Annotated in this window: 48 protein-coding genes and 1 pseudogene (1 of these 49 cut by a window edge); 26 read left to right on the plus strand and 23 right to left on the minus strand. The window is 74.3% G+C overall.

Going from position 1 to position 57,309, the window contains the following annotated elements; translation table 11 throughout:
* The 6 genes from FRAAL_RS17045 to FRAAL_RS17070 form a co-directional block, all read left to right on the plus strand.
* Positions 1–237, plus strand: the 3' portion of a protein-coding gene (locus FRAAL_RS17045; protein ID WP_011605030.1) for a serine/threonine-protein kinase. 2,049 nt of this gene lie to the left of the window's left edge; 237 of the gene's 2,286 nt are visible here — the last part of the coding sequence; its start codon lies beyond the left edge, outside the window; it ends in the stop codon at positions 235–237.
* 212 nt (positions 238–449) lie between these two features.
* Complete coding sequence (locus FRAAL_RS17050; protein ID WP_011605031.1) at positions 450–1,430, plus strand: PP2C family protein-serine/threonine phosphatase; 981 nt, start codon at positions 450–452, stop codon at positions 1,428–1,430.
* Positions 1,411–2,739: a VWA domain-containing protein gene (locus FRAAL_RS17055; RefSeq protein WP_011605032.1), complete on the plus strand. Its 1,329-nt coding sequence runs from the start codon at positions 1,411–1,413 to the stop codon at positions 2,737–2,739. Before FRAAL_RS17050 ends, FRAAL_RS17055 begins: the two co-directional genes overlap by 20 nt.
* On the plus strand, positions 2,736–3,329 hold the full coding sequence (locus FRAAL_RS17060) for an FHA domain-containing protein (protein ID WP_041939406.1): 594 nt from the start codon (positions 2,736–2,738) through the stop codon (positions 3,327–3,329). The genes FRAAL_RS17055 and FRAAL_RS17060 overlap by 4 nt, the downstream gene beginning before the upstream one ends.
* A 274-nt stretch (positions 3,330–3,603) precedes the next feature.
* Entirely contained in the window at positions 3,604–6,198 is a 2,595-nt protein-coding gene (gene fxsT / locus FRAAL_RS17065; protein ID WP_011605034.1) for an FxSxx-COOH system tetratricopeptide repeat protein, read from the plus strand.
* A 75-nt stretch (positions 6,199–6,273) separates the two neighbouring features.
* Positions 6,274–7,242 carry a helix-turn-helix transcriptional regulator gene (locus FRAAL_RS17070; protein WP_011605035.1) on the plus strand — a complete coding sequence of 323 codons (969 nt, stop codon included), beginning with the start codon at positions 6,274–6,276 and terminating at the stop codon, positions 7,240–7,242.
* On the opposite strand, the gene FRAAL_RS17075 is transcribed toward FRAAL_RS17070, so the two are convergent.
* A complete protein-coding gene (locus FRAAL_RS17075) occupies positions 7,172–8,926 on the minus strand; it encodes a phytoene desaturase family protein (protein WP_011605036.1) in 1,755 nt (584 codons plus the stop codon). The genes FRAAL_RS17070 and FRAAL_RS17075 overlap by 71 nt on opposite strands.
* A gap of 25 nt (positions 8,927–8,951) precedes the next feature.
* A complete protein-coding gene (locus tag FRAAL_RS17080; RefSeq protein ID WP_011605037.1) occupies positions 8,952–9,242 on the minus strand; it encodes a WhiB family transcriptional regulator in 291 nt (96 codons plus the stop codon).
* A gap of 202 nt (positions 9,243–9,444) precedes the next feature.
* On the opposite strand from FRAAL_RS17080, the gene FRAAL_RS17085 reads away from it, so the two are divergent.
* Both FRAAL_RS17085 and FRAAL_RS30500 read left to right on the plus strand, forming a co-directional pair.
* On the plus strand, positions 9,445–10,515 hold the full coding sequence (locus tag FRAAL_RS17085) for a DNA topoisomerase IB (protein WP_041939407.1): 1,071 nt from the start codon (positions 9,445–9,447) through the stop codon (positions 10,513–10,515).
* A gap of 312 nt (positions 10,516–10,827) precedes the next feature.
* On the plus strand, positions 10,828–13,782 hold the full coding sequence (locus FRAAL_RS30500) for a SpoIIE family protein phosphatase (protein ID WP_231861050.1): 2,955 nt from the start codon (positions 10,828–10,830) through the stop codon (positions 13,780–13,782).
* Positions 13,783–13,834: 52 nt separating this feature from the next.
* On the opposite strand, the gene FRAAL_RS17095 is transcribed toward FRAAL_RS30500, so the two are convergent.
* The 3 genes from FRAAL_RS17095 to FRAAL_RS17105 form a co-directional block, all read right to left on the minus strand.
* Positions 13,835–14,788: an ABC transporter ATP-binding protein gene (locus FRAAL_RS17095; protein WP_011605040.1), complete on the minus strand. Its 954-nt coding sequence runs from the start codon at positions 14,786–14,788 to the stop codon at positions 13,835–13,837.
* A gap of 179 nt (positions 14,789–14,967) precedes the next feature.
* Complete coding sequence (locus FRAAL_RS17100; RefSeq protein WP_041940656.1) at positions 14,968–15,795, minus strand: ABC transporter permease; 828 nt, start codon at positions 15,793–15,795, stop codon at positions 14,968–14,970.
* A gap of 17 nt (positions 15,796–15,812) precedes the next feature.
* The gene (locus tag FRAAL_RS17105; RefSeq protein ID WP_041939408.1) at positions 15,813–16,604 is read right to left on the minus strand and encodes an ABC transporter permease; all 792 of its coding nucleotides are present in this window, start codon (positions 16,602–16,604) and stop codon (positions 15,813–15,815) included.
* A 46-nt stretch (positions 16,605–16,650) separates the two neighbouring features.
* Between FRAAL_RS17105 and FRAAL_RS17110 the strand changes: the two genes are divergently transcribed.
* Positions 16,651–17,205, plus strand: coding sequence for a GNAT family N-acetyltransferase (locus tag FRAAL_RS17110; protein WP_083866826.1), 555 nt, complete (start codon positions 16,651–16,653; stop codon positions 17,203–17,205).
* Here FRAAL_RS17110 and FRAAL_RS36405 read toward each other — a convergent pair.
* From FRAAL_RS36405 to FRAAL_RS17130, 4 genes are all read right to left on the minus strand, one after another.
* Positions 17,187–17,429 (minus strand): SAM-dependent methyltransferase, encoded by a 243-nt coding sequence (locus FRAAL_RS36405; protein WP_011605044.1) that lies wholly within the window; start codon positions 17,427–17,429, stop codon positions 17,187–17,189. The genes FRAAL_RS17110 and FRAAL_RS36405 overlap by 19 nt on opposite strands.
* 310 nt (positions 17,430–17,739) lie before the next feature.
* Positions 17,740–19,953 (minus strand): hypothetical protein, encoded by a 2,214-nt coding sequence (locus tag FRAAL_RS17120; protein WP_011605045.1) that lies wholly within the window; start codon positions 19,951–19,953, stop codon positions 17,740–17,742.
* Complete coding sequence (locus FRAAL_RS17125) at positions 19,950–21,122, minus strand: 5'-methylthioadenosine/S-adenosylhomocysteine nucleosidase (RefSeq protein WP_041939411.1); 1,173 nt, start codon at positions 21,120–21,122, stop codon at positions 19,950–19,952. The genes FRAAL_RS17120 and FRAAL_RS17125 overlap by 4 nt, the downstream gene beginning before the upstream one ends.
* Positions 21,123–21,293: 171 nt before the next feature.
* Positions 21,294–22,022, minus strand: coding sequence for an NUDIX hydrolase (locus FRAAL_RS17130; protein ID WP_011605047.1), 729 nt, complete (start codon positions 22,020–22,022; stop codon positions 21,294–21,296).
* A 501-nt stretch (positions 22,023–22,523) separates the two neighbouring features.
* Between FRAAL_RS17130 and FRAAL_RS17135 the strand changes: the two genes are divergently transcribed.
* Complete coding sequence (locus FRAAL_RS17135; RefSeq protein ID WP_231861051.1) at positions 22,524–23,687, plus strand: ISAs1 family transposase; 1,164 nt, start codon at positions 22,524–22,526, stop codon at positions 23,685–23,687.
* A 1,018-nt stretch (positions 23,688–24,705) separates the two neighbouring features.
* On the opposite strand, the pseudogene FRAAL_RS36410 reads toward FRAAL_RS17135, so the two are convergent.
* Positions 24,706–24,903, minus strand: a pseudogene (locus FRAAL_RS36410) (SAM-dependent methyltransferase); the annotation flags it as partial.
* Between the two features lie 204 nt (positions 24,904–25,107).
* Between FRAAL_RS36410 and FRAAL_RS17145 the strand changes: the two are divergent.
* The gene (locus tag FRAAL_RS17145) at positions 25,108–25,590 is read left to right on the plus strand and encodes an SRPBCC family protein (protein ID WP_011605051.1); all 483 of its coding nucleotides are present in this window, start codon (positions 25,108–25,110) and stop codon (positions 25,588–25,590) included.
* 342 nt (positions 25,591–25,932) lie between these two features.
* Here the strand turns inward: FRAAL_RS17145 and FRAAL_RS17150 are convergent, their stop codons facing one another.
* Together FRAAL_RS17150 and FRAAL_RS17155 are read right to left on the minus strand one after the other, a co-directional pair.
* Positions 25,933–26,841 (minus strand): oxygenase MpaB family protein, encoded by a 909-nt coding sequence (locus FRAAL_RS17150; protein ID WP_050997148.1) that lies wholly within the window; start codon positions 26,839–26,841, stop codon positions 25,933–25,935.
* 51 nt (positions 26,842–26,892) lie between these two features.
* Positions 26,893–27,417, minus strand: coding sequence for a hypothetical protein (locus FRAAL_RS17155; protein WP_372665416.1), 525 nt, complete (start codon positions 27,415–27,417; stop codon positions 26,893–26,895).
* A 215-nt stretch (positions 27,418–27,632) separates the two neighbouring features.
* Here FRAAL_RS17155 and FRAAL_RS17160 point away from each other — a divergent pair, with 215 nt between their 5' ends.
* Positions 27,633–27,896, plus strand: a complete 264-nt coding sequence (locus FRAAL_RS17160) for a DUF2277 domain-containing protein (protein ID WP_011605054.1) — start codon at positions 27,633–27,635, stop codon at positions 27,894–27,896.
* Between the two features lie 3 nt (positions 27,897–27,899).
* Here FRAAL_RS17160 and FRAAL_RS33115 read toward each other — a convergent pair whose 3' ends face one another.
* Positions 27,900–28,082, minus strand: a complete 183-nt coding sequence (locus tag FRAAL_RS33115; protein WP_041939414.1) for a hypothetical protein — start codon at positions 28,080–28,082, stop codon at positions 27,900–27,902.
* Positions 28,083–28,303: 221 nt separating this feature from the next.
* On the opposite strand from FRAAL_RS33115, the gene FRAAL_RS17170 reads away from it, so the two are divergent.
* On the plus strand, positions 28,304–29,521 hold the full coding sequence (locus FRAAL_RS17170; protein WP_041940658.1) for a sensor domain-containing phosphodiesterase: 1,218 nt from the start codon (positions 28,304–28,306) through the stop codon (positions 29,519–29,521).
* On the opposite strand, the gene FRAAL_RS17175 is transcribed toward FRAAL_RS17170, so the two are convergent.
* Positions 29,449–31,917 (minus strand): MMPL family transporter, encoded by a 2,469-nt coding sequence (locus FRAAL_RS17175; RefSeq protein WP_231861052.1) that lies wholly within the window; start codon positions 31,915–31,917, stop codon positions 29,449–29,451. The genes FRAAL_RS17170 and FRAAL_RS17175 overlap by 73 nt on opposite strands.
* A gap of 484 nt (positions 31,918–32,401) precedes the next feature.
* Between FRAAL_RS17175 and FRAAL_RS17180 the strand changes: the two genes are divergently transcribed.
* Together FRAAL_RS17180 and FRAAL_RS17185 are read left to right on the plus strand one after the other, a co-directional pair.
* A complete protein-coding gene (locus tag FRAAL_RS17180; RefSeq protein ID WP_011605058.1) occupies positions 32,402–33,625 on the plus strand; it encodes a cytochrome P450 in 1,224 nt (407 codons plus the stop codon).
* 270 nt (positions 33,626–33,895) lie between these two features.
* On the plus strand, positions 33,896–35,329 hold the full coding sequence (locus tag FRAAL_RS17185; RefSeq protein WP_011605059.1) for an MFS transporter: 1,434 nt from the start codon (positions 33,896–33,898) through the stop codon (positions 35,327–35,329).
* 18 nt (positions 35,330–35,347) lie between these two features.
* Here FRAAL_RS17185 and FRAAL_RS17190 read toward each other — a convergent pair whose 3' ends face one another.
* Genes FRAAL_RS17190 through FRAAL_RS17210 form a run of 5 tightly spaced genes read right to left on the minus strand, consistent with a single transcriptional unit; the run spans position 35,348 to position 40,340 of the window.
* Complete coding sequence (locus tag FRAAL_RS17190) at positions 35,348–35,752, minus strand: ATP-binding protein (protein ID WP_041939415.1); 405 nt, start codon at positions 35,750–35,752, stop codon at positions 35,348–35,350.
* Between the two features lie 49 nt (positions 35,753–35,801).
* Positions 35,802–36,767: a glycosyltransferase gene (locus FRAAL_RS17195; RefSeq protein ID WP_041939416.1), complete on the minus strand. Its 966-nt coding sequence runs from the start codon at positions 36,765–36,767 to the stop codon at positions 35,802–35,804.
* Positions 36,764–37,663, minus strand: coding sequence for a glycosyltransferase family 2 protein (locus FRAAL_RS17200; protein ID WP_011605062.1), 900 nt, complete (start codon positions 37,661–37,663; stop codon positions 36,764–36,766). The genes FRAAL_RS17195 and FRAAL_RS17200 overlap by 4 nt, the downstream gene beginning before the upstream one ends.
* On the minus strand, positions 37,660–39,261 hold the full coding sequence (gene rfaE2, locus FRAAL_RS17205; RefSeq protein ID WP_231861053.1) for a D-glycero-beta-D-manno-heptose 1-phosphate adenylyltransferase: 1,602 nt from the start codon (positions 39,259–39,261) through the stop codon (positions 37,660–37,662). The genes FRAAL_RS17200 and rfaE2 overlap by 4 nt, the downstream gene beginning before the upstream one ends.
* Positions 39,258–40,340, minus strand: coding sequence for a glycosyltransferase family 9 protein (locus tag FRAAL_RS17210; protein WP_011605064.1), 1,083 nt, complete (start codon positions 40,338–40,340; stop codon positions 39,258–39,260). The genes rfaE2 and FRAAL_RS17210 overlap by 4 nt, the downstream gene beginning before the upstream one ends.
* Positions 40,341–40,476: 136 nt before the next feature.
* On the opposite strand from FRAAL_RS17210, the gene FRAAL_RS17215 reads away from it, so the two are divergent.
* From FRAAL_RS17215 to FRAAL_RS17260, 10 genes are all read left to right on the plus strand, one after another.
* Positions 40,477–41,763: a glycosyltransferase gene (locus FRAAL_RS17215; RefSeq protein ID WP_011605065.1), complete on the plus strand. Its 1,287-nt coding sequence runs from the start codon at positions 40,477–40,479 to the stop codon at positions 41,761–41,763.
* The gene (locus FRAAL_RS17220; protein WP_011605066.1) at positions 41,760–43,070 is read left to right on the plus strand and encodes a glycosyltransferase family 9 protein; all 1,311 of its coding nucleotides are present in this window, start codon (positions 41,760–41,762) and stop codon (positions 43,068–43,070) included. The genes FRAAL_RS17215 and FRAAL_RS17220 overlap by 4 nt, the downstream gene beginning before the upstream one ends.
* A gap of 235 nt (positions 43,071–43,305) precedes the next feature.
* Positions 43,306–43,944, plus strand: coding sequence for an HAD-IIIA family hydrolase (locus FRAAL_RS17225; protein ID WP_041939417.1), 639 nt, complete (start codon positions 43,306–43,308; stop codon positions 43,942–43,944).
* Positions 43,941–45,212, plus strand: a complete 1,272-nt coding sequence (locus tag FRAAL_RS17230; protein ID WP_011605068.1) for a glycosyltransferase family 9 protein — start codon at positions 43,941–43,943, stop codon at positions 45,210–45,212. Before FRAAL_RS17225 ends, FRAAL_RS17230 begins: the two co-directional genes overlap by 4 nt.
* Positions 45,209–46,486, plus strand: a complete 1,278-nt coding sequence (locus FRAAL_RS17235) for a glycosyltransferase (RefSeq protein ID WP_041939418.1) — start codon at positions 45,209–45,211, stop codon at positions 46,484–46,486. Before FRAAL_RS17230 ends, FRAAL_RS17235 begins: the two co-directional genes overlap by 4 nt.
* Before the next feature lie 2 nt (positions 46,487–46,488).
* Entirely contained in the window at positions 46,489–48,771 is a 2,283-nt protein-coding gene (locus FRAAL_RS17240; RefSeq protein ID WP_011605070.1) for a PfkB family carbohydrate kinase, read from the plus strand.
* Positions 48,758–49,591 carry an SDR family oxidoreductase gene (locus tag FRAAL_RS17245; RefSeq protein WP_231861054.1) on the plus strand — a complete coding sequence of 278 codons (834 nt, stop codon included), beginning with the start codon at positions 48,758–48,760 and terminating at the stop codon, positions 49,589–49,591. The genes FRAAL_RS17240 and FRAAL_RS17245 overlap by 14 nt, the downstream gene beginning before the upstream one ends.
* Positions 49,588–50,658, plus strand: a complete 1,071-nt coding sequence (locus FRAAL_RS17250; protein WP_011605072.1) for a glycosyltransferase family 9 protein — start codon at positions 49,588–49,590, stop codon at positions 50,656–50,658. Before FRAAL_RS17245 ends, FRAAL_RS17250 begins: the two co-directional genes overlap by 4 nt.
* Positions 50,659–52,044 carry a TIR domain-containing protein gene (locus FRAAL_RS17255; RefSeq protein WP_011605073.1) on the plus strand — a complete coding sequence of 462 codons (1,386 nt, stop codon included), beginning with the start codon at positions 50,659–50,661 and terminating at the stop codon, positions 52,042–52,044. It begins immediately after the preceding gene.
* A gap of 102 nt (positions 52,045–52,146) precedes the next feature.
* Positions 52,147–52,335 (plus strand): DUF2795 domain-containing protein, encoded by a 189-nt coding sequence (locus FRAAL_RS17260; RefSeq protein WP_011605074.1) that lies wholly within the window; start codon positions 52,147–52,149, stop codon positions 52,333–52,335.
* 132 nt (positions 52,336–52,467) lie between these two features.
* Here the strand turns inward: FRAAL_RS17260 and FRAAL_RS17265 are convergent, their stop codons facing one another.
* The 3 genes from FRAAL_RS17265 to FRAAL_RS17275 all read right to left on the minus strand — a co-directional run bounded on the left by FRAAL_RS17265 (position 52,468) and on the right by FRAAL_RS17275 (position 55,077).
* On the minus strand, positions 52,468–52,890 hold the full coding sequence (locus FRAAL_RS17265; RefSeq protein ID WP_041940664.1) for a CBS domain-containing protein: 423 nt from the start codon (positions 52,888–52,890) through the stop codon (positions 52,468–52,470).
* A gap of 260 nt (positions 52,891–53,150) precedes the next feature.
* Positions 53,151–53,513, minus strand: coding sequence for a DUF6480 family protein (locus FRAAL_RS17270; RefSeq protein WP_231861055.1), 363 nt, complete (start codon positions 53,511–53,513; stop codon positions 53,151–53,153).
* A gap of 91 nt (positions 53,514–53,604) precedes the next feature.
* Complete coding sequence (locus FRAAL_RS17275) at positions 53,605–55,077, minus strand: DHA2 family efflux MFS transporter permease subunit (RefSeq protein WP_011605077.1); 1,473 nt, start codon at positions 55,075–55,077, stop codon at positions 53,605–53,607.
* Between the two features lie 135 nt (positions 55,078–55,212).
* Between FRAAL_RS17275 and FRAAL_RS17280 the strand changes: the two genes are divergently transcribed.
* Positions 55,213–55,953 carry a TetR/AcrR family transcriptional regulator gene (locus FRAAL_RS17280; protein ID WP_011605078.1) on the plus strand — a complete coding sequence of 247 codons (741 nt, stop codon included), beginning with the start codon at positions 55,213–55,215 and terminating at the stop codon, positions 55,951–55,953.
* Between the two features lie 152 nt (positions 55,954–56,105).
* Here the strand turns inward: FRAAL_RS17280 and FRAAL_RS17285 are convergent, their stop codons facing one another.
* Positions 56,106–57,056, minus strand: coding sequence for a phosphatase PAP2 family protein (locus tag FRAAL_RS17285; protein ID WP_041939419.1), 951 nt, complete (start codon positions 57,054–57,056; stop codon positions 56,106–56,108).
* Positions 57,057–57,309 lie beyond the last annotated feature (253 nt).

Consider the following 57,309-nt stretch of genomic DNA (forward strand, 5'->3'; position numbering starts at 1 on the left):
GCGGGCCGGGCGACCCTCACCCGAGACCTGCTGGCCGGCGCGCTCGACCTGGTCAGCACCGGCGCGATGGCGGCGGACCCCCAGGTGACCATCGCCGGGTCGGCGCTGCGGCCCGCCGCGCTGCGGCTCGGGCTGGAACGTGCCTACCGGACGCTGGCCCGCCTGGCCGCGACGCCCGACGAACGGTATGCCCTGGTCGATCTCGCCAACAGCGTCCGTCCCCGGACGCTGATGTGACCACGGAACAGCGCCCGCAGCCGGGCACCCCAGGATCAGAGAGCGCCCCAGGATCACCGGGCGCCCCAGGATCACCGGGCGACGGGCGGTGTCCGGCGTGTGCGGCGGTCGTCTTTGCCCACGACCGGTTCTGTGAGAGTTGCGGCACCGGGCTGCGCCCGGGAGACCCGCCCGGAGACCGGTCCGATCTCGACCTCGGCAGCGCCGCGGGGGTGTCCGACCGCGGCCTGGTGCACCGCACCAACGAGGATGGTTTCGCGCTGCGCGTCCTGGCCGGGCCCGGCGACGACGACCGGCCGGCCGCGACGCTCGCCGCCGTCTGCGACGGGGTGTCGACAGCCCCGGGATCGGGACCGGCGGCGGTGCGGGCGGCACGGGACGCCGTCGACCTGCTCGCGCAGCTTGCCGGCACGCTGACGGTGCCCCCGGCCACGCCGCCCCACCCCGGCGACGCCACCGACACGAGCGACCCCAGGCTCAGCGGCAACGCGCCCAGCGACGCGCCCAGCGACGCGCTCGGCGACGCGCTCGGCGACGCGCCCGGCGGTGCAGGCGGTGTCGGCGCAGGCGGCGACACCCGGCCGCTCGGTCCCCGTCCCGGTTCGGCCTCGCCCGGCGGGGACACCGCACGCTGGCAGGCGAGCGCGCTGCGGGCCGCCGCCGCGACCGCGCAGCGCAGCGCCCTCGCCTCGATCAGCGGCCCGGACGACGCGCCGGCGTGCACGTTCGTCGCCGCCGTCGTGACGCCGGACCGGCTGTCGGTCGGCTGGCTCGGCGACAGTCGGGCCTACCTGATCGACCGGTCCGGCGCGCGGCTGCTCACCGCGGACGACACGCTGGCCGCCGAGGCCGTGCGGGCCGGCCTGCTGCCACCGGAGCGGGCCGAGACCGGGCCCGGCGCCCACACGATCACCCACTGGCTCGGCGTGGGCAGCGCGTCGGCGGTCCCCCGCGTCGCCGTGACGGCGCTGAACGGGCCGGGGCGGGTCGTGCTGTGCAGCGACGGGCTGTGGAACTACCTCTCGGCCGCGGGCGCCGTCGCCGAACGGATCGCCGAGCTGCCCGCCGAGGCGCCGGCGCTCGCGGTCGCCCGCCACCTGACGACCGTGGCCCTCGCCCGCGGCGGAGGCGACAACATCACCGTGATCGTCATCGATATCCCGGGGAGCAGCGATGATCACCTTCACCTGTGACGTCAGCCAGAACGAGTTCCTCGCCGACGGCGCCGGCGAGGTGCACGCGGTCATCACCGTCGCCGCCCGCGACGAGACCGCCGCCGGGTCCGGCACCGGCACCGGCCGGCCGGTGCCGGGCCCCGGCGAGACCCACGGCGAGACCCACGGCGACGCCCCCGGCGCCGCCGAGGTGATCATTCTGGACTGCTCCGGCTCCATGGAGTACCCGCAGTCGAAGATCATCGAGGCGCGGCGGGCGGCGCAGGCGGCGATCGACGCGCTGCCCGACGGCGTCGCGTTCGCCGTGGTCGAGGGCACCGAGCAGGCGCGGGTGGTCTATCCGGAGCGCCGGGAGCTGGTGACGGCGAGCGCCGAGACGCGGGCGGCCGCGGGCCGGGCGGTCGCCCGGCTGCGTCCGCACGGCGGCACCGCGATGGGCCGCTGGCTGCGGCTGACCGCACAGCTCATGGCGTCGCGCCCGGACGCCATCCACCACGCCATCCTGCTCACCGACGGCCAGAACGGCGAGAGCGGGCGGGCGCTGGAGGCGGCGTTGGCCGCGTGCCAGGGCGCCTTCCAGTGCGACTGCCGCGGGGTGGGCGCGGACTGGCGGGTCGACGAGCTGCGCCAGATCTCCACCCGGCTGCTCGGCACCGTGTCGCTGCTGCGCGAGCCCGCGGAGATGGCCGACGACTTCCGCGCCCTGGTCGCCAAGGCGCTCGCCCGCGGCGTGGCCGACGTCGCGCTGCGCGTGTGGACGCCGAAGGGTTCCACCACCCGCTTCCTGCGCCAGGTCTCCCCCGAGGTCGACGACCTGATGCCGCGCGCGGTCGAGGTGAACCCGTTCACCCGGGACCATCCGACCGGCGCGTGGGCGGCGGGCATCCGCGAGTACCACCTGTGCGTCGACGTGCCGCCGGCCGACGTCGGCGACGAGCGGCTCGCCGCCCGGGTGAGCCTGGTCGTCGGCGGCGAGGTCGTCACGCAGGCCCGTGTGCGCGCGGTGTGGACCGAGGACGCCGAGCTGTCGACCCGCATCGACGGCGTCGTCGCCCACTACACCGGGCAGGCCGAGCTCGCCCGCGCGGTGCAGGACGGGCTCGCGGCGCGCCGCGCCGGGGACGAGGTCAGCGCCGTGACGCTGCTGGGCCGGGCGGCCCGGATCGCCGCCGCGGCCGACGACGGCGCGATGCTGGACCGGCTCGGCAAGGTCGTCGAGATCGACGACCCGGTCACCGGTGCGGTGCGGCTGCGCCACGAGGTGGCGAAGCTCGACGAGATGGACCTCGACGCCGGTTCGACGCTGACGGTTCCCGCGAAGCGGTGAGACGGGGGACCTGCCCGCTCTGCGGCTGCCCGCGCCGCGGGGTGCAGACCCACTGCCGCGCCTGCGACCACAACTTCGCGACGGGCACCGGCCCGCTGCCGGCGAACGCCGTCCCCCTGCGGGTCGCGCCGTCGCCTACCGGGTCGTCGCCCACCGGGTCGACGCGCGCCGAGACGCCCGGCGGCGTGGCCGGGCGCTGGAGTGCGCGGATCTCCGTCGACCGTGCGTTCTTCGCACGGGGCGACGGCACGGACGCACCCGCCTTCCCCGAGCGGTCCCGCCCGATGACCGTCGAGCTGACCGCCGCGCGGACCGTGGTCGGCCGGCGCAGCCGCAGCCAGCGCACCCCGCCGGGCATCGACCTGTCCGGCGACCCGGGCGATCCCGGGGTCTCCCGCTCCCACGCCGTACTGGAACTCCTGGCGGACGGCTCCCTGCGAGTCAGCGATCTGGGCTCGTCGAACGGCACCTGGGTCGGCCCGGACCCGGCGCACCTGGTCCGCCTGACGCCGGGCAGCGCCGTCGCGCTCGACGACGGCGACCGGGTCTACCTCGGCTCCTGGACCCGGATCACGGTCCACCACCGGTAGCGCTCCCGGGCGCGGTGAGCGGCTCGCCCACTCCCGCCCGGACCTGACCAAAGGGGTAGGGATTTGTTACGGTTTCACCCGCTGCCATTGGTCGCTGCCGAGCAACGTCACGCAGGCCACATTTCCGACCAGCCGGTTTCCGGCACCGCCGCGGCCGGGCCCGCCGCAAGAAGGGGTTCGTTTTTACGCCGTTGTGCCGGCGGCCCCTCGGTCGCCGTAGGTCACAGCCGCAGGGCGTGAATCGTGATGGCCTTTTCTGGCAGGCTCTGGCGTCGTGCGATCTACCCGACCGTTCGCGGTCGACGCCGCCGGTACCGCCCAGCCGGGCGCCGACTTATTCCTTTCGTATGCCGGTCCGGATGAGAACTGGGTCACCTGGATCAGTGACATTCTCGAGTCCGCCGGCCGCACGGTGCGGGTACAGCCTTCCGAATCGCCCGGCGGCGAGTACGCCGTTTCCGATATAGGCGCCGAGGTGGCGCGGGCGGAACGCGTCCTCGCCGTTTGTTCCCCGGCCCTGTTCGACGCCCCCTGGTGCACGCTGGAATGGGCCGCGATGCTGGCGACGCGGCCCCTGCTGCTGGTCCGGGTGGCCGACGGCCCGGTCCCCGAGGTGCTGGCCACCGTCGAGCGCGTCGACCTGTTCGGCGTCGACGAGGCCACCGCCACCCGGCGGCTCCTGGCCGCCGTCGGCGCGCCCGTCGCCCCCCGCCCCGCAGGGCCCGGGCCCGACTCCGCAGTCGGCCCCTTCCCGCCCCTGCTGCCCGCGGGGTGGAACGTGCCGCGCCGGGACCGGCCGGTCGTCGAGCGCGCGACGCTGCTGAGCCAGGTCCGCCGGGCCCTGACCGACGGCCCGGTGCGGGCCGTCGTGCTGCGTGGCCCCGCCGGCAGCGGACGCACCCAGCTCGCGGCCGACTACGCCCACCGCCACGCGTCGGGGTACGGGCTGGTCCGGTGGCTGGACGCGGGGCAGCTTCCGCTGCTCGGCCTGCAGCTCGCCGCGCTCGCCGGGCCGTTGGGGCTGCCGGCCGGTGCCGGCGCCGGCGTCGACGCGACGATCGGGGCCGTGCTGGCCGAGCTGAACCGGCGGGACCGCTGGCTGCTGGTCTTCGACGACGCCCGCGACGCGTCGGGGTTATGGCGGTGGTTGGACCAGTCGCTGCCGGCCCGATCGGGCCACCTGCTGCTCGTCGACGCCGACAGGAGGACGCGCCGTGCCGGTCCGGTGCCGATTCCGATGACGGTGCCGATGCCGGTGCCGGTGGTGCGGGTCGGTCTCCTGCCCCGCGAGCGGTCCGTCGCCCTGCTGACCGCCCGGCGCCCCGACCTGGACCTCGATGTCGCCGACGCCATCGCCGCCCGGCTCGCCGACCAGCCGCTGGCGGTGGGCCTGGCCGCCCGGCTGCTCACCGAGGACGATCTCGACCCGCGCGACCTGCTCGCCGGCCGGGACGGCGACGCCCCGGTCGCGCTGTGCTGGGCGCTGTTCCAGCGGCGGCACGCCCCGTCGGCACCGGCGACCGTGCGGCTGCTGGAACTGTGCGCCCTGCTCGCGCCGGCCCCGGTGCCCCTGTCCCTGATGCGCGCGGGCAGCCCACCGTCGCGCCGGGGGCGCATCGGGCCCACCCACCGCCAGCGCCGCGGCGACGACGAGCGTGACCTGCACCGGATCGTCGCGGTCGCCGTCGAGCACGGCCTGGCCCGGCGCGCCGGGGACAGCATCGTCCTGCCCGGACTGGTGCGCGACGCGGTCGCCGCGGGGCTGACCCCGGCCCGGCGCCGCGAGCTCGGCGACCTCGCCGGGCGGCTGCTCGCGGCGGCGTACGCGCAGAGCCCCGTCGAGCGGCCGAGCTGGTCGACGCAGGCGCCGGTCGTCCCGCACCTGCTGGCGGCGCTGGACACCCTCGACGACGCCGACGACCCGCACCAGCTGCACGCCTGGGCGGACGTCCACTGCTCCCGCCTGTACGCCCGAGGTGCCCACGCCGCGGCCGAGCACCTCGCCCGCGACCTGTACCGGCGCAACCTCGGGCGGTTCGGCCCGGACCATCGCGACACGCTGGCCACCGCGAACAACCTCGCCATCGCCCTGCTCGCCGTCGGGCAGCGGACGGCCGCACGGGAGCTGGAGCACGACACCCTGGCCCGGCGGCTGCACTTTCTCGGCGAGAACCACCCGGACACCCTCGCGACCGCCGCCAATCTGGCGATCGTGCTGTGGGAGCTGGGCGAGCACGACGCCGCCCGCGACCTGCACGCCGACACCGTCGCCCGCTCCCGCGCGGCCCTCGGCGAGGACCACGCCGACACCCTGGCCCGCGCCCACCAGCTCGCCGGGCGCCTCGGCGCCCTCGGCGACCTGGGCAACGCGCGGGCCCTGCTCGACGACGTGCTCGCCCGCCGGCGCCGCCTGCTCGGCGAGGACCACCCCGAGACCATCGACACGACCACGGACCTGGCCGCCGTCCTGCGGGGGCTCGGCCAGGTCCGGACGGCCCGCGCGCTCGACGAGGACCTGCTCGCCCGGCTGCGCCGGCTGCTCGGCGACGACCATCCCGACGTCCTCGCCTTCGCCAGCCGGCTCGCGAGCAGCCTGGACGACCTCGGCGAGTTCCAGTCCGCCCGGCGCCTCGCCGAGGAGGTGCTGGCCCGGCGCCGTCGCCTGCTCGGCGACGACCATCCCGACACGCTGGCCTCGACGCACAGCCTGGCCGCCAGCCTGTCGGCGAGCGGTGACTACCGCGGCGCGCAGGAGCTGTTCGAGGAGGCGTTGGGCCGCTGGCGCCGCCAGTTCGCTGCCACCCGCACCCGGACCGACCGCGCGGTCCGCCGTCCCCGCCCGCACCCGGACGGCGGCATGGCATCCTGACGCCCGGGTGAGGCGCGGGAGCGGAGCGCGGGAGCACTGCGCGGGAGCGGAGCGCGGGAGCGGAGCGGCGAGGCGATGGCGGACACGAGCGCCCGGATGCTGCGGCTGCTGTCCCTGCTGCAGACGCACCGGTACTGGCCGGGCGGCGAGCTCGCCGAGCGGCTCGGGGTCAGCCCCCGCACGCTGCGCCGCGACGTCGACCGGCTGCGGGAGCTCGGCTACCCGGTCCAGGCCACCCGCGGGGTGGCCGGCGGCTACCAGTTGCGGGCCGGCACGGCCGTGCCGCCGCTGCTGCTCGACGACGCCGAGGCCGTCGCCGTCGCCGTGGGCCTGCGCACCGCGGCCGCGGGGGCGGTGACGGGCGTCGGCGAGACGTCGGTGCAGGCGCTGGCGAAGATCGTCCAGCTTCTGCCGCCGCGGCTGCGCCGCCAGGTCGACGCCGTCGCCGCCTTCACCACCCCCGCGTCCTGGGACGGCCCGACGCTCGACGCCGGGCTGCTCACGGGGATCGCGCTGGCGTGTCGGGCCGAGGAGGAGCTGCGCTTCGACTACACCGACCGGGGCGGGGACCACAGCCGGCGCCGCGTCGAACCGCACCGCCTCGTCGCGCTCGGCGGCCGCTGGTACCTGGTCGCCTTCGACCTCGACCGGGACGACTGGCGCACCTTCCGGGTGGACCGGCTCGCCGAGCCCACCGCCACCGGCCGGCGGTTCCGGCCCCGCCAGCCGCCCGGCGGGGACGCGGCGGCGTTCGTCCAGCGCGCCGTCGCCGGCGCCGGGGTCCGCCGGCGGGTGCTGGTCGACGTCGCCGCGCCGGCCGCCGAGGTCGCCCGGGTGGTCGGCGGCTGGGGCCGCGTGGAGGCGCTCGACGGCGGCTCGTGCCGGCTGCGGATGGAGGTGGACTCGCTGGACTGGCCCGCGATGGTGCTCGGCGCCGTGGGAGCGCCGTTCACGATCGTCGAGCCGGCCGAACTCACCGACCGCGTCCGTGCGATGGGCGAGCTGTTCCTCCGCTCGGCGCAGCCGGCGGCTCCCGCCGGGTAGCGGTGGCCGGGCCGGTGGCGGTCGGGCCGTTCGAGCCGGTGGGGGCGGTGGGGGCGGTCGGGCGGGACGGAGCGTAGAGGCGGCGGTTGAGCGCGGCGACGGTGGCGCGCCGGGCCGGGCCGAACGGTCCGGTCGCCCGCAGCGCGGCGCGGGCGGCGAGCGCGCCCGGGCCGCCGTGCACCCCGCCGCCCGGGTGGGCCGACATCGAGCCCAGGTACAGCCCGGCGACGGGCGTCTCGGGGCGGCCGAGTCCCGGCACCGGGCGGAAGACGAGCTGCTGGTGCAGCGCCGCCGTCCCCCCGTGCACGGCCCCGCCGCGCAGCACCGCGTCCGAGCCCTGCAGGTCGGCCGGCGACTGCACGTGGCGGGCCAGCACCCGCGCGGCGAATCCGGGGGCCGCCGCGGCGACGGTGCGCTCGGCCCGCGCGACGACGCGCGCCACGGCCTCGTCGTCCCAGGGCCCGGCGATGCCCGCCCCCCCGGCGTCGCCCCGCGGCAGCTGGGGTACGTGCAGGTAGGCCCAGGCGCTCTCGGTGCCCGGCGGCGAGCGGGTGGGATCGGTCGTGGTCATCTGCCCGAGCACGCAGAACGGGTCGGCCGGCACCAGGCCGCGGGCGAGCTGCGCCGCGGTGCGGCTGAGGTCGTCCAGGGTGCCGCCGAGATGGACGGTGCCGGCCTCGGCGCACCGCGGGTCCGCCCAGGGGATCGGCCCGGACAACGCCCAGTTGATCTTGATGGTGGCATGGTCCCACTGGAAGCGGGTCAGGTCGTCGAGCAGCCGGGCGGGCAGGTGCCCGGCGCCGACCAGGTTCCGGTACAGCGACACCGCGTCGACGTCGGCGATGACGGCGCGCCGCGCCGCCAGCACGCCGCCGTCGGCCAGCCGGACCCCGCGGGCCCGCCCGCCGCGCACCTCGACGGCGTGCACCGCCGCCCCGAGGCGCAGCCGGCCACCGCGCTCGCGCAGGCGGGCGACGAGCGCCTCGGGGATCCGCCCGGCCCCGCCGCGCGGCGAGGGGAAGCCGACGTCCTGGCCGAGCATGGTCAGCAGCCAGCCGAGCAGCGCCGAGCCGACCGATTCCGGGCCGAGATCGGCGTGCATGGCGTTGCCGGCGAACAGCAGTGCGGCGCCCTCGCCGGTGAACTCCTCCTCGGCGAAGCGACGCGCGCCGAGCGTGGCGAACCGGGCGAAGCGCAGCCCGTCGGCGGCGCCGAGCTGGCGGGCGAGGCGCAGTCCGGCGCGCAGCGGCGGGAACGGCGCGCCGAACAGGGCGTCGAGCAGGGGTGCACGCAGCGGCGCCCACCGGTCGACCAGCGTCCGCCAGGCGGCGCCGTCGCCCGCGGCGAAGTCGTCGAGGGACCGCGCGGTGCGGGCGGGGTCCATGGACAGCAGCGCGCAGCGGCCGTCGGGGGTGGGATGGGCGAGCACCTGCGGCGCCCGGCACCATTCCAGCCCCTGCGCGGGCAGGTCGAGGCGACGCAGGGCGGGGCTCGCCGCGGCGAACGGGTGAAAGGCGCTGAACAGGTCGCTGACGAAACCCGGGGCGGTGACCTGCGCGGAGCGGCAGGCCCCGCCGGGGACGCCGGCCGCCTCACAGACGACGACGTCCCACCCGGCGTCGGCGAGCATGTTCGCGGCCACCAGCCCGTTCACGCCCGCGCCGACGACCACCGCGTCCGTCACGCCGACGCCGACGGCGCCGACGCCGTCACGGCTTGCCGATGCGGGCGCGTTCCCACTCCGTCAGCCCGCCCCAGACGCCGAAGCGCTCGCCCGTGCGCAGGGCGTAACGCAGGCATTCCCGTCGCACCCGGCACCCGGCGCAGACCGCCTTCGCGGCCGCCTCCCGCCGGGTGCGCTCCCGGCGGGGCACGCCCTCCGGGGCGAAGAACAGGTCGAGATCACCTGCTCCGCAGGCGCCCGCGCTGCGCCAGGAGGCGAGCGGGGGAACGTCGGCGGCGGGTGACCAGGCGCGGTGCGTGGAGGCTGATACCGGCATGTTGCGGCCTCTCCGGTGGGAAGCGGTCCGACCGAAGTGCCTATTCCCCCGCAGGCCGTCGGAAACCCGCCGCGGGCCTTCGTCACGAGACGGAAACCCGCCGCGCCCGTCTGCTCGGGTTCCTCCCCCGGCCTGCCGGCCCGGATCGTGGCACCGGCGGGCAGGGCGGCATGAAACCGCCGGTCATGGGGACGCCGAGACCGTGGCACGGCTACGCCGATCCGATCTGACCGCCCCGGGCATCACCCGGCGTCGGCGCGGCCGGGGCTGGTCGTACAGCGCGCCCGGCGGCGGCCCCCTGCGGGACAGCGACGAAGTGGCCCGGGTCGGCGCGCTCGCCATCCCGCCGGCGTGGCGGGACGTGTGGATCAGCCCGTGGCCCCTCGGCCACATCCAGGCCCGCGGGGTGGACGCGGCGGGCCGCCACCAGTACCGCTACCACGACGCCTGGCAGGCCAGGCAGGCGACGGCGAAGTTCGATCGCGTTCTCGAGGTCGCGCAGCGGTTGCCGCGGCTGCGCGAGCAGGTGGACACGGACCTGCGGGCCACCCCGCTGTCGCGGACGCAGCTTCTCGCCGTCAGCGTGCGGCTGCTCGACGTCGGCTTCTTCCGGATCGGCGGCGAGGAGTACGTCGAGGCGAACAACTCCTTCGGGCTGACCACCCTGCGCCGGGAACACGTCCGGGTCGCCGACGACCAGATGGTGTTCGACTACCCGGCCAAGAGCGGCCAGCAGCGGGTCCAGGCGGTCGCCGACCCGGCGGCGGTCGAGATCATCGCCGGGTTGCTGGCCCGGGAGGGCGCCGCCGACCAGCCGCTGCTGGTCTGGCACGACGGTGCCGGCGAGCACGGGGTGAGCGGCCGCGACGTGAACGAGTACCTGCGCGACACCGCGGGACTGACCGACGTCAGCGCCAAGGACTTCCGGACCTGGTCGGCCACCACGCTCGCCGCGGTCGCCCTCGCCGTCAGCGCCCCGCTGGCCCGGGCGCCCTCGACCCGGCGACGGGCGGTGACCCGCATGTACCGGGAGGTCGCCGACTACCTCGGCAACACCCCGGCGGTGTGCCGGGTCTCCTACGTCCATCCCAGGATCGTCGACCTGTTCCTCGACGGGTACACGATCGCGGTGGACCTGGAGTCCCTCGGCACCGCCGACTCCGGCCGCCTCGCCACCCAGGGGGCGACCGAGGCCGCCGTGCTCGACCTGCTCGCCGGGCCGACGCGCCGGGGCGGCCGACCACAGGCCCGGTTCCGCTCCCAGGTGCCGTGACGATCCCGACGCGCCCGGCCGCAGACGGGGCGTCAGACATCCTGGCCTGGTCCTATTCGTCGGCGGGCAACGGGGGGCGGCGGGCCGTCGGCAACCGGTTCGGGGGGCGTCGCGCAGGGCATCACCGACTTTTCTGGCATGCTTGACCTCGCCGAAGGGCGCGGTGATCCACAGGCAGGGAACGGCCGGCAGGGTGCCGGCCTGCGCCGCGTCACGGTCGCGTCGGGTCGCGCCGCGTCAGGGCCACCAGGTTGGCCGGTATCTAGGGTTGGCCGCCATCAGGAGTGGTCGGTCGGACGGGAGGCCGGCAGGGTGGGCAGCCACAGTGAGGTGGGCGAGGATGTCGTCGCCGGCAGCGATCGCGCCACGATGCGCCTCGACGGCCGCTCCGGCGGGGTCGACCGGGTGCGCAGGCTGGCCGTCCGGATGCTCGCCGGCACCCGGTGGGAGCCGGTCGTGGACGACGTCCGGCTGGTGCTGAGCGAGCTGACGACCAACGCTCTGCTGCACGGGGCCGCCCCGATCGAGGTGCGGATCCTCACCGGCGGCGAGGCGCTGCGCGTGGAGGTCAGCGACAGCAGCCAGACGATGCCGCTTCGCCCTCCGGCCGGCGGGGACGGGCTGACCGGGCGGGGCATGGCGCTGGTCGCCGCCTCGGCCACCCGCTGGGGTGTCCAGCCGGCAGCCGCAGGCAAGATCGTCTGGGCGGAGTTCACCGGGGACGACGACGGCGCGGGTGCCGTCACCGGCAAGGCCGCGGACGCCGTCACCGGCACGAGCGCAGGCGCCGTCACCGGCAAGGACGACGGCGCCGGCGAGGGCCGACCGAGCGGCTCGCACCGCGGCCGGACCTCCCGGGCACGAACTCCCCCCACACCTCGACGGCCGGATGCCTCGGCGCAGGACGGCGGCTCGGCGCAGGACGGCGGCTCGACGCAGGACGGCGGCTCGGCGCAGGACGGCGGCTCGGCGCGCACGGTCGGGATCCGGGGTATGAGCGGCCTGCGCGGCGTCGGCACGATCGTCGTGTCCGCCGGCGGGCAGCCCACAGCGATGCCCGGGCATCTCGTCCGTCTCGGCGACGTGCCCACCGAACTCCTGCTCGCGGCGAAGCACCACGTCGACGGCCTGGTCCGCGAGTTCGCGCTGGCCGCGGGCGGCGCGGCGTCCGGTACCAGCGCGGCCGTGCCCGAGCGGCTGGCCGAACTGCTCGGGACGGTCACGACCCGGTTCGCCGGGCCCCGCCAGGCGATCAAACGTCAGGCGCTGGCGGCCGCGGCGGCCGGGCGGCCGCGCACGCCGCTGGAGCTGGTCCTCCCACTGAGCACGGCGGCCGACGCCGAGCAGTACCTCGCGGCGCTGGAGGAGATCGAGGACTACGCCCGCGCCGCCAGGCTGCTCACCCTGGAGTCCCCGCCCCAGCACGTCGCGTTCCGTCGCTGGTACATCGGCTCCCTGGTCGACCAGCTGCGCGCCGCCGAACGCGGCGAGGGCACGCTGCGGACCCGCAGCTTCGAGCAGTACCTGCTGGACACCCTCGACGTGGTCGTGGCCGCCCAGCGCACGGCGGAGCGCTCCGCCCGCCTGCAGCGGGTCACCGCCGCCCTGGCCCGGGCGACCACCCCGGAGCAGGTCGCGGCCGCCGTCGTCTCGCAGGGCGCGAAGGCGCTCGGCGCCAGCGGCGGGGTGCTGATGATCCCGCAGGGGGCCGGTCGGCTGGCCATCCCCGGGGCGGTCGGCTACGGCGAGAGCATGATCGCGGCGCTGCGGGCGGAGCGGCTCGACGACCGGCTGCCGGCCATGGACGCGCTGCGCAGCGGCGAGCCGGTCTGGCTGGAGTCACGCCGGGAACGCGACGCCCGGTACCCCGACCTCGCCGAGCTTGAGCCCACGGCGGTGTCGATGTGCGTGCTGCCCCTGTTCGTCGGCGACCGCACCCTGGGCGCCCTGCGGTTCTCCTTCGACCACTCCCGCCTGTTCGACGACGACGAGCGGGCCTTCGTCCAGGCGCTGGCGACGCAGGCGGCGCTGGCGTTGGAACGCGCCCGGCTGTTCACCGTGGAGCGCGAGGCCCGGGAACGCACCACGCTGTTCGCCGCCGCGACGGACCTGTTCACCTCCACCCTGGACACCCGGCGCATCCTGGAGCACCTCGTCTCGCTGCTCGTGCCGTGGCACGCGGGGCAGGCCGCGGCGTGCCGGTTCGACGAGGAGGGCGGCGTCGAGATCGTCGCCGTCGCCGACCGCGCCGACCCGCTGTCGACCGTCGCCGTGTCCGCGATCCCGGGCCGGCACCTGGCCGCGGCCCCGACCCGCGGCCAGCTGGGCGGCCGCGGCGTCCCGGACAGCGGGGGCATGACGCAGGCGCTGCGCACCGGCCGGCCGGCCCGTTCCCCGGACGGCACGCGCCTGGCCCTGCCGATGGTGCTGGGGGGTCGGCCGGTGGCGGCGGTCGGCCTCGCCGCCGCCGAGGGCCGCGCCTACGCCGACGACGAGCAACGCGTCGTCGCCGAGCTCGTCGACCGGGCGACCGTCGCGATCGGCAACGCCCGCCAGTACGAGCAGGAACGCCGCACGGCGGTCACGCTGCAGCGCAGCCTGCTGCCCCAGCGGCTGCCGGAGATCCCCGGGCTCGCCTTCGCCTGGCGTTACCTGCCCGGCAGCGCCGGCGCTCTGGTCGGTGGCGACTGGTACGACGTGCTACCCCTCGACGACGGTCGGATCGCGCTGGTCATCGGCGACGTGATGGGCCACGGGATCCACGCGGCGGCGACGATGGGCCAGTTGCGCGCCGCGGTGCGCGCCCATGCCGTCGCCCAGACCAGCCCCGGGGCCGTGCTCGCCCTGCTCGACGCCGCCGCCAACCGGCTCGAACAGGGCCGGATCGCGACGGCGGCGTTCGCGCTGCTCGACCCCGCCAGCGGCCGGCTCGTCCTCGCCTCCGCCGGGCACCTGCCGCCGCTGCTGATCCCCCCGCACGACCCGGCCCACTACCTGCACCTCGAACCCGGGCCGCCGCTGAGCGCCGGCCTGCCCGACTACCCCGAGACGGCGGTGACGGTGGCGCCGGGCAGCACCCTGCTGTTCTTCACCGACGGCCTGGTCGAGGACCGCCGCCGCCCGGTCGACGAGGGGATGGAGCTGCTGCGGGCGGGCGCGGCCGCGCACGGCACCCCCGAGGAGGTCTGTGATCGGGCGCTGGCCGCGCTCGGGCGCGACGCCGACACCGAGGACGACACCGCCCTGCTCGCCGTCCGCCTGGGCTGACCCGTCCCGGGCCGGCCACGCCCCGGGGATCCTGCCGCGGCGGGTTCGGCGGTCAGCGGCGGGCGGCGTAGATCCGACGGACGACGTCCTCGATGTCGGGCTCCTCGACGGTGAAGTCGAGGATCTCGGCCCGTTCCGCGACCGCCGCGAACACGCGGGCGGCGGTGGTGGCCTCGGCGTCGAACGCGAGGCTCTGGCGCAGGCCGTGCGCCTCGCTGGACAGGTGGCGGGCCACGGGAATCCCGGTGAGGTCCGGGGACGGCGCGGCGAGGTGGACGACGAGCACCCGCTCGGCGCCGGTGGTCCGCCCGAGGCCGGCCAGGTCGCCGTCGTAGGCCAGCCGGCCGTGGTCGACGACCAGAACGCGGTCACAGAGCCGTTCGACATCACCCATGTCGTGGGTGGTCAGCAACAGCGTCGTGCCGTCGGTGCGACGCATGGCGATGAGGAACTCCCGCAGCCGTTGCTTGGACAGCACGTCGAGCCCGATCGTGGGCTCGTCCAGGATCACCAGGCGGGGGGCGTGCAGCAGCGCGGCCGCGACCTCGGCGCGCATCCGCTGGCCCAGGGACAGCTGACGGACCGGGGTGGCCAGGAAGTCGGCCATCTCCAGCCGCTCGACCAGCTCCTCGGTGCGGGCCCGCTCCACGGTGGCCGGCAGGGCGTGGATCGCGGCCAGAATCCGGAAGGACTCCCGCACCGGCAGATCCCACCAGAGCTGGGAGCGCTGACCGAACACGACCCCGATCCGGCGGGCGAGCCGGCGCCGGTCCCGGACCGGTCGCAGCCCGCAGGTGGTCACCGTGCCGCTGGTGGGCACGAGGATGCCGGCCAGCATCTTGATCGTGGTGGACTTCCCGGCCCCGTTGGCACCGATGTAGCCGACCGCCTCGCCGGGTTCGATCCGCACCGTCAGGTCGTCGACGGCGGTCAGCCGCCGCCGGCGGACCCCGTCGCGCACGGTGAACTCCCGGGTCAGCCCCGCGGTCTCGACGATCGCGCTCATCCGCCGTCCCCTTCGTCGTCATCGTCCGCCGTCGCCGTCACGGTCAGCCAGCGCCGTCACCATCAGCCAGAGCCAGCGCTGTCACCGTCGGCCAGCGCTGTCACCGTCGGCCAGCGCTGTCACCGTCAGCCAGCACTGTCACCGTCAGCCAGCACTGTCGCCATCAGCCAGCACCTACCTCAGCCGCCACCGCCGCGGTAGTGCCGCACGCCCCAGTGCCAGCACAGCAACGCCATCGCCCACGCCCAGAGCGCGGCGAGCGGTCCGCACCAGGCCAGCCACGTCGGCAACCACGCGGGTGCCGGCAGGTCGAGCAGCCGCAGCGTCGGCAGGAAACCGGTGAAGGCCATCGGGAAGAAGAATCCGAACACCGCCTGGAGCGGTCGCGACCACACCGACGCCGGCTGGGTGGCGGCGTAGCGGCCGCCGTAGACGAACGCGCTGGTCATCTCCTCCCCGTCGACGAGGAAGAACTGCAGGCCTGCCGCCAGGACGAACATCGCCGCGAACGTCGCCCAGCCGCTGACCAGAGCGACCCCCAGCAGCGCCACGTCGCCCACGCCCCAGGTGACGTCGTTGACGGCCAGCCCGGCGCCGAGCGCCACCAGGCCGACGGTCGCGCGCGCCAGCCGCCGCAGGCTGATGTCGCTGGTGACCAGCTGCAGCAGCAGCGGTTGCGGCCGCAGGTAGAACACGTCGAGAGTGCCGGCCCGCAGGTACGCGGGCAGGTCGTCGCAGTGCCCGAAGACCAGGTCGGCGAGGGAGAAGGCCAGGTCGGCGAGGCCGAACACCAGCAGGATCTGGTGAAACTCCAGCCCGCCGAGCCGTGTCACCGCGTGGAACAGCACCCAGACCTCGGCCAGCTCAACGACGGCGGACAGCAGAGAGCTGATCAGGTCGAGGACGAAGTTCGCCCGGTAGGAGGCCTGCGAGCTGGCCCGGGCGGCGAGCACCACCCGGTAGGGACGCAGCCGAGCCCGAACAGCGAGCCCCTCACCCACCCGCATCTCGGCCACCCTGCACCTCAGCCACCCTGCACCTCGAGGTGACGCCGGCCGGCGCGGGTCAGTACCTGGCCGAGCCCGCCGACGCCGGCCAGCCACGCGAGCTGCGCCGCGAGCAGGGTGAGCGCGCCGGCGACGCCCACCCGGCCGGCGAGGATGTCGATCGGGTACGTCATCATCGACGGGAACGGCGTCGCCTGGGCAGCGATCCACAACCAGCGCGGGAACAGCCGGATGGGCACGAACAGCCCGGCGAGGAACCCCGAGACCACCAGATAGAAGACCTGCACGCCGTGGGTCTCCACCAGCCAGAAGCCGGCGACCCCGACCAGGTAGGCGGTCGCGACGGAGATCACGATGGCGAGCAGCAGGCTCACCGCGCCGAGCGGGTACGCCGCGACCGACCCCGGCGGCGCCATCCCGACGATCACGCCGATCAGAAGCATCGGGATCCCCCGCGGGACCAGCGCGAACAGGGCCCGCCCGACCTCGGTCGTGATCTCGGCGGCCTGCACGTCCAGCGGGCGCAGGAAGTCGACGGCGACCTGGCCGTCCTTGATCCGTTCGGCGATGTCGGTCCGGCCGGTGAGGTTGACCGAACCGAGCAGCGCCTGGGAGAGCCAGATGTAGGTGCTCATCCGACCGACGTCGTACCCGGCCAGGTCGCCGCCCGCCGCGCGCACCGTCGCGAAGAGCACCTCCACCTTCAGCAGCCCGAACGTCGCGTTCGCGGCCACCCCGCCGAACGCCGCCAGCCGGTAGGCGGACTGGCGACGGATCCCCGCCCTCAGCAGGCGCCAGTACACCCGCATCCGTGCACTCTTGCACGGATGACGCCGGCCGCAGGGTGAAATCTGGATGTTCGCGACGACCCCAGCCGGACTCTCGGGGGTCGGCCGCCACCGCGTCCCCGGCGCGGCCCGGTGGCACCGATTTGCCACGATAAGCCCCAGCGATGGGCCGACGAGTAGGCGGCCAGGGCAGGAGAATGATCCGGTGAGGATCCGCACCGGCCGGGACGGCGACGTCGAGCTCCTCCTGGCGTTCTGGGGGTCGGCCGCGCACGGGACGAGCGTGAGCGACGATGCCGCCGGTGTCGCGGCGCTGCTCGCGCACGACCCGCAGGCGGTACTGATCGCGGAGGTCGACGGGGTCGTCGTCGGCACGCTCATCGCCGGCTGGGACGGCTGGCGTTGTCACCTGTACCGGCTCGCCGTCGCCCCCGAGCATCGGCGCGCCGGAATCGCTCGGGCGTTGCTGGCCGCCGCGCGGGAACGGTTCCTCGCCCTCGGCGGCCGCCGGATCGACGCCATGGTCGACGACACCAACACCCAGGCGCACGCGCTCTACCGCGCGGCCGACTACCGGTCCCAGCCGTCCTGGACGCGCTGGGTTCACCCCCTGGGTGGCTGACCGGCCGGCTCAGGGATGGCCGACGACGAGTCGGAGCGCTCCGACGAACCCATGAGCATCAACGCGACCGGCCGGTCGAAATCGAGGGTGCGCGCGGCGCCGACGAGCACCGCGGCCGGGTCGCGCAGGTCGGCCTCCAGGTAGCCGGTGGCGCCCTGCGGGGTGCCGACGAGCAGCGGGCGGGCGTGGACGAGCACCAGCGGTACCACCCCTGGGTTGCACATGTCCGTTTCTTTCAGACTTTTGCAAGCGCCGGCCCGCCGGCGAGGCCGCTCGACCTTGTAGGCAGGGCGACCTGTACCGCGGGTGCGTCAACGCCTGAGGACTGAAGCAGTGCAGCATCCTTGCCGTTGGCCGCGCAGTCACCGGCCTTGGCCCGTTGTTCTGGGGCTGGTGGGAGAATGTCCGTCTGAGAGCCGAGTCAAAAAAGCCCCTTGCTTGCACATTTCACGTCAAGGTGACACGTTCCTCGCCACGGTGGCCGACGCGGGTCGGCATCCCTCCCCGGCGGTCGCCAGGCTGCGGCAAGCCGGCCTATGTCGTTTTCGGGTCGGCTCCCGGCTGCGGGCTGTCGGGAGAGGGGTCGGGCTGTGCCGGTCGCGCCTCCGGGCGGTCCTGTCCGGAGCTGAGGTTCACCTCTGCGCCGCGGGCCGCGGCCAAGTCCGCATCCGTGGCGGTCCCGGTTCTCCCGGGTGACTCCTGCCCTCGGGAGGCGTTCTCGTCGCGCAGGGCGGACGCGATTCTCCCGCCGTCCTGCGACCGCCCGAAACCCGTCCGGCGGACCCAGGCCCTGCCCTCCGCGGCGATGCCCTCCAGCACGTGGATCGTGTGCTGAACACCGGCGGCATCCTGTGTCAGCCGGGCGACCGACTCCGTGCTCTCATCCACCCCGTGGGTCGTGTCCTCGTCCAGGCTCACCTCGGCCATCTGCATCCCGATCTTCGTGCCGTCCACCAGGACGAGTTCGAGCTTCTGCTCGTCACTGGCCGTCCGGTCGACCCGGATCGAAGCAACCACGTCAAAGCGGTAGTTCATCCGGTTCTGCTCCGTGAACACGCCGGTCTCGAAGTTCAGCCGGGAGACGAGGTTGCGAACTCCGTCGGCGGTGAGCAGAAAGACCGAGATCCGGTATTTGCGGAACCGCCACGGACCGCGAGGGACGCGGGCCGCCGTCTTGCCTTTCTCGGAGTTGGGGGGACCGCCTACCGGTGTCTCGATGAACGCGTGGGCGACGACGTCGCTGGCGGTGAGTCGATAGTGACGCAGTGCTCTGTCCAGGAGGAGTTTGCGGTCGTGGTCAAGCCACTGGGCCAGCTCCGCGTCGCTGGGACGGTCGGCCAGCCGGGCCCGCCACCGCTCGAGTGCCGCCTGTCGTGCCGCGAGAACCTCGGCGTGCTGCGCCGTCTCGGCGACCCGACGCCGGTGGTCGCCGTTCATGGCCAGCCAGGCACGTGCGTACCCGGTGGTGCTGGCCGACACGACGAGCACCGTTCCCACCGCCAGGAGGAGGTCGACGCCGGCCGCGGCGACCGTCGCCCACAGGCAGCCACCGACGACAGCGGTGATCCCGAGCGTTCCGCGGGCGCTCACCCCGGGCGCGACCCGCAGCTCCCGGCGGAAGGAGACGCGTGCCTCGCCTCCCGACAGGCGCTTGAGATGGGTTGCCTCGTGACGCAGCAGCCAGGCGATCCGCTCGATACTGATGCGGGAGTAGGAGTACTGGCCGACGATCTCTCGGAGCAGGCTGAACCGGGCGTCGGCGGTCTGCCATAGCCACTGGTCGCTGGTCAGACCGTGAGGTCGATACGAGGCGACGTAGTACCTGAGCCTGCCTTCGACCTTGCGAGCAAACGCGCCGGGTGGGATCTCACTCCCGTCCTGCGTGTGATCGTAGGTCACGTTCCAGACGATTCCGCGCTGGAGGCCGAGCAGGCCGCCGACAAGGACGACGGCACACCCGAACAGCACCGCCAGGCGACCGTTGAGCGTGAGCTGTATCGCGAGATACACCGCCCAGGCCACGAGCGCCAGCCGCGAGATCTCGGCGCGCAGCCGAGTGTCGGCAGGAACTGTGGTCGGCCGTGCGCCGCGCGCCCGAGCCTCGATGGGCGGTGGTTCAAAGAACTTCCACACCCGGTCCTGACGCGCCCCGGCCTGCTGCCCCCGGGCGGCGACTTCGATCGCGCGCCTCCACAGCTGGTCCTCGAGAGGGCCCTCCAGGAACTGCTCCAGGTGACGGAGAATCATCCGGCGCTGGGTCCGGCCGAGTACGCTCCGGTCCAGGGCGTCGAGCTCCTTGAGCGCCAAGGCCATCTCGTCCTCGGTCGCCGTGACCGCGTTCAACAGCAGGAGCACAACGCGCAGCCCGTCGGTCCACGCGTCGTGGACGGCCGCGGGTGGGCCCGCCAGGACCTCCTTCAGCTGCCTGGTCTGCTCGGTTGTCAGCTCGTCCCGCGAACGCCCGCTCACCAGCGCCAACAGCCAGTGGAAGAGCATCCGGTCAGTTCTCGTCGGGCGCATCAGGACGGCCTCGTTCATGAGCTCCAGCGCCCGGGGCGGCATGTTGCCCTCCAGATGCAGTGCCCCGACCTCGAACCTCTCCTCCGGCGTCGCGCCGGGCGGGACCATGTACACCCGGACGTCACCGTGGACCGTCCCGGCCTGCGCGCCGACTGTGGAGGAGCCGCTGACCGAGTTGGTCGTCGACGACGGTGCGTCCCCGTCCCGAAACCCGGAGCCGTCGGTCACGACAGGCCTTGCGCGAGGGTGAGGACAACGGCGATCCTCGCGGCGAGGTCGACCACGTCAATGACAAGGCCACGAACCTTCTTCAGCGACACCACCAGCGTGCGCCGGCTCTCCGGCGAGTTCGCCCGCAGGGCCTCGTCGGCGGCGGTGAGCTCGGCCTCGGCCGCCGCGAAGGTCGCCGCGTCCACGGCGCCGGCGGTGTGTGCCGTGGCCAACTGGGCGCGGAAACCGGCCAGCGCGGTCGGCAGGTCGACCGGTGTCCGCTCGGTGGGGGCGCCGACAGTGACGTCGCCGTGGACGACGCCGGCCTGCGCACCGACCCAGGTGTTGCTGCCCGACACGACGTTACGGATGTTGTGGGTCGGCTTCGGCATGGCGGATGTCCTCCCGGTGCTCGTCACAGCCTCGGCCCGTCCGAGGTCGGCGGACAGTTCCTCGGCCAGCGCGATGGCGAACGAGGCCGCGTTCGCCACGGCCCGCGGCTGCCACTGCTGGCGGTCGGTCGACTCCTTGGTGCCGTCCGCGTGGTCGCTGATGCCGCGGACCACAACCACCGGCAGCGAGCTGTTCAGCTGGCCGGCCTGCGCGGCTCCGGCAGCCTCCATCTCGACGGCGAGCGCGTCGTTGTAGTGGACGTGCAGCCACCGGGCGAGCGCCGAGACGGTGGAGTTCAGCACCACCTCGCCGGCCGCGATCGGCCCGAAGTGCACCTGCGGGAGGGCCTCGGGCCCGGCCTGCTGCGGCACCCAGGACCGCGTCCGCTTCAGGTGATGGGCGATCTGCTCGGCACGGTGCGACATCGGCCAGGTACGAGGCCGGCCCCAGTCGCCGTCGTCCTCGCTGGTGGCACCGTGAAAGGCATAGACCTGGCTGGCCACCACCACGTCGCCGAGCGCGATATGGCGATGCAGGGCGCCGGCCACGCCGACGAAAAGCAGCGCCGCCGGATCGAACTCGGCGATCGCGCGTTCGGCCAGCACCGCGGCTGACTGATTGCCCACGCCGACCAACGCCAGCGCCACCTGGCACCGGCCGGCCGCGAGCCGGCCTACCTCGAACCGGGTGCCCTGCGGATGGCGGCGCAACCGCAGATTCACCAGGTGCTCGCGGACCGCCAGGTACTCGAGGTCGAGTGCGGTCAGGATGACGATCGGTCTGGTCCTTGCCATTGTCCTTACTCCCCGTTCCAGATGGACTTTTCTCCGGAAACTGCGGCTGCCCCTCAGCCCGGTCATGTGAGTCCGGACCTGCGACAGGGGCCGATGGATGGACGGCATCCGCGGACGGCGGCCTGACGGATACGGCGCGCTGCCGCGGCCGCGGCAGCGGCGTCGTCAAGGTCAGTCGGCGGAAGAACTCCCAGCCTCGTTCGGCCGCCCGATCGGCGGTGACAGGACGGTGCTGGGGCCGGCTTTGAACAGGCGTGCCGGGCGCCCGACGAGGCTTCGCTGCTCTGCACCGGTGGGGACGAGGAATCCGTCCACTCTTTGGATCTTGCGATAGAAGTTCCTGGGGTCGAGCGGTATTCCCCATACCGCCTCATAGACCGTCTGTAGCTCACCGATGGTGAATGTCGGGCCGCAGAACGCCGTGGCGAGCGAGGAGACCTCGAGTTTGCCTCGGGCCCGCTCGACCCCGTCGAGGACCAGCTGGCGATGATCGAAGGCCAGGTTCAGCTCGCCCGCGAGCACGCGGTCCGCCGGCAGCCAGGCCGCGTCGGCGGCGTCGGTGCCCGCGACCGGATCGGGCAGTCGAGGCGCGATGGCCAGGTATGCCACTGAGACGACCCGCCCGCGCGGATCCCGGCCGGGACGGCCGTACACCCCGAGCTGTTCCAGGTGCAGTTCCCCGGCGTCGAGGCCCGTCTCCTCCGCGAGCTCCCGGCGCGCCGCCGCGTCGAGATCCTCCTCGCTGTGCGCGAGAAATCCACCGGGGAGCGCGTGCGCCCCCCGGTATGGCTCTGTCCCACGCTCGATCAGGAGCACCCGCAGGCTCGCCGCGCGCAGCGTCAGAATCACCAGGTCGACGGCGATCAGGACAGCCGGCGGTTCCCAAGGAACATCGATCATGCTGCGAGACTAGCTTTTTGTCCGACTGACAGGAAGAGTTGTCGGTTAGCCGACAGCTGCTCACGCCTGCGCTACGACCCCTGATCGTCGGTGTCGGAGAAGGCTATGCTCCGCGATCTGGGCAATCGGGACGAGGATGCCTCACGGGGTAACCAGGGCCGCGGCGAGGTAGCACATCGGTCTTGATTGACTACGAAGCGTGGTGAAGCTGGTAGCTCCCTCGCTGGGCTGGGGGTCGGGTGTTGTGGTTTCGGCAATGCGTGGCCGGACACCGGCCGCAGAGACCGGAGTAATCGTCCGCAAGTTCGTCGGCGGAAGCCTGGCGCGATCGGGCTGGGGCGCCTTCGGCTGGTTTGGGAAACGGCCGGTATCGCGATGGGAGGGCCTGGCACCGGCGTTGCTAAGAAAGTGGCCTTCCGTTTCGGACAATGAAAGCGCCAACAACCATTGTCTGCACGAAAAGAAGGCCACCGAGTGTCATCATGCCAGCCTGACCCCGCCATGTCCACTGCCCCGTTCGGTGCCGAGTGCTATGACATCACCAGCCTCCTGGACACGCTGGGCGAGATTCCCGACCCACGGGACCAGTGGGAGAAGATCTACAGCCTTTCTTTTCTTCTCGCCGTGATACTTGTCGCGACGCCGACGGGCGCGAAGTGCCCGCGCGAGTTTCATCGCCGGGCTGCGGACCTCCCGCAGTCGCTTCTCGCCGTTCTGGGGGCACCGCGCGACTTTCTCGTCGGCGGCTACCGGGAGCCGTCGGAAAAGACGATCCGCCTGCTCCTGAAGAAGATCGACGTGGACGCCCTTGACACGGCGTTCGGCAGTTGGCTGTGCGCGCAGGCCGCCCCCGGGCAGGTCGCGTTCGCGATCGACGTCAAAGTCCTGCGCGGGGCCTGGTCTGGCAAGGACGCGCAGGTCAGGCTGCTATCCGCGATGCTCCACGGCAAAGGAGCGGTCAGAGTGCGGGTCCGGATCCCCGACGACACCAACGAGATCACCCATATCCAGGAACTGGTCACAAAACTTCCGAAAAATGCCCGGCCGACCAGTCACGACGCTCGACGCCATACGCACCCAGCACGACACCGCGAGACTCCTCGTGAAAACCGCATGGACTACATTCTTACCGTCAAGGGCAACCAGCCGACCCTGGAAAGGCAGACGTTCGAGCGGATCCTCCCACTTCTCCAGGAAACGCCGCATCACGAGGTCGAGGAACGCGCCCACGGCAGGATCAAGAACTGGCAGACCTGGACCAGAACTGCCGAAATAATTGATTTCCCCCACGTCGAGACCGCCTGCGTCATCCGCCGCGATGAGTTCGACCTCACCGGTGTCCGCATCAGTCGCGAACACGCACTGATACTCAGCAGCACGCCAAGCGAACGCGCGACTGCCGCCTATCTACACAATCGCACCCGCAGGCACTGGGGAATCGAAAACGAAATTCACTACACCCGCGACACCGCCTGGCGCGAGGACGCTAACCCCACCTACACCGGAAACACCAACCATGCCCTCGCAAGCTTTCGGAACCTTGCCATCGGCGTCATTCGCCTCAGCGGCGCCAGGAAGATAAAGGAAACCATCAAGCACGTCGCCGCCAATCGCTACAGAGCACTCCAACTCATCGCTACCGTCTGCAACGGAGCAGGACTCTGAGCTACCTTGCCGCAGCCCTGATTCCGGTCGGGTTGCCCGAGCGCCAGGTGCGGTCCATGAAGCAGCGGTAGAGGTCGGGCTGGAGGCCGTGCAGCAGCGGGCGGTCGACCTGGCTGCCGAAGTGGGCTTTGAGGCCGGCCTGTTTGGCGCGTTGGTCGAGGTACCAGGTCTCGGCGTCGGGGAGGTGGAAGGTGTGCTTGCGGCGTTCCTTCTTGGCCCGCTCGGCGGCGGTGGGGACGAGGGCCCACCAGGGGTCGTGCTCGGCGAGGATGCCGGCCTCGTCCCAGTCGGGGCGGGCCCAGGGCGGGTTTCCGACCTGGAGGCCGAAGCCGCCGCGGGCGAAGACCTGGGGGAAGTCGAGCTCCCAGTGGAAGAAGCCCTGGCGGTCCGCGATCTCGGCGGCGACCCGCAGCCACGGGAAACGGCTGGTGGCCTCGGTGACCGGGGTCTCGTCCGCGAAACCGAGGTCGAGTGCCTCGGCGTCGTCGAGGCCGCGCCAGGAGAGGTCGTCGGCGAAGCTTCCCTGGCCGGCGCGTTCGTGCCGGCCGGGCTTCGTCGCGCGGCCGAGCAGTGCCTCCAGGCCGCCGAGCCAGGCGTCCCAGTCCGGCGGCGTGACGGTGGTTGTCAGCGGCCACGACGACAGGGCGCACCAGGCGTCCATGACCAGCCGCAGGCGGCGGTAGGCACTGTTCGGGTCGTGCAGGACGGCCTCGACCTGCTCGCGGGTCCCCGGCTCCGTGGTCTCGGTCTCGGCCCGCGGGGCGCCCCACACCCCGGTCGCGCGGCGGATGCCCGCCTCGGCGATCTCCAGGCGGCGGCGCGCCGGCCCCCACAGGACCTCGACCCGCTGGGCGAGGCGGGCCAGCCGGTTCTGCTTCTCCTTGCCCGGGGTGCGCAGCACACCGGCCCGCCAGGCCCGCAGTGCCTCCCGGGCCTCGGGTGCGTACGCCTTCGCCTCGGCGGTGTCGACGACGGCGCCCCAGCCCGCCGCCGGCTGGGTGCGTAGCGGCACGTCGGTGGGGTCGTTGTCCACGTAGACGATCCGGGAGTCGGGCGTGGCCCGCTGGGCGACCTCGTGGGTGTTGTCTGCGGTGGGCAGGCCGGTGCCGACGTCGAGGAACTGGCGGATGCCGGCCTCGGCGGCGAGCCAGGTCACCGACCGGGCGAGGAAGCCGCGGGAGGCGCGGGCCAGCTCGGCGATGCCGGGCAAGACCTTGAGGTACACGGAAGGAAACCACCTCGCTGCGGACGGTGGCGGTCACCCTCTCATCGGGGGCGGTATCGGTTGAGCGCCGGCCGGTCGCGCCATATACAACGTAAGGGCGTGACTCGGATCACCGCGGGCCCGCGGTGCTGACCGGCGGCACGGCACCCGGCACCCCGGATCCATCGGGATCCATCCCGACGCGAAGGAGCACCCGTGGCCGACAAGCAGCGCATCTCCACCACCCGCCGGATCTCCGCCCCGGCCGAGCGGATCTTCGAGCTCGTCACCGACCCGGACGGCCACGTCCGCATCGACGGGTCGGGCATGCTCGTGGCCGCGGGCGACGCCCGGCGCGTGACGCGCGCCGGCGACGCGTTCGAGATGGACATGGACCGCGAGCCGCTCGGCGACCTGCCGTTGGGCAAGTACCGGGTGCGCAACGTCGTCACCCGCATCGAGCCCGACGCCCTGGTCGAGTGGACGGTCGGCGGCGTCGACCATCCCCCGATCGGCCACGTCTACGGCTACGCCCTCGCGTCGGTCGACGACCACACCACCGACGTGACCTCCTACTGCGACTGGAGTGCCGTGTCGGAGAAGTGGAAGGCCCGCGTGAGCTGGCCGGTGGTGCCGCTGACGATGCTGGAGAAGTCGCTGGCGAACCTCGACCGCCTGGTCACCTCCCCCGCCGCCTGACCGCCGTACCTTCATGAGCGGCGTTCTCATGCTCCGCCAAGTCTGAACCGGGCCTCACACCACGACTTCCCCGTCCACCACGTTCATGGTGTCCGTGTCGACGGCCGCCCTGAGGCGGACGATCTCGTGGAGCATGCGCGTACCGCAATCGGCTCTACCGGCGAGGTGTGACCTGCCTCCACAGATCATGCGCCAGGTTCCTGCGGCGGGGTCGGGCTGGAAGTGCCGAAATGGTCGTGGCGGTCCGGGGCGCGGCCGGCGATGCGACGCGGTTCCGCGGAACCGCCCGCCGCGCCACGGCAGAGTCGGGCGTCGGGGCCGATTGCGCCACCGTGGCATGGGTCAGGTGTCTCGCCGATCGGGATCGGTTCCGGGGGCTGTCGACGGTGGGCGGGTGGCCCAGCGGATGGTCGTGACGATGCCGTGACCGGCCAGGCGGCCGACGGTTGCCTCCGCCGCGGGCAGGTACGGCAGCCGCAGCGGCCAGCGGGTCCAGGCGGGCATCAGACCCACGGCCGCGAGGGCTATGGCGCTGTAGGGGACCCGTGCTGGTAGCGGCAGGGGCGGGCGCAGCAGCAGGTAACGGGCCGCCGAACGCGCTTCGGGAGTGCCGGCGAGTTCGGGGCGGTACTCGCGCATTGCCTCGACGAGTTCGGCTTCGGTGCGCGGCGGGTCGATCACTCCCAGCTTCTCGGCGACGATCGCGGCATCGGCGACGTAGCCGTCACGCTCGTGCGCGTCGAGTGGTTCGCCTCCGCCATAGCGCTGGAACGCGGCGAGGAAGCTGGCCACCTCGGCCACGTGGACCCAGCGGAGCAGGTGCGGATCGGAGGCGTCGTAGGGGCGCCCGTCGGGTGCCACCCCACGGACCTGTCGGTGGACCCCTTTCACCCGGGCGACGGCCCGCTCGGCCTCGGTGGCCGGACCGAACGTGGTGACGGCGAGGAAGAAGCTGGTGCGTTGCAGGCGGCCCCACGGGTCGTGGCGGAAGTCCGAGTGCCCCGCCACGCCGGCCATGGCCAGCGGATGCAACGACTGGAGCAGCAGAGCCCGCAGGCCGCCGACGAACATCGACGAGTCCGCGTGCACGCGGCGGATCGGCCGGTCCTCGGCGAACCAGCGCTCGCCCTCGGCCTCGAAGATCTGTTCTCGACGAGTCGGGCCCTCGGGACCCGCCACCCGCTGCAGAACGTGGCCGCCGAGCCAGGCCCGCACCTCGCCGGCACCACTGATCATCCGTACACCCACCATCACCCCATGATGCGCCGGACCGGGCACCGTGGTCCCAGCCCGAGGGCGGGGTCAGCGGCGTTCGAAGACCCAGGCGGCGGCGACGGCGGCGCCGACCACGACGCCGACGAGCAGAATGCCGCCGAGGACGAAGAAGCCGACCGCCTTGATCAGGGCGATGACGATGGGCAGTGCGGCGGCGAGCACGAAGAAGCCGCGGGTGCGCACCGGGGTGTTCACGACCGCGTACAGCTTGCGGGGGCCGCTGACGCGGGAGACGTTGAGCTCGTCGGACACCGACGGCATGAGCCGGATCGTCGTCCAGGTCAGCGCGACGAAGGCGAGCGTCAGCGCGAGGGCGTAGAGGAACCCGACGCCGCGGCCGAAGGCGTCGAACGACGCCCCGGCGGCGATCACCGTGATCACCAGGGGGATGTACCAGGAGGTGGTGCGGTCCTGACGCGCCTGGCCGGCCAGCCGTCGCGCCTGGGCGAACCGTTCGCCGCGTCGACCCGCCCCCCGGTTGCCACCCGACGACTCGCCGTAATACCCGTCCGCCATGAGCGCTCGGCTCCCCTCCACGGTGAGTACCGCCATGCCCCGCATCTTGCATGGGCACGACACGGCACCCCTCGCTATTTTCCCCCAATCCAGCGGCCCGGGATGTGTGATTTTCGGGGAAGACCACAACCCGATGGTCCGGCGTCACAGCCCGATGGCCCGGAGGTGGGCTGCGGCGCCGGGTCGTCGCCATCCGCCGGTCGCGGCCGACGCCCGGCCGACGCCGCTCGGACGGTCGTTACGGTTGGGGTATGTGTCGCAACATCACCGAACTGCGGGGACTCGAGCCGCCGGCGACCGCCGACGAGGTGCAGGCCGCCGCCCGCCAGTTCGTCCGGAAGATCAGCGGCCTTCGGCGGCCGCCGGCCACGGCGGACGCCGCCTTCGAGACCGCCGTCGCCGAGGTCGCGACCTCGGTGCAGCGGCTGCTCGACGCGCTTCCGGCCCGCCGTCAACCGCCCTCGACGGTGCCACCGCTGCGGCGGCCGGAAGTCCGCGCACGAGCCGACGGATAGCCGCTACCGGCGCTGGGTCTCGGCCCGGGAACGGCGCCGCCGACTGCCGGAGTCGACGAGCCGGTCCGGCGCCTTACCTGCGAGTGCATCGGCGCGATCGGTGGCGACGCTGTCGGCGATCAGTTCCCGCGTCCGGTCCTGCTCCTGGTCGTCAAGGCCGTGCAACAAGCTGTCGAACATGCTCACGTGGTCACTCCACCTGGTCGGATCCGCGGCGTTGCTGCCCTCGCTCTGGGCCCTTCCCGCTCTCGCGTGCATAAAGCACCGAATTTGCGCTGATCTGATGCAGACCACAGACAAGCCCCTGACCTGCGTGTTTGTCCGGGTCACGGCGGCAGGGCGGCGGCGGGCGCGCGTGTGCGTGGACGCGCTCGCGGGCACAGACACCTCGCGGGGAGGTGATGCCGATGACGGTGCGCGCGTCCACGCTGCTCGGGCCGACGGCCGAGGTTGCCACACCGTCGGCGGCGGTGGTCGAGCTGCTCGGCGTGCTACGCAGGCATCTCGGGATGGACGCGGCGTGGCTCGGCCGGATCGAGGGCGACGTGCTCGTCATCCAGGTCCTCAACGGCGACGGGGGGTCCTTCCACCTCACCCAGGGGTCCACCGTGCGGCGACAGACCGGCCTGTATGCCGAGGTGCTCAGCGGGCGGCTGCCGGCGCTCATCCCCGACACCTTCGCCGACCCCCGCACCGCCGACTCGCCCGTCGCGCGCGAACTGGACATCCGCTCCTACGCCGCCGTGCCGGTGGTGGACGGCGACGGCGCGCTCTACGGCCTGCTCGGCTGCATCGCCCACCGGCCCCATTACGAGCTGCGGGAACGCGATGGCCGGTTCCTGCGCATGCTCGCCGAGATCCTGCGCGACTCCGTGACCGACCTGCACCGGATGTGGCAGGCACGCAGTCAGGTCTGGCTGGACGTCAGCCGCCTGATCGACCAGGGCGGCCCGGCGCTCGCCTTCCAGCCGGTGTTCGACCTGGAGCGGGGGCGGATCATCGGGGTGGAGGCGTTGTCCCGGTTTCCGGACTCCTCGCGCAGCACCACGCAGTGGTTCGCGGCGGCCGGCGCGGTCGGGCTGACCGTCGAGCTGGAGCTGGCCGCGGTGCGCCGCGCCCTGGGTGCGCTCCCCCAGATCCCCGCGCAGATCGGCCTCGCCGTCAACGCCTCCGCGACCACCCTGTCGGCCGGCCTGGTGGAGATGATCAGCGGAACCGACGCGGAGCGCCTCCTGGTGGAGATCACCGAGCACGAGCGGATCGCCGACGCCCCCGAGGTCACCCGTGCTCTGGCCCGGCTGCGCCGGCTCGGGGTCCGCCTGGCCGCCGACGACGTCGGCGCCGGCTACGCCGGGCTGGAGCAGCTCGTCCGGCTCCGCCCGGAGATCATCAAGATGGACTGCAGCCTGACCCAGGGCATCGACGCCGACCCGGCCCGCCGCGCGGTCGCGACGGGCCTGGTGCACGTCGCCGAGGAGATCGGCGGCGGTGTGGTCGCCGAGGGCATCGAGACGGCCGGCGAGCTGCTCACCACCCGCGAGACCGGGATCCGTTACGGGCAGGGATTCCTGCTCGGCTCGCCCACCGGCGTGCTGAGCGACGCCTGCGCCGCGGCCGGCGGGTGAGCCGGCGGGTGAGCCGGCGGGTGCGCCGGCCGGTGCGCACCGCGGACTCCGCGCACGGGTGTGCGCGGCCGGGGGATGCGCGGCCGGGGGAACGGCGGTAGGCCGCCGCCCGCGACGGTGGCTGCGCTGCTGCCGGCCCCCGGGCCCCCGTCGGGGCGGCCGGCGCCGGCGATGTACAGGCGGACCAGGCCGGTGCGTTTGGTCGACGTCGACGTCGACGCGCCGAGCGGCAGCAGCCGGCGGCGCGAGCCGCGGCGCGGCGGGGCAGGCGGGGTGGGCCGCGGCGGGTCGCCGCGATGATGGTCCAGCCCGACCAGGTGGATGAGCGCGGGCAGCAGCACCAGCCGCAGCACGAGGGCGTCGAGGATCACCCCGACGGACAGTCCGATGCCGAGCAGCTTCATCATCCGCACCTGTTGCGTCGTGAGCGCCACGAACACCGCGACCATGATCATGCTGATGGTGATGACGACACCGCCGACGTCCGCATGCCGGCTGCTGACCTCCGCCTGGGGATCGGCAGCGTCGGCGGAGCCGCGCAGCCGGTTGAGCAGCGTCAGGTGCATCCCGATCGACAGCCCGTACACGATGATCAGGATGAGGCCGAGGATGAACGGCTCGATCGGGCCGGTGCGCACGCCGAGCCCGGAGGCCAGCCAGCCGTTGCAGAAGACCGAGGTGATGACGCCCATGGTCGCCGCGAGGGCGAGCATGCTGGCCGCCGTGATCGCCAGGCTGTGGCGCACCGAGCGCAGGCCGAGCAGGACCGCGACGCCGAGCACGCCCAGTTCCAGGATCAGGAAGGCGGGCAGGACCCGGGCGAAGCGGTCCGACATGTCCTCGAAGATCGCCGTCTGGCCGCCGATGTACACCTCCAGGGAGGTGCCCGCGATCGCCGCCGGCACGGTGGAGTCGCGCAGGCGGTGCACGAGGTCGCTGGCCGCCGCCGATCGCGGCGGGTCGTTCGGGAACACCTGGATCAGGGCGCTCGCCGCCTGGGCGTTCTGCAGGACGAGGAAGGCCCGCTGCACGCCGCGGGTGCCCTGCAGGGCCGTCAGCAGGTGGGGCACGGCGTTCGGCTGGTCCGCGGAGATCCCCGTGGCCATGACGATCAGCTGCCCGTTCAGGCCGGGGAAGTACTCGTCGCTGACCAGGTCGTAGGCGCGCCGGCTCGTCGTCGACGTCGGGTCGACGCCGTTGTCGGTGCCGCCGAGGCGCAGGCCCACCACCGGCAGCGCCAGGACGGTGAGCAGCACGACCGCGGCGCCGGCCAGCACCTGCGGGTGGCGCCCGACGGTGCCCGCCCACCAGGACCGCAGGCCGGGGCGCACCGGCAGCCCGGTCCCGGTGACGCTCAGGTGGGTCCGCTCGGCCCAGACCAGCAGGCCCCGCCCGGAGATCGCCAGCATCGCCGGCAGCAGCGTGACGACGACGAGGATGCTCACGGCGGCGGCGGTGAACCCGGCCAGGGCGAGGCCGTCGAACACGCTGAGGCGCAAAGCGCTGGTGCCGAGCATGACCACGGCGAGCCCGAGGCTGCCCGCGACGGTCGCCCGGCCGGGATGGCGCATCGCCGCGCGCACGGCGTCGGCGGGTCCGCGTCCCCGGCGCAGGTCGGTCTGGCAGCGGTTGACGACGACGAGGGCGGAACCGAGGCTCAGCCCGAAGCCGAGCACCAGTGCCAGCAACGTCGCGAGCTGCATGACGTTGGCCCGGTGGGACAGCAGGGTGACGGCGGCCAGCGCCCCCGCGGTCGCCGCCCCCGCGGCGACGGCGCACACGGCGACGGCGGCCGGCGAGCGCACCGCCAGGCAGAGGATGAGCAGCGCCACGCCGATGCCGATCGCGATCGGCCAGGGGGAGATCGTCCCCTGCACGACCACGGTGGTGGCGGGCCCGGTGACCTCGACCTGCAGATCGGGCGCGTCGTAGTCGCGGGCGGTGGCGATCAGCCGGCGCATCGCGGGCAGGTCGGGCGTGGTCGGCGCGTCCTTCATGAGCACGGAGACGATCGCGGTGTGCCCGTCCGCGCTCAGGGGGCTGCCACCGAGCGGCACGGCGCCGAGCGGGCTGTAGGGGTCGAACACGCCGGTGACGCCGGGGAGCTTGCCGAGTTGCGCGATCATCGTGGCGACCCGCGCCCGCACCTCGGGCGCCTGCACGTCACCCGCCCGGGCGCGCACGACGATCATCTCCAGGTCCGGCAGTCTCCGGTTGGGCATGATGTCGGCCACCAGGTCCATCGCCTGCTGCGATTCGGCGCCGGTGACGCCGAGATCCTGGCTGAACCGGGCGCCCTTCTCCTGGGCGACGTTCGTCGCGGCGATCAGCGCTACCACCCACGCCGCGACGACCAGCCATCGGTACCGCTGGCACCAGCGGACCAGTAGCGTCACGGCACTCTCCTCGGCAAGGACCAGTAATGGCCCATTTGGGTTGAATGTCGGATTCGTATGCGGGGCCAATCTGGCCCACGGACAGGCACGGCGTCAACGTGAACCGGGTCAGGACCGGCCAGATGGGCACTCCGGTGGGGTGCCGGCAACGTGTTCGGGGGATCACAAAACGTCCGGGGGAACCGGCCATCGGGTGGCCGCGGCGACAGCGGCCGCGGCGGTGGTGGCGGACGGTGGCGACGGCGGCGGCGGCGCCCGCGGGCGGCGCGGCGGTGGCGAATTCTAGCGCCCGACAATGCGGCGGCGCGGCGGGTGACCTTCTCCTGCCAGCGGCGGGACGTGTGCAGAGCATGTTGGCGACAAGCTGTCCGGGCGTCGCTTCCGACCTGCTTTTTCGATCGTCTTCACTACGTGCGGCCAACCGGCGTGCAACGATCGGCGCGCTGCTCCCCCCGCCCTGGCAGCGAAAGGAAGTTCTCCCTCCATGTCCATTACGGAAGCCGTGCAGAACGATCAGGAAATCCCCTCGTTTCCCTTTGACGACACATTCTCTCCACACTCCTCGGAACGGCTGGCAGAATATGCGCGCGAAGCACCCGCGATCCGGGTGCGTTTTGGTCCCGGCCAGCTCCCGATCTGGCTGATCGTCCGCTATGCGCCGGCCCGGGCGATGCTCGCCGACTCCCGTTTCTCCCGCACCCGGACGCTGGACTTCTCCCCGCCCCTGACGGCGGGCCAGATGCCCGATCCGAACTCCATGCTCTGGCTCGACCCGCCGGAGCACACCCGGATCCGACGCATGGTCAACGCCGGATTCGCCCACCGTCGCATCGAACGGATGCGGCCCTGGATCGCGGCGACGGCCCGGGCCCGGATCGACGCGATGACGGCCCAGGGCGCGCCGGGAGACATCCGCACCCTGGCGTTCCATCTGCCCATCGAGGTGATCTGCCAGCTTCTCGGCGTCCCCGATCTCGACCGGGAGAAGGTCCGGACCTGGAGCGAGTCGCTGTTCCGGTTCCATCTCGACCCGAAGGGCGCCGCCGAGGGGCTCTTCGCCCTCTACGGGTACATGGGCGAGCTGGTGCGTGCGCGCAAGGCCGCCGCCGGCGACACCCACAGCCCGGAGGGTCTGCTCGACGTTCTCATCGCCGCGGCCGACGACGACGGCACCCTCACCGAGCCTGAACTGCACTCGCTCGCGATGACCCTGCTCATCGGCGGATTCGAGACCACCGGCGGCGTCATCTCGAACGTCATCACGACCCTGCTCACCCAGCGGTCGCACTGGGAGTCCCTGGTCGCCGACCCGAGCGGCATGCCCAACGCCATCGAGGAGCTTCTGCGCTACCACCCCCTGTCGATGACCTTCCCGCGGGTGGCGACCGAGGACGTCGACCTGGGCGGTTTCGTCGTGCGCGCCGGGGAGGTGGTGGTCGTGCCCCTGGCGGCGATGAGCCGCGACCCCGCGGTGTTCACCGACCCCGACCGCCTCGATCTGACCCGGGAGCCCGTACCGAACCTGACCTTCGGGGCCGGCGTGCACCACTGCATCGGCGCGCACCTGGCCCGGGTCGAGCTGACCGAGGTGCTCACCGCGCTGATCGAGACGGTGCCCGGACTGCGGCTCGCGGTGGCGCCCGCCGAACTGCGCTACGAGCTCAAGGCGCCGATCGGCCGACCGGAGACCCTGCCCGTCGTCTGGTGACCGCAGGCGTGGCGCCGCCGGAGCCGACGCACCGTCCACGGACGTCACCCACCAACTCCGGCGGCCCGCGCCCGCCCCGCCCGCCAGCCCGACGGCCAGCCACCCCGAACGGCCAGCCACCCCGAACGGCCAGGCAGCCTCGAACGGCCAGGCAGCTCGACGGCCAGCGAGCCCCACGACCATCGTTGGATTCTCCAACCCGCTGGGGTTAGGCTTCCCCTCGACCAGTCAGTTTGATTTTCGGACTCACTGTGCGAGCGAGGAGCGAGCATGAAGGAGAGCCCCGTGGGCGGTGGGCGGTTCGGGCGGGTGTTCGCGGTGGTGGCGGCCGGGGTCGCCATGTCGAACCTCGACCTGTTCGTCGTCAACGTCGCCCTGCCGGACGTGGGCCGGCACTTCGACGGCTCGTCGCTGTCGTCGCTGTCGTGGGTGCTCAACGGCTACGCCGTCGTGTTCGCCGCGCTGCTCGTGCCGGCCGGGAACCTCGCGGACCGGACCAGCCCGCGCCGCGCCTACCTGTGGGGCATCGGGATCTTCGTCGCCGCCTCCGCGCTGTGCGCCGTCGCCCCCGCGGTGTGGTTCCTCGTCGCCGCCCGGGTGCTGCAGGCGGCGGGAGCCGCCGTGATGACCCCGTCCTCCCTCGGCCTGCTGCTCGCCGCGGCGCCGCCCGAGCGGCGCGGGGCCGCGGTGCGGGCCTGGACGGCGGTGAGCGGGCTCGCGGCCGCGCTCGGGCCCGTCGCCGGCGGCCTGCTGACCGAGCTGGACTGGCGGTGGGTGTTCCTGGTCAACCTGCCGGTCGGGCTCGCCGTGCTCGTCGCCGGACCGCGGGTGCTGCCCCACCTGCCGCGGCGCCCCGGCGCGGGGCGTACCGACCTGGCGGGGGCGGTCGTGCTGACGGTCGGGATCGCGGCGCTGGCGCTGGGGCTGGTGCGCGGGCCAGACTGGGGCTGGGGTTCGGCGCGGATCGTCGGGTCGCTGCTCGCCGGCGTGCTGCTGCTGGCCGGGTTCCTCCACCGCTCGGCGCGTCATCCCGCGCCGGTCCTGCCGCTGCCGCTGCTGCGCGTGCGGACCTTCAGCGCCGCGGCGGTGGCCGCGTTCGTGTTCAGCGTCGCGTTCGCGGCGATGCTGCTGTCGGCCGTGCTGTGGTGTCAGGACGGCTGGCACTGGTCGGCGCTGCGGACCGGGCTCGCCATCGCCCCCGGACCGCTGATGGTGCCGGGGCTCGCCCTCGCCGCCGGGCCGCTGGTGGCCCGCCTCGGGCCCGGGCGGGTGGCGGCCGGCGGCTGCGGCGTGTTCGCGGCCGGGATCGGCTGGTGGATCCTGCGGATGGCGCCGCAGCCGGACTACGTCGGCGCCATGCTGCCCGGGATGCTGCTCACCGGCGTCGGCGTCGGGCTGATCCTGCCGACGCTGATCAGCGCGGCCGTCACCGCGCTGCCCCCGGCGAGCTTCTCGACCGGCTCCGCGGTGGTGACCATGGCCCGCCAGATCGGCACCGTCATCGGCACCGCCCTGCTCGTCGCCGCGCTCGGCGGCGCGACGGGCGACGACCTCGGCTCGCTCACCGACGCCTACGACCTGGGCTGGATCATCATCGTCACCGCGGTCGTCCTCGCCGCGCTGGTCTGCCTCACGCTGCCGCGCCCGACCCGTCCCCTCGCCGTCCCGGCCAGATCGCGGACCCATCGTGCCGAGGCTTCGTGACGTCGGGAGCGGCCGGGATCAGCGGCGCAGGAGGAACCAGACGGTCTTGCCGTCGCCGGGGACGGCGGCCGCGCCCCAGTCCTCGGCCAGCGCGTCGACGAGGTGCAGGCCGCGTCCGCCGAGCGAGTCGGCGTCGACGTGGCGCACCTGCGGCCGCCGGCGGTCCGGGTCCCGCACGCCCACCCAGACCAGGTCATCGGTGGTCCGGATCTCCACCACCGGTTCGCCGTGGCCGTGCAGCACGGCGTTGGTGACCAGCTCGCTGGCGAGCAGCAGGACGGTCTCGGTCACCTCCGCCGGGACGCCCCGGCCGGTCAGGTCCGCCGTCAGCCGCTGGCGCGCCCGGCCCGGAGCGTCCGGACCCGACGGGAGGACGAACCGGTCGAGAAAGGTCCCGACTGGTGGCTCCGGCCCGACTGCCATGGGATCCACATATCCGGGCGTATGAATGGATAAACCGCCGTCGCGGGGGTCATCGCGCGACCTGGGCGAGGACGTCGTCCCAGTCGGCCAGAAAACGCCCGAGGCCATGGCGGGCGAGCCCCGCCTGGCGGGCCCGCTTGCCGTAGGCGCGGGCCAGCTCCGGATCGGCGAGGAACCGGCGGGCGGCGTCGACGAGCACCGCCGGATCGGTGGACAGCACCCCCGCCTCGGCCGGCACCGCCTCGGTCGCCTCCGTCGCCGCCAGCGCGACGACCGGCATGCCCAGCTGCATCGCCTCCAGCAGGGACAGCCCCAGGGAGGTCCAGCGCGGCAGGTGGACGTACACCCGCCGGCGGGCGAGGGCGTCGTGCAGGTCGGCCTGGGCGAGGTCGTCGAACACCGCGAGCCGCGCCCTCGGCAGGCCGGTGTGCGCGGGCAGCGCGGCCACACCGATGCCGAACGCGTCGACCGGGGCGGCGCGGGTGAACCCGGCCAGCAGATCGGTGCCGGTGACCCGGCCGCGGCGCACCGGCTCGTTCACCGCCACCGCGATGCGGGCCAGCTCGCCGGTGTAGCGGTCGCCGGGGTCGACGATGCCGTGCGCGACGACCCGGGTGGGGGTGTTTCCGGCGTCCCAGAACAGCCGGTTGAAGTGGGTGACGTGGACGAGCAGCAGCTCCGGCCGGTCGGCGACGGGATGGCGGGTCAGCGGCACGTCGCCCCGCGGGGTGTTGTGCTCGACGTACACCGCCGGCAGGTCGCGGCCCGGCCGCCGGCCCAACCAGCGCTCGGTGAGCTCCAGCTCGTGCGGGCGCTGCAGGACGACGACGTCGACGCCGGCGTCGCGCAGCTCGTCCGGTCCGAGTTCGGCGACGGTGCCCGGCCACGGGTAGGTGCGGGCGAGGCCGAGGCCGTCGGGGCCGCGGCCGGGCAGCACCGGGACCACGTAGGAGTGCCCGCCCTGGACGAACGACGTCGTCCACGAGCCGTGCACATGCCAGAGCAGGATTCTCATCCGGTCCCCGTCCCCCCGCGGTCGCGGTCGCAGTCGCGGTCGTGGTCGCAGTCGCGGTCGCGGTCGCAGTCGCGGTCGCGGTCGTCGGTCTCGACGATCTCGGCGTAGGCGTCGACGTCGCGATCGACGACGCTCGTGGGCAGTTCCAGGTGCTGGGCGCCCGACGGCAGCAGGCCCACACCGCCGGCCCGTTGCATCACCCGGAGCTGGGCGACGATCTCCTCGCCCCGGTGGCTGGCGGGCAGCCGCCGCCAGAACTCGAAGCCGCCGCAGTCGACGAGCACGGCGCGGTCGTAGAGCACGCAGCCGGCGATCCAGGTCACCCGGTAGGCCAGCCAGCCGCCCGCCGGCAGCGTCACCCGCTCGGCGAGGTGGGCCGGGTTCGCCGCGTTGTGCAGCCGCCACCGCTCCCAGGCCGGTCCGCCCTTGCGGACCCGTTCGGGGCGCACCGGCCCGCGGACCTCCTCGAAGGCGGTCCACTCGTGCGGGCGGACGTCGTCGAGGTAGCTCAGGCCCTGCGGCGCGCAGCCGACGAACCCGCAGCGCAGCTCCCCGATCGCCGCCAGCATCCGGGCGACGGTGGACGCGTCGAGGAAGACGTCGTCGTCGAGGAACAGGACGTACTCGCCGTCGGCCTGGTCGAGCAGGAACTGGCGATGCTCGGCCAGACCGCGGCGCGGGTGGCCGTGGTACAGGTCGACCCGGTGGCCGCCGCGGCGCAGCCGGCGGGCCATCGCCCGCACCTCCGGCGCGTCGGCGGCGGGCGTCGCGGGGCTCTGGTCGGACACGACGACGCGGAACCCGCCGGCGCTCTGGTTGGCGAGCCCGGCCAGGGTCACCGCCAGCGCCGCCGGCCGCCCGCAGGTCGGGATGAGCACGTCCAACCCGCCCGTCATGGCAGTGCCGCCCCGCGCCGGCGGATGCGCCCGAGCAGGTCCGACGTCGACCGGTCCGCGACGTAGTCGACGAAGCGCACCTCGCCGCCGAGCGCCCGGACCAGCGGCGCCTCGGCGAGCATCGACTCGGTGTAGTCGCCGCCCTTGACGTAGACGTCGGGCCGCAACGCGCGCAGGAGCCGTTCGGGGGTGTCGTCGTCGAACACGGCGACGTGGTCCACGGCGGCCAGGGCGGTGAGTACCGCGAGCCGGTCGGCGAGCGAGTTGATCGGCCGGTCCGGGCCCTTGAGTCGCCGCACGCCGGCGTCGCTGTTGACTGCGACGACGAGGATGTCACCGAGGTGCCGGGCGGCGTGCAGGTAGGCGATGTGGCCGGCGTGGACGACGTCGAAGCAGCCGTTGGTGAACACGATCCGCCGGCCCCGGCAGCGGTGCGCGGCGACCGCGTCGGCGAGCGCCGCGGCGTCGAGAACGGCGCCGCGGACCCCGCCCGCGGGGTCGCCGTCGCGGCCGTCACCGGTCGTACGCAGGCGGGCCCGCAGGTCCGCCGCCGAGCAGGTGCCGGTGCCCGGGGTGGACACCGCGGCGCAGGCGGCGAGCGAGCCGAGCCGGGCGGCGGCGCGCGGGGCGGCGCCGGCGGCGAGGGCGAGGACCATCGCGGCGATGAAACTGTCGCCGGCACCCGAGGTCCGCTCGTCGGGGGCGTCGGTGCCGGCCGGCAGGTGCCACGGTTCGTCGTCCCGGCTGAGCACGACGACGCCGTCCCGGTCCAGGGTGACCGCGGCGAGGCGGGCGCCGCTGGCCGCGAGGATCGGCCCGGCGCAGCGGCGCACGGTGGCGACGCGGTCGCGGGCGAACGCGTCGCGGGCGCCGGGTGGCAGCAGCGCCACGACCTCGCCGGCGTTCGGCTTGACCAGATCGGGCCGGACCCCCGCCCAGCGACCCGGGTCGTGGGCGTCGACGACGAGCCGCCGCCCCGCCGCGCGGGCCGCCGCGCCGACCGCGTCGATCAGCTCCGGCGTGAACATCCCGGCGCCGTAGTCGCAGGCCAGCACGGCGCAGGCGGCCGGCGTCGACGCCCTCACACCGGCGGCGAGCGCGGCGGCCGTGGCGGGCGCCGGCGGAGTCTCGTCGCCGGTGTCGCAGCGCAGGTGCAGGTGGTTGCCCGAGCAGATCCGCCGCTTGGCCAGCGTCGCGCGGCCCGGCTCCGCCACCAGGCCGGCCGTGCCGACCCCGCCCGCGTCGAGCAGGTCAGCGAGCCGGCGGCCGTCGGCGTCGTCGCCGACCATGGCGACCAGCCGGACGCGCGCGCCGACGACCGATCCGGCCAGCGCCGCGTTGCCCGCCCCGCCCGGGGACTCGGTGCGGGCCGTCACCGACACGACCGGCACCGGGCCCTCCCGGGACAGTCCCCGCGGCGGCCCCCACAGCCAGGTGTCGAGCATCGCGTCGCCGACCACGAGCAGGTCGAGGTCGGCGAACCGGTCAAGCAGCCCGGACAGCCCCGCCTCGCCCGCCACCCCGGCCGCCGCCGTACCCGCCGGTTCGGCCCCCACCTCGCCGGTCGCGCAGGGCGCGCGGCGCAGCGCGGCGCTCACGCGGCACGTCCCCGGGCGCAGAGACCGAGCGCGGCGGTGGCGACCTCGACCGGTGTCAGGTCCAGGCACTCCTGCTCGAACGGGCAGGTGAAGGCACGGCACGGCGAGCACGGCGTCGCCCGGCGCAGCACGACGGCGCGCCCGGCGCGCGGCCGGTACTCGGCCTCCCGTTCGGTGCCGGCGAACAGGGTGACGACGGGCGCGCGCACCGCGTCGGCCAGGTGCGCCCCGGCCGAGTTGTTGCTGACGGCGACCGCCGCCCCGCTGAGCAACGCGACCAGCCCCGGCACGTCGAGGGCGCCGGCGAGCCCCCGTCCGGCCGGACCGGCCCCGGCGCGGACCCGGTCGACCAGGGGCGCCTCCTCGCGCGTCCCGGCGACGAGGACGCGCAGCCCCTCCCCCGCGAGCAGGCCGGCGACCTGGGCGAACCGGTCGGGATCGTAACGCCGCGACGAGCAGCTCGCGCCGGGCAGCAGCACCGCGTACGGGCCGGCCTCGACCAGCGGACGCACACGGGTGCGCGCCTGCGTGGGCACGGTGAGGCGGGGATGGCTGCCAGCGGCGGGCAGCCCGGCGTGGCGCAGCAGCAACAGCGCCCGGTCGACCTGATGAACGCCGCCGGGCAGGTCGTCCACCCAGTGGGTGAGCAGCGAGCCGCCGAACTCCCGCGACGCGCCGACCCGCACCGGGATCCCGGCCAGCGCGCACACGAACGCGGCGGGCCAGGGCGACTGCGAGAACGAGGTGAAGATGACGGCGGCGTCGTAGCGGCGGGCGGCGAGGGCGCCGACGAGCCGGTCCTGCTCCCCCGGCTCGACGGCCCGCCCGCCGGCGTCCTGCCAGCACACGCGGGCCACGATCGCCTCGTCGACGTCGTCGATGAGCGGCACGGCGGCGGCGCCGGCCGGGGAGGTCAGCAGGTCCAGCTCCGCGGCGGGCGCCGCGGCGCGCAGGGCCCGCAGTGCCGGGGTGAGCAGCACGACGTCGCCGAGGTTGTCCGGGCGGACGGCCAGGATCCGGCGCGCGTCGGCGAGGTCCAGCGGGCCGCCGCTGCCGGCGGCCGGATGATGGCGGCCCACGTCTGCCCTCCCCCGTCGTTTGCGTCGTTGGCGGCGCTCCCCACCCGATTCCCGGACCCTCGGCAACAAAACTACTACTCAACGTAATCAATGCTGGTAGACGATGGTGCACCGCCGGAGCGGGTAGGCCTCCCGCATGCCCGGGAGTGCTCACCGAGCCGCCCCGGCCGGGTCGCCGGCAACCGGACGCGAGCGCCCGGGCGACGGCGGGTGGCGGCCGCGGGTCGCCTTCGTCTGCGGCAGTCTCGCCCCCGCCGAGGACGGCGTCGCCGACTACACCGTCCGGCTCGCCGCCGCGCTGCGTGACGACGTCGAACCCGTGCTGGTCACCGCCGGACGCCTCGACGGCGACACCGGCACGTTGCCGGTGGTCGCCACCGGACGGGGCTGGGGGCCGGCGGGTCTGCGCGCCACCGCGCAGGCCCTGCGGCGGCTACGGCCGGACGTGGTCCACGTGCAGTTCGCCCCGTCGGCGTTCGGGTTCTCCCCGGCCCCGGGGCTGCTGCCCGTCCTGGCCGCCGCAGGGGCCGTCTGGGTGGCCACGCTGCACGAGTACGGCTGGTGGGCATGGCCGTCGCGGCTGCCGGCGGCGCTGTGGCGGGTGCCGGAACGGCGTGGCTGGTGGGATCGGGAGACCTTGACCCTCGTCCCGCGGGCGCGGGCCCTCATCGTCACCAACCCCGACCATGCCGCCACCGTGCACACCCGCTTCGGCCGGACCACCCAGACGGTGCCGGTCCCCGCGAACATCCCCCGCGCCACCCCGCTCCCCTCCCGCGCCCGGCTACACGCCCGGCTGGACGCGCCGCCCGACGCCGAGGTGGCGGTGTTCTTCGGCTTCGTCCATCCGGTGAAGGGCGTGCGTTACCTGATCGACGCCGTCGCCGCGCTGCACACGCGGCGGCCGCGGCTACGCCTCGCGATCGTCGGCGGATTCACCTCGCTCGCGCTGCCCACGGCCGAGGCGGCGGCGTTCCGCCGCGAGCTCACCGAGCACGCCCACACCGCCGGGGTCGGCGACCTGGTCACCTTCACCGGGCACCTGCCCGCCGCCGAGGTCTCGGAGATCCTGGCCGCGGCCGACGTGTGCGTCCTGCCGTTCACCGCCGGCGTGACGACGAAGAGCGGGGCGCTGGCCGCCGCCCTGTCCCACGGGCTGGCGACGATCGTCACCGCCGCGGACCCGCCCGATCCGGCGCTGGTCGACGGCCGGACGGTCCTCGTCGCCGACCGGGTACGCGACCCGGTGCCCCTGGCCGCCGCGCTGCATCGCGCGCTGGGGGATCCGGCGCTGCGGGCGCGGGTGGCGGCCGGCGGGCAGCGCCTGGTCGCCGCCCGCACCTGGCCCACGATCGGCGCGGCCCACACCCGCCTCTACCACCAGGTGCTCGCCGACGACGCCCGACCGCAGCCCCGCCGATGACCGCCATCCCGGCCGGCGCGGTTCCGTCCACCGCGGTTCCGTCCACCGCTGGCCCGGCCGGCGCAGGCGCGGCCGGCGCAGGCCCGGCCGGCGCAGGCCCGGCGACGGCTCCGGGCATCGGCGAGATCCTGTTCGTCGAGTTGCTGGGTGGTATCGGCGACCTGCTCATCGCCCTGCCGGCCATCCACCTGCTCGCCGACAGCCATCCCCGCGCGCGGCTTCGGGTGCTCACCTTCACCCCGGCGGTCGAGCTGCTGCACGGCGACCCACGGGTCGCCGAGATCCTCCCGTTGACCGACCACGGCGGGCGCGCCGTGCAGGCCGCCGTCCGTGACGCGATGGCGCGCCGTCCGGATCTGGCCGTGACGACGACCCGGCACAGCGGCGTACCGGCGGCGATCGAATCCGGCCGGCCCCGCTTCGCGGTGACGGACCTGTGGCGCGGCCCCGGCCCGCACGAGCCGATCGGCGACCGCTACGTGCGGCTACTCGCCGCCGACGGCTGGCTCCGGCTCCCCGACGGCGCCGACCGACCCGCGGGCGGGCGGCGCGAGCCCGACCAGCTCGGCGAACGCCCGCCGGGACAGGTGGCCCTGGACTCCGGCGAGCTCACCGAGGGCCGGCACCGCCTCGTCGCACTCACCACGCCCGGCGGCACCACGCCCGGCGGCACCACGCCCGGCGGCACGGCGTCCGGCACGGCCGGCGGGGGCGTGCCGGTGCTGCTGGTCCCCGACGCGGGGATGGCGGTCAAGCGGTGGCCGGCGCCGCGCTGGGCCGAACTCGCCCGCCTGCTCACCGCCCGGGGTCACCCGCTGCTGCACCCGCACGGGACGGCGGTGCCGAGGGCGGTGGCGGTGCCCCCGCTGTCGCTGCGGGAGTTCGCCGGGCTGTGCGCGGCGGTGGCGGAACGCGGTGGCGTCGTCGTGGGCGGCGACACCGGTCCGGTGCGCCTGGCGGCCGCGGTCGGCGCTCCCACCGTGACGTTGTTCGGCCCCAGCACAGCCGCTCGCTACGGGCTGGTCGGGCAGGACGGGTCGGCCACACGCACCAGGCTGGCCGATCGCAGGCTGGCCGGCGGCACAGCGGGCACCGACGCCCGGCGCCCGCGGCGCACCCTCGGCGCGGACCTGCAGGGCCTGCCGGACTGCGCCGTCCGCCGACCCCTCGCGATCACCGAGCAGGAGTGCTGGTGGACGGCCCGCTGCCCGCTCGCCCCGGACGGCCCGGCCTGCCTGGACGACCTGAGCGCCGAGCAGGTCGCCGGCGCTGTCGCGGAGGTGGCGCGGACGCCGCCGACTGTTTGACCACCACCTCGACTTGACCACCACCTCGACCGGCTCGTTGCCTGACCACACCGGTCCTCACCGCGATCGTCGCGCGGACGCAGCCAGCTCAGCCCAGGTGCCGGCACAATCGCGGCAGGCCAGGGGATGAGGGGGTGGCATCCGACATCCCTCGACCGGTCACGCAACCCTCCAGCCTCATTTGATTACTCAGAGTAGTAGTTTTGGCGGCGTTCGCCAGGGCAGTCCTGTCTGCGTGACTGGACAGACCGATCCCGTGCTCAACTCGGACGACTCACCGCGAGTGGACGGACGATATGTGCCCAACCAGGTGCGGGCGGTGCTGTTCGATCGGGATGGGACGTTGTGCGTGGACGTGCCCTACAACGGCGATCCCGACCGGGTGGAGCCCGTCGCGACGGCCCCGGCGGCGCTGTGGCGGCTGCGCGCGGCCGGCGTGGCGACGGCCGTCGTGTCGAACCAGAGCGGCATCGGGCGGGGCCTGGTGACCGGCCGCCAGGTCGACGCGGTCAACCGCCGGCTCGACGCGCTGCTCGGCGGCCTCGGCCCGATCCTGGTCTGCCCGCACGCGCCGGACGCCGGCTGCCCCTGCCGCAAGCCCGCACCCGCGCTGCTGCTCGCCGCCGCCGACCGGCTGGGTGTGCACCCCGGATCCTGTGCGTTCGTCGGGGACATCGGCTCCGACATGGCCGCCGCCGCGGCCGCCGCCATGCGCGGCGTGCTCGTGCCGACACCGGTGACCCGCGCCGTCGAGGTCGCCGCGGCCGTCGAGGTCGCCCCCGACCTGCTCACCGCCGTCGACCGGCTGCTCGGAGACGACCCGGCGACGCGAGTGGCGCGGGTGGGTCCGGCGGCGCGCTCGGGGCGGTCGTGAGCGCGCGGGTGCTCGTCGTCCGCCTCGACAGTGACGGCGACGTCCTGCTCTCCGGGCCGGCGATCCGGGCGGTGGCCGCGCGGGCCGCGCACGTCACGCTGCTCGTCGGCCCCCGCGGTCGGTCGGCCGCCGGCCTGCTGCCCGGCGTCGACGAGACGATCGTCTGGCGCTGCCCGTGGATCGACGCGACGCCGCCGCCGGTGCGCCGCGACGACGTCGACGGCCTCGTCGACCGGCTCGCGGCCGGCCGCCACGACGAGGCGCTGATCCTCACCTCGTTCCATCAGAGCCCGCTGCCGGTCGCGCTGCTGCTGCGCCTGGCCGGGGTGCCGCGCATCGCCGCGGCGTGCGAGGACTATCCCGGCACGCTGCTCGATGTCCGTCACCGGCTACCCGAGCGCGGTCTGCACGAGGTGACGCGCGCGCTGTCGACAGCGGCGGCGCTGGGTTACCCGCTGCCCGTCGGCGACGACGGCATGCTGGCGCTGCGCCGGCCGCTGCCCGATCCGACGCCGCTGATCGGCCCGGGGCCGGCAGTCGGCGCGATGCCGGCGGACGGCGCGATGCCGGCGGACGGCGCGATGCCGATGGTCGGCGCGGTGCCGGCGGGCGCCCGGCCCTACGTCGTGCTGCACCCGGGGGCCTCCGTCTCCGCGCGGCGCTGGCACGTGGCTGGCTTCGCCGCCGTCGCCCGCCACCTGGTCGGGCGCGGCCACCGGGTCGTCGTGACCGGCGGACCCCGGGAGACACCGCTGACCGCCGCCGTCGCCGGCGGGCTGGCGGGCGTACGGGACCTCGGCGGGCGCACCGACCTCGCGGCCCTCGCCGGCGTGCTGGAACGGGCCGGGGCCGTCGTCGTCGGCAACACCGGACCGGCGCATCTCGCGGCGGCCGTGGCCACGCCGGTCGTGTCCCTGTTCGCCCCCACCGTGCCGGCGGAACGCTGGGCCCCCCACACCCCGCGCCTGGTGCTGCTCGGCGAGCAGGGCCTCGGCTGCGCCGGCTGCCGTGCCCGGGACTGCCCGGTGCCCGGCCACCCCTGCCTGAGCCGGGTCGAGCCGGGCGACGTCGTCGCCGCCGTCGAGACCCTCCTCGCCCCCGCTCCCTCAACCGCCCCCGCTCCCTCAACCGTCACCGCCCACTCGACAGTCACCGCCCACTCGACCGCCACCGCGCCCTCGTTCGCACCTGCCACCGCCGCCCCGCCGGCCGGACCGACCGTGGCCGTCGGCCCGACCAGCCCGGACGCCCTGGAGGCATCCCGATGAACGTCTCGATGGTCTCCGAGCACGCCAGCCCGCTCGCCGCCCTCGGCGGGGTCGACGCGGGCGGGCAGAACGTGCACGTGGCCGCCCTTGCCACGGCGCTGGCCCGCCGCGGCGTCGAGGTCACCGTGCACACCCGACGGGACGATCCCGAGCTGCCCCGGTACGTGCGCCACGGCGCCGGCGTGCGGATCGACCATGTCCCCGCCGGACCGGCGTGCTACGTGCCCAAGGACGAGCTGCTGCCCTACATGGACGGCTTCGCCGCCGAGCTGCACCGGCAGTGGCGGTGCCGGCGTCCGGACATCGTCCACGCGCACTTCTGGATGTCGGGGCTCGCCGCCCTGCGCGCCGCCCGCCCGCTCGGCGTCCCCGTCGTGCTCACCATGCACGCCCTCGGGGTGGTCAAGCGCCGTCATCAGGGACGCAAGGACACCTCGCCGCCGGCGCGCATCCCGCTGGAACGCCGGCTCGTCGCCGACGTCGACCAGCTCGTCGCCACCTGCACCGACGAGGTCTTCGAGCTCGTCCGGATGGGCGCGCCGCGGCGGCGGATCAGCGTCGTGCCCTGCGGAGTCGACCTGTCCCTGTTCACCACCGAAGGCCCAGCGTCCCCCACCGAAGGCCCAGCGTCCCCCACCAAAGGCCCCGCGTTCCCCACGCGCGGTCGAGCCGATCGCGTGCGGCTGCTGTCGGTCGGTCGGCTGGTGGAACGCAAGGGCGTCGGCAACGTGATCAGCAGCCTGCCGCTCCTGCCGCGGGCCGAGCTCGTCGTCGCCGGCGGGCCGGATCCGGCGGGCATCGACAGCGACGCGGAGGTGGGCCGGTTGCGCCGGCTCGCCGCGGAGCTGGGCGTGGCCGACCGGGTGCGTTTCCTCGGCCGGGTCGACCACGACGCGCTGCCGGCGCTGTACCGGGAGGCGGACATCGTGACCTGTGTGCCCTGGTACGAGCCGTTCGGCATCGTCCCGTTGGAGGCCATGGCCTGCGGGGTGCCCGTCGTCGCCTCCGCCGTCGGCGGCCTCGTCGACACGGTCGTGGACGGCATGACCGGGCTGCACGTCCCGCCGCGCTGCCCGGAACGCATCGCCGAAGCCCTCGCCGAGCTGATCGACGATCCGGGGTGGCGGCTCGAACTCGGCGCGCAGGGCGCCCGACGGGCCCGCTCCCTGTTCTCCTGGGACCGGGTCGCGGCGCTCACCCTCGCCAGCTACGAACGGCTGGCCGCTCGTGGCCCGGCGCGCCTGAGCGCCCCCGACCTGCCTGCGGGGGTGTGACGGTGAGCGCGCTGCCGACGGGGCACGAGCATCTCGCCGCACTGCACCGGGCACTGGACGACGTCGACGTCGTCCGGCTCACCGCCTGGGGCGGACGCCTGGCCGCCGTCCTGGCCGCGGGCGGACGGCTGCTCGCCGCGGGCAACGGCGGATCGGCCGCCGAGGCGCAGCACCTGACCGCCGAGCTCGTCGGCCGCTTCCGCGACGACCGGCCGCCGATGTCCGCGATCGCCCTGCACGCCGACACCTCCGCCCTCACCGCGATCGGCAACGACTACGGCTACGACGCCGTGTTCGCCCGCCAGGTCCGCGCCCACGGCCGGCCGGGAGACGTGCTGATCCTGCTGTCCACCTCGGGCCGCAGCACCAACCTGCTGCACGCCGCCCGGGCCGCCCACGAGCTGGGCATGGCCACGTGGGGGCTGGTCGGGGCGGCCGACAGCCCGCTCGCGGCCGCCTGCGACGAGGTCGTCGCGGTCGGCTCCGCCTCCCCCGGCACGAACCGGCCGGCCCGCGGGGGAATCGCCCCTGGCCGCCGCGGCCGCGGCGGCGCCGGCGGCGCAACGACGTCCACGGCCACCGTGCAGGAGACCCACCTCGTCGCCGTGCACCTGCTCTGCGCAGCCTGCGACGCGGCGCTCGGCGTCGCCCCTGCCGGCGCGTCCACGACCGGGGACGAGCCGGCGGCGCCCGCCGACGACACCGGCGCCGGGTCGGATCGCTCCGTCCGCGTGCGGGCGACGCGGGCGTCGGGCCGGGCGCGGTCCGGCCCGCTGGTGATCGTCGGCGACGCGTTGCTGGACCGGGACGTCGCCGGTCGGGTGGAACGGCTGGCTCCCGACGCGCCGGTGCCCGTCCTCGACGAGATCGCCGACACCGCCCGGCCGGGTGGGGCGGGGCTCGCCGCGCTGCTGGCCGCGGGCGACGGCGCCGACGTCGTCCTCGTCACCGCGCTGGCCGGTGACGACGCCGGCCGGCGGCTCGCCGCCCTGCTCGCCGACGCCGGGATCGCCGTGGTCGACCTCGGCCTGACCGGCCCGACCCCACAGAAGATCCGGCTGCGCGCGGGCGCGACCACCCTGCTTCGGCTCGATCGCGGCAGCGGCGGCAGCGGCAGCGGCGGTAGCGGGACTCCGGTCCGCGGCGGCCTGCCCGAGGAGGGTCGGCGGGCCCTGGCCGCCGCTCGGGGCATTCTCGTCAGCGACTACGGCCGCGGGCTGACGCACGAACGTTCGGTGACGGTCGCCCTCGCGAGCCGCCCGGGTGGGGTGCCGCTCGTCTGGGATCCGCATCCGCGCGGCGGCGAACCGTGCCGCGGCGCGACGCTGGTCACCCCGAACCTCGCCGAGGCCCGCGGATTCACCGCCGGCACCCCGGCGCGGCGCGATCCCATCGCCGAGGCCACCGACCGCGGACGCCGACTGGTGACCCGCTGGGGCGCCGGCGCCGCGGCGATCACACTGGGTGAACGCGGCGCGGTGCTGGTCGGTCCCGAGGCCGGTCCTCCCCTGGTCGCGCCCGCCGAGCCCGTCGACGCCGATCCGTGCGGCGCGGGCGACCGCTTCGCGGCGAGCGCCGCGGCCCTGCTGGGCGCGGGGGCGCTGCCGTCGGAGGCGGTCGTCGCGGCGACCCGGGCGGCCGGTGCCTTCCTCGCCGCCGGTGGCGTGTCGGCGCTTCCTCCCGAGCCGGGACGCCACACCGGCGAGCACGCCACCGACCAGCCCGGCGGCGGTCACGGCGGCACCCGTGGCCACGGCGGGACCGGCGAGCACGGCGGGACCGGCGCCGGCCATGGCGGCACCGGCACCGGCACCGGGATCGGGATGGCGGCGGCCCTGGAGGTGGTGCGGCGCACCCGCGCCCGCGGTGGGGTGGTGGTCAGCACCGGCGGCTGCTTCGACCTGCTGCACGCCGGTCACGTCAACGTTCTGGCCGCCGCCCGCCGCCTCGGCGACTGCCTCGTCGTCTGCCTGAACAGCGACCTGTCCGTCCGCCGGCTGAAAGGCCCCGACCGGCCGCTGGTGAGCCAGGCCGATCGGGCGGCCGTGCTGTTGGCGCTGGGCAGCGTCGACGCGGTCGTCGTGTTCGACGACGACACGCCCGCGCCGATCCTGGCGCGGCTGCGCCCGGACGTGTTCGCGAAGGGCGGCGACTACGCGGCCGGCGACCTGCCGGAGGCCGCGGTGGTCGAGTCCTGGCGGGGACAGGCGGTCATCCTGCCCTACCTCGCCGGCCGATCCACCACATCGATGATCAGAGAGGCGGTGCGCCGTGGCGGCACCTGAGGTGACCCTCGACGCGACAACGACGACGAACCAGCTGACGACGAACCACGTGACGACGAACCCGACGACGACGAACGCGTCAGCCACGGAGGCGACGGCCACGAAGGCGGCGCCGGGCTTCCCGGCCGGCCGCGCGGACGAGGTCGGGACGGTCCTCGTCTCCGGCGGGGCCTCGGGGCTGGGGGCCGCGGTCGTTGCGGCCGTGCGCGACGCCGGGGGAACGCCCCTCGTCCTCGACCGGTTTCCGGTCCCGTCCGCCGAGCACGCGATCGTCGACCTCGCCGACGGCCGCGCCACCGAGCTCGCCACCCGCCGGCTCGTCGAGCGGGCCGGCGGGCGACTCGACGGCGTGTTCACCGCCGCGGGGACCGACCGTCCGGCGCCGTTCGGGTCGCTGGACGGTGCCGGCTGGGAACGCATCGTCGGCGTGAACCTGCTCGGCACGGCGGCGGTGATCCGCGGGGCGCTGCCGTACCTGGAGGCCTCGGCCGGACGCATCGTGACCTGCGCGTCCACCCTGGGCCTGCGGGTCGCGGGCGACGCGTCGGCGTACTGCGCGTCGAAGTTCGGCGTCGTCGGGTTCACCCGGGCGCTGGCCGAGGAGTTCCGGGGCCGGCTCGGCGTGACGCTGCTCGTGCCCGGCGGGATGACCACCGCCTTCTTCGACGACCGCGAGGAGCAGTACAAGCCGGGGCCCGACGCCAAACTCAACCGGCCCGAGGACGTCGCGCGCACGGTGCTGTTCGCCCTGACGCAGCCGCCCGGCTGCGAGATCCGGGAACTGGTGGTGACGTCGTCCTGGGAGACGTCCTACCCGTGAGCACCGATCCCGCCGGGCGCGGGCCGGTCGTGGTGCTGCGCGCGCTCGGCCTCGGCGACCTGCTCACCGGTCTGCCCGCGATGCGCGGCCTGCGCCGAGCCCTGCCGGACGTGGACATGGTGCTGGCCGCCCCCCGCTGGCTGGAACCGGTGGCGCTGCTGTCCGGGAGCGTCGACGCCGTGCTCGACACCGCGCCGCTCGGACCGGTGCGCGTCGAACGCCCGCGGCTCGCCGTCAACCTGCACGGCCGAGGCCCGCAGTCCACCGCCACGCTGCGTACCTGCCGGCCGGACGCCCTGTGGGCGTTCGACCTGCCGCGGGGCCCACGGTGGGAGCCCATCGGCGGCGCCGCCAGGCTCGACCGGGCCGACGGGACCGGCCGAACAGGCAGGGTCGGCGCAGCGCGCTCGGACCGGGATCCGCAGGAGCGTGAGGTGGTTCGGTGGTGCCGGCTGCTCGCCGCGTACGGCGTGCCCTGCGACCCGGCGGACCTGGCGCTCGCCCGACCCGACCGGTCGGGTCGGGCGGACCGGGATGTCACTGTGGTCCATCCGGGTGGAGCGGCACCGGCTCGGCGCTGGCCGGCCCAGCGGTGGGCGCGGGTGGCCCGTGGCCTCGCCGATCGGGGGCATCGGGTCATCGTGACGGGCGGGGCGGCCGAGGCGGCACTCGCCCGTCAGGTGGCGCACGGCGCCGGGCTCGGGCCCGCGGCCGTGCTCGCCGGCGCCACCGATCTGCTCGACCTGTGCGCTCTCGTCGCCGCGGCCCGGCTCGTGGTCGCCGCCGACACCGGCGTCGGGCATCTCGCCACCGCCTACGGCACGCCCTCCGTGCTCGTGTTCGGTCCGGTGCCGCCGGCGGTCTGGGGACCGCCGCCGGACCGGCCCCGGCACCGTGCCCTGTGGGCCGGCCGGCACGACGACCCGTTCGCCCCGGCGCCCGGGTCCGGCCTGCTGGCCGTCACCTCGGCGGACGTCCTCACCGCCGTGGACGAACTCGTCGCGGGTACGCAGGAGCCACCGGTACGGGCCGAGCCGTCCGGCCGGCGGTGCGGACCGGGCCTTTGATTGTCAGTCGACAGGTTTCTCGCGGGAAATGCGGTTCAGGCGGACCGAACGGCGCTGCATCGCCCCATTGGCCGCCGGCCGGGTCAGGGGGCGTTGAATCCGGCCCACGCCGCGGATGGCATGCTGACAATCATGAACGACGCGAACCCGCGGGGGGCGGCTGTTCCGGAGCCGGAAGGCACCGGGGGACGGGCCGAGTACGACTTCTTCGTCTCCTACCACGCCAGCGACCGCACCTGGGCGGAATGGGTCGCCTGGCAGCTTGAGGATGCGGGCTACCGGGTGCTGTTGCAGGACTGGGACTTCGCGCCCGGAACGAGGTGGACGACCTTCCTGCAACGTGCCCGAGCCCGGTCGGAACGCACGATTGCCCTGGTGTCGGAGAACTACATCAAGTTCGCGTACGGGCAACCGGAGTGGGAGCTCGCCTACCAAACCGATCCCCTCGGGCTCAGGCGCAGGCTACTGCCGATCAGGGTCGCGGACGACCCCCTGCCCGGGCTGCTCGGCGGCATCAGGGCCTTCGACCTGTTCGACGTGGCGGACGAGGCGGAAGCCAGCCGTCTGCTGCTGCAGTGGATCGTGTACGCACGGACGGGTCGGGCCAAGCCCAGGACGAAGCCGCCGTTCCCTGGCTCGCCCGGCGCCGAGCCGGGACAGACCGGGGAGACACACAGGTGGCATCCCAGTACCGAAGCCCTGTTGACGGGCACGCCGCTGGCCAGCATGGAGGAGTATCCGGTGCGGCTGCGGGACGGGCGCGCCGTCGAGCTTGATCTCGAGTACCTGCGCCGTGCCTGCCAGCGGGTCATCGCCGACCGGAACGTCCGCGGCGCCGTGGAACTCAACTACCTGGCGACGCAGAACCACGCGGAGGTGCAGATCTCCCCGGGCACAGTCGAACTGGTGCAGCAGGTCAGGAAGGAGTTCTCGGCGGAACTGGCGCAGATGGACGGGCCCCAGGCCCAGCAGCGCAACCTCATCGAACCGCTGATCAACCTGACCAACCTCGTCGGTGCGATGTTCGCGCGCCTGCCGATCGAGTTCGTCCTGCACGACACCCGGGACCCCCTTCGTTCGGTCTGCGCCGTCCAGAACGGGTTCACCGGACGACAGGTGGGTTCACCGGCCAGCAACGTGGCACTGGACCGAATCGTGAACCCGCGGCGTGCCCGGGCGACCATGTACCAGACGCAGTTGCCGGACGGTCGAAGGCTGAGAAGCACCACCATACCGATTTACCACCGGGTGTTCGGTCTGATCGCACTGCTCTGCATCAATGTGGACACCGAGAAGTTCGAACCCGAAGCGCAAGGAGTCAAAGAGCTGCTGTCGGCTCTTGCCCACCTTCCTGACGAGGTGGTGAACGAAGCCTTCTACATCTGACTCCGCCACCTGCCGTCGCCGACTTCCGAAACGTCGACGTGACATTCCGTGGAATTATGCGGGCGAGGTTTCGACGGCCGGGCGGCGGGCCATCATGGCTGCATGACCACAGCAATCGAAGCGCAGAAGTTCCTCAAGGGCGTCGACTACCCGGCCGATCGTTCGGCGATCGTGAAGAAGGCAAAGGAGAACGGCGCGGACGAATCCATCGTCCGTACTCTGGAGCAGATTCCGGACCGGCAGTACAGCGGCCCGAACGCAATCTCGAAGGAACTGTCCGGGAAGTCCTGACCGGGACCGGTCACCGAACGGGGCACACGACGGGGTCGAGCCGGGGCATTCGCCCACGGCCCGACCCCGTCGTTCACGCCGCGGCGGCCCCGACCGCGTCGGCCGCGGCGGCCGGCCACCCGCCGACCGACGTCACTGGTTGGCGGGCATCGAGCTGACCTGTCCGAGCACGGACTCGTTGTCCCCCTCCCGGGCGAGGTCGCCCAGGCTGACGACGCCGACGATGCGGTTGTCGTCCACCACCGGCAGCCGCCGCACGGCACGCAGCCGCATCAGTTCGGCCGCGTCGTCGATCAGGGTGTTCGAGGTCACCGTCTCGATGTCGCCGCTGGCGACGTCGCGGACCGGTGTGGTGTGCGGGTCACGGTCCTCCGCCACCACCCGCACCGTGATGTCCCGGTCGGTCAGCACCCCGGCGGCACCACCACCGTTCTCCGTCACCACGATCACGCCCGCGTCGATCTCACGCATGAGCCGCGCGGCCTTGTCCACGGTGTCGTCCGCCCGAACCGTGGCGGGATCACGAGTCATGATCTCGGCTACCGTCGTGACCATCGCGGTCTCCTCTCGCCGTTTCTCCGTCACCGGCTATTTCCGGATTGTCGGCAGCCCGATCGTTTCGGAGCCATTCGGGCCCGTTCCGGCCCGACCGGGAAGTCGGGATTCCGGTACACCAGGAGTGTGCACGGTGCCGGCCGGAGGAAACCTGCCGCGACGGCGCGGCGGAACCCGAACGACCATCACCCTGACGGCCATCACCCTGACCACGGCCACCCTGACGACGGCCACCCTGACGACGGCCACCCGATCGACGATCAGTGCACGTGCACGACCGCCTCGGCCAGGAAGAACGCCGCGACGAGCAGGACGACCATCCCGACCGCGATCAACGCGATTATCATCGGGGTGCGGTTGGGCGTGACGGGCTCGGCGTTGGGCTGGTCGCCGCCGACCGCCCCGCCGGTGGAGTCCTCGCCCGGCGGCGTCTCCCCCGGCGGCACGCCACCGCCCGGTTCGAGCCCGGGAGTACGGGCCGGATCGGGATCGACGGGCGAGCCGGCGGCGCGGGATCGCGCACCGGCGCGGGCATGCGCCGCCCCCACGGAAGCGGGTACCGGTCCGCCGGCGCCGGCCGGCGCCGGGCCCGAGCGGACGTGACGGTGCTGGTCAGGTGTCATGACCTCGGCGTGCCCGCACCGAGCCGGACAACCCGCCCGGGCGCCCGACGGGCGTTTTGCGGCGCCCCCCGGACGGCGGCCCGGCTTGCGGTCACGAGACGGGGAGCTCCGCCGTACGCTCCGGCGGGGCGACCGGTTGTGCCGCCGGCTCCGGCCGGCCGGGCAGGAGCAGACCGGCGGCCAGGATGATCACGACGGTGCCCAGCGCGAACCAGTAGACCCCGTGGAACCCGTCGACGCCGCTGCCGTCGCCCACCGTGGCCAGGATGAGGGTGACCACGGCGATGCCGATCGCCGCACCGAGCTGGTTGAGGATGTAGAGCACCGAGCTGCCCTGGGGCACCAGGGCCGGCGGCAGCGTGCGGTACAGCGAGCCCATCGTCGGGGCGCCGACGAAGCTCAACCCCAGTCCGACGACGAACGCGGCGAGCGCCGGCCAGACCTCGGCGGTGTGGGCGCCCACCCGGGTGAACGCGAACTCGCCGACGGCGGCGACGAGTGCCCCGGCACGGACCAGCCGCCGGGCGCCGAGGCGGTCGGACAGCCGACCGGACTGCGGCATGGCGATGATCGCGGCGATCGCGAACGGCGAGACGAGCAGCCCGGAGGCGAGCGGGCCGTGGCCGTGCTGCTGCTGGTAGTACAGCGGTAGGACGAACAGGTTCGCGAACATCGCCAGCCCGACCAGCATCATGATCGTCACACTCGCCGAGAAGCCGCCGCTGGTGAACAGCCGGACGTCGATCAGCGGCGGCGGGCGCCGCGCGTCGGCTGGGCGCAGGGCGTGCCCGACGTAGCCGGCGAGCAGGGCGACGGCGGCGGCCAGCGGGACGAGCACCTGCCAGGCGGCGAAGGTCGTGCGGTCCGCCGCCTGGGACAGTGCCAGCACCGCCGCGGCGAAGCCCGGTCCCACCAGCGCCACCCCGAGCACGTCGAGCCGCGTCCGCGCCACCTCCCCCGCCGACGGGTCGCCCGCCGGCGCGTCGCGCGGGATGACCCGCAGCGCGCCGATCAGCGCGACGGCTCCGATCGGCAGGTTGATCAGGAACATCCATCGCCACGACAGGTGCGCCAGGACGGCTCCGCCGACGATGAGGCCGAGCACCGGGCCGGCCGAGAGAACCATGCCCATCAGCCCCATCACCCGGCCCGCCCGACGGGGGCCGGCGGCGCGGGCCAGCAGGGTGAGCACGAGCGGGTCGAGGATGCCGGCGGCGAGTCCCTGCAGGACCCGGAAGACGATCAGGCTGCTCACGTTCCAGGCCAGCCCCGAGGCGACGGAGGCGGCCAGGAAGGCGACGAGGCCGGCCAGCCACAGCCGGCGGGCGCCGAACCGGTCGACGGCCCAGGTCGTGACGGGGATGGCGACGGTGAGCGCCAGCAGGTAGCCGGTGGAGACCCAGCCGATCGTGCTGAGCGCGGCGTCGAAGCGCGCGGCCAGGGTGTCGACCCCGACGGCCACCATCGATCCGTCGAGGATGCCCATGATCCCGCCGAGGAGCACGACCGTGATCAGCCGCCGCAGAACGGGATCGAACCGCCCTTCGTCCTGCACCTGCGCCATCGCTCACCTCACGAGTCCCTCAATCTGCACCGACTGGTGCAGTCTAACAGGCTGCATCGTTCCGAGAAACCAGCCGGGTCGCTGGAGTGCACCGACGGGTGCAGAGCCGAGCGACCGGTGGGATACGGTGTCGTGATGAGTGGGACGACGCCCGCCGCAGCCGCCGGATCGGACGCCGCCGCCGGTTCGCCCGCCGCCACGGGCGCACCCGCCCCGCCGGGTGCGCGCGGTCGGATCGACAAGCGCAACGCGATCCTCGCCACCGCGTTCGTGGTCTTCGCCCGCGAGGGGTACACGCAGGCCACGCTGGACGCGATCGCGGCCGAGGCGCGCGTCGCCAAACACACGATCTACAACCACTTCGGGGACAAGCAGACGCTGCTGCGCGCGGCTATCGCCGCCGAGGCGGACCGGGCGATGGCGAAGAACCTCGCGGCCGTCGACCGGCTACGCGACCACGACGGCGATCTGCGCGCGGCGCTGGAGGACGTCGGCAGCCAGCTCGTCGCGTGCTACTGCGACGAGCGCGGCTGGGCGCTGCGGCGCCTGCTCTACGCGGAGATCAACCAGTTCCCCGACCTGCTCGACATCATCACCGGCCGGGCATCGGACCCGGTCACCGAGGCGCTCGCCGACCGCCTGGCCCGCCTCGCCCTGGCCGGCCACCTGCGCGCGGGCGACCCGGCCGCCGCGGCCGAGCAGCTTGCCGCCCTGCTCACCGGTTCGCTGGAGGCCCGCTGCCGCTACGGCACCCGGGTCATCTCCCCCGCCGAGCAGCACGCCGTCGCCCGCGCCGCGGTCGACACCTTCCTGCACGCCTTCGGCACCGCCTCCGGTCCCGCCGCGACGCCCACGGTCAGGGCCACGCCGGCCTGACACCGACAGGCACTCCACCGGCCCGACACCGCCCGCACCGCACTGCAGCACCGCCCGCAGCGCACCTGACGCGAAGGTGCAGCCCGAGTCCGACCTTGAAGATCCCGCGGTTCCGCGGTTCCGCGGAACCGCGCCGGGCCGCCGGATGCGGGCTAGCCACCGGAGGCACGCGTGGGTTCGGCATGCGCGGCCCGGGACCGTTCGCGGTCCGCCGCGCCCGCGCCCCCGGCGGCGGTCCGGTCCACCTCCTTCGCCCGTGCGCTGGTCCCCCCGGGCAGGCGAGGCTCGCGCACACCTCCCGCCCGTGCCAGCACCACCCGATGCACGGCCGCGAGCCAGCACGCGCCAAGGAAGGCGCCGCCGATCACGTCGCTGGGATGGTGCATGCCGCGGTAGGTCCGGCAGAACCCGACGAGCACCGGCACGGCCACCGCGACAACCACCGACGCGACCAGCACGACCCCGACCCACCACGGCCGAGCCGACGCCGGCTGCCCCCCGCCCCCACCTGCGCCCCGACCGACACCGCCCTGGCCGACACCGCCCTGGCCGACACCGCCCTGGCCGACACCGCCCTGGCCGACACCGCCCTGGCCGACGTCGCCGGAGGCGGCCGATCGGCCAGGGCGGCCGTGCGCGGCGAGCCGGCGCAGCACGAGGGCCAGGCCGCCATACAGGCAGACCGCGGCGGCGGTGTGCCCGGACGGGAAGCTGGCCAGCGGATCCCCCGGGTCGAGCCGCGGCACCGCGGGGCGCGGCCGGTCCACGAGGGCGTTGGACGCCTCGTAGACGGCGGTCTCCCCCGCGGTGAGCAGGATGATCCCCGCCGGCAGCCACCAGCGCCGCGTCCACCACCCGGCGGCCGCCGCCAGCACCGCCGTCGCGGCGATGACCGTCCAGGTGTCGGCGAGGTAGGTCGCATCCGCGGTGAGGCGGACCAGCCCGCCGGTGCGGTGCTCGGCGAGCCAGCGCTCGGCGTCGGTGTCCCAGCCCCGCACCTGGCCAGGCCCGTGGACGAGAAGAGCACCGGCGCCGGCCAGGATGAGCACAAGCAGCCCCGCCGCCGCCACGAGACGGCCGCCCAGGCCGAGGAAAGATCGCACGGATCAGTTCCTCTCCACAACGAACCCACCGGACACCTGCCACGCCGTGCCACCCTGGCCGGACGTGACCCCGCCAGTCGGTGTGCAAGCATCTGGCGGTGCTGGCGGTGGGTCCGGTGACCACGCGGTGGCGCGGCAGGGAGAAGCCGCACCGCCGCGACGCCGCACCGACGGGCGTGATCGCCGGGCGCTGGATCAGCCCCGGAGCGCGGGCATGCGCTCACCCGCCTGTCGACGGCACTGGAGTCCGAGC

The organism is Frankia alni ACN14a (assembly GCF_000058485.1).
In the GTDB taxonomy this organism is placed as follows: Bacteria; Actinomycetota; Actinomycetes; order Frankiales; family Frankiaceae; genus Frankia; species Frankia alni.

Coding starts and splice junctions, on each gene's coding strand:
- FRAAL_RS17195 (WP_041939416.1), bottom strand. CDS start 36,767: ATGAGAATCCTGCTCTGGCATGTGCACGGCTCGTGGACGACGTCGTTC.
- FRAAL_RS17190 (WP_041939415.1), bottom strand. CDS start 35,752: ATGGCAGTCGGGCCGGAGCCACCAGTCGGGACCTTTCTCGACCGGTTC.
- FRAAL_RS17260 (WP_011605074.1), top strand. CDS start 52,147: ATGACCACAGCAATCGAAGCGCAGAAGTTCCTCAAGGGCGTCGACTAC.
- FRAAL_RS17160 (WP_011605054.1), top strand. CDS start 27,633: ATGTGTCGCAACATCACCGAACTGCGGGGACTCGAGCCGCCGGCGACC.
- FRAAL_RS17200 (WP_011605062.1), bottom strand. CDS start 37,663: ATGACGGGCGGGTTGGACGTGCTCATCCCGACCTGCGGGCGGCCGGCG.
- FRAAL_RS17105 (WP_041939408.1), bottom strand. CDS start 16,604: ATGCGGGTGTACTGGCGCCTGCTGAGGGCGGGGATCCGTCGCCAGTCC.
- FRAAL_RS17110 (WP_083866826.1), top strand. CDS start 16,651: ATGTTCGCGACGACCCCAGCCGGACTCTCGGGGGTCGGCCGCCACCGC.
- FRAAL_RS17220 (WP_011605066.1), top strand. CDS start 41,760: ATGACCGCCATCCCGGCCGGCGCGGTTCCGTCCACCGCGGTTCCGTCC.
- FRAAL_RS17280 (WP_011605078.1), top strand. CDS start 55,213: ATGAGTGGGACGACGCCCGCCGCAGCCGCCGGATCGGACGCCGCCGCC.
- FRAAL_RS17100 (WP_041940656.1), bottom strand. CDS start 15,795: ATGCGGGTGGGTGAGGGGCTCGCTGTTCGGGCTCGGCTGCGTCCCTAC.
- FRAAL_RS17275 (WP_011605077.1), bottom strand. CDS start 55,077: ATGGCGCAGGTGCAGGACGAAGGGCGGTTCGATCCCGTTCTGCGGCGG.
- FRAAL_RS36405 (WP_011605044.1), bottom strand. CDS start 17,429: ATGTGCAACCCAGGGGTGGTACCGCTGGTGCTCGTCCACGCCCGCCCG.
- FRAAL_RS17135 (WP_231861051.1), top strand. CDS start 22,524: ATGTCCACTGCCCCGTTCGGTGCCGAGTGCTATGACATCACCAGCCTC.
- FRAAL_RS17215 (WP_011605065.1), top strand. CDS start 40,477: ATGCCCGGGAGTGCTCACCGAGCCGCCCCGGCCGGGTCGCCGGCAACC.
- FRAAL_RS17270 (WP_231861055.1), bottom strand. CDS start 53,513: ATGACACCTGACCAGCACCGTCACGTCCGCTCGGGCCCGGCGCCGGCC.
- FRAAL_RS17170 (WP_041940658.1), top strand. CDS start 28,304: ATGACGGTGCGCGCGTCCACGCTGCTCGGGCCGACGGCCGAGGTTGCC.
- FRAAL_RS17070 (WP_011605035.1), top strand. CDS start 6,274: ATGGCGGACACGAGCGCCCGGATGCTGCGGCTGCTGTCCCTGCTGCAG.
- FRAAL_RS17180 (WP_011605058.1), top strand. CDS start 32,402: ATGTCCATTACGGAAGCCGTGCAGAACGATCAGGAAATCCCCTCGTTT.
- FRAAL_RS17185 (WP_011605059.1), top strand. CDS start 33,896: ATGAAGGAGAGCCCCGTGGGCGGTGGGCGGTTCGGGCGGGTGTTCGCG.
- FRAAL_RS17095 (WP_011605040.1), bottom strand. CDS start 14,788: ATGAGCGCGATCGTCGAGACCGCGGGGCTGACCCGGGAGTTCACCGTG.
- FRAAL_RS17265 (WP_041940664.1), bottom strand. CDS start 52,890: ATGGTCACGACGGTAGCCGAGATCATGACTCGTGATCCCGCCACGGTT.
- FRAAL_RS17125 (WP_041939411.1), bottom strand. CDS start 21,122: ATGGCAAGGACCAGACCGATCGTCATCCTGACCGCACTCGACCTCGAG.
- FRAAL_RS17055 (WP_011605032.1), top strand. CDS start 1,411: ATGATCACCTTCACCTGTGACGTCAGCCAGAACGAGTTCCTCGCCGAC.
- FRAAL_RS17080 (WP_011605037.1), bottom strand. CDS start 9,242: ATGCCGGTATCAGCCTCCACGCACCGCGCCTGGTCACCCGCCGCCGAC.
- FRAAL_RS17235 (WP_041939418.1), top strand. CDS start 45,209: ATGAACGTCTCGATGGTCTCCGAGCACGCCAGCCCGCTCGCCGCCCTC.
- FRAAL_RS17155 (WP_372665416.1), bottom strand. CDS start 27,417: ATGGCGGTACTCACCGTGGAGGGGAGCCGAGCGCTCATGGCGGACGGG.
- FRAAL_RS17150 (WP_050997148.1), bottom strand. CDS start 26,841: ATGGTGGGTGTACGGATGATCAGTGGTGCCGGCGAGGTGCGGGCCTGG.
- FRAAL_RS17130 (WP_011605047.1), bottom strand. CDS start 22,022: ATGATCGATGTTCCTTGGGAACCGCCGGCTGTCCTGATCGCCGTCGAC.